The 57,671-nt window shown below is 52.7% G+C and carries 50 protein-coding genes and 1 pseudogene (1 of these 51 cut by a window edge); 21 read left to right on the top strand and 30 right to left on the bottom strand.

The genetic code is table 11. The features are described from left to right. Positions 1 to 80, top strand: the 3' portion of a protein-coding gene (locus ACJJIP_RS18680; protein WP_020411519.1) for a helix-turn-helix domain-containing protein. It extends 493 nt beyond the left edge of the window; the window shows 80 of its 573 coding nt (coding positions 494–573); its start codon lies off the left edge, out of view; it ends in the stop codon at positions 78 to 80. Between the two features lie 79 nt (positions 81 to 159). On the opposite strand, the gene ACJJIP_RS18675 is transcribed toward ACJJIP_RS18680, so the two are convergent. The 3 genes from ACJJIP_RS18675 to ACJJIP_RS18665 all read right to left on the bottom strand — a co-directional run bounded on the left by ACJJIP_RS18675 (position 160) and on the right by ACJJIP_RS18665 (position 5,128). Then, the gene (locus ACJJIP_RS18675) at positions 160 to 1,749 is read right to left on the bottom strand and encodes a SpoVR family protein (RefSeq protein WP_020411518.1); all 1,590 of its coding nucleotides are present in this window, start codon (positions 1,747 to 1,749) and stop codon (positions 160 to 162) included. Next, positions 1,743 to 3,026: a YeaH/YhbH family protein gene (locus ACJJIP_RS18670; RefSeq protein ID WP_020411517.1), complete on the bottom strand. Its 1,284-nt coding sequence runs from the start codon at positions 3,024 to 3,026 to the stop codon at positions 1,743 to 1,745. Before ACJJIP_RS18670 ends, ACJJIP_RS18675 begins: the two co-directional genes overlap by 7 nt. 179 nt (positions 3,027 to 3,205) lie before the next feature. Continuing rightward, positions 3,206 to 5,128: a PrkA family serine protein kinase gene (locus tag ACJJIP_RS18665; RefSeq protein ID WP_026304895.1), complete on the bottom strand. Its 1,923-nt coding sequence runs from the start codon at positions 5,126 to 5,128 to the stop codon at positions 3,206 to 3,208. A 350-nt stretch (positions 5,129 to 5,478) separates the two neighbouring features. On the opposite strand from ACJJIP_RS18665, the pseudogene galE reads away from it, so the two are divergent. Next, positions 5,479 to 6,441: pseudogene (gene galE, locus ACJJIP_RS18660) on the top strand (UDP-glucose 4-epimerase GalE). A gap of 130 nt (positions 6,442 to 6,571) precedes the next feature. On the opposite strand, the gene ACJJIP_RS18655 reads toward galE, so the two are convergent. The 5 genes from ACJJIP_RS18655 to ACJJIP_RS18635 form a co-directional block, all read right to left on the bottom strand. Next, on the bottom strand, positions 6,572 to 7,384 hold the full coding sequence (locus tag ACJJIP_RS18655; protein WP_282951777.1) for a symmetrical bis(5'-nucleosyl)-tetraphosphatase: 813 nt from the start codon (positions 7,382 to 7,384) through the stop codon (positions 6,572 to 6,574). Between the two features lie 11 nt (positions 7,385 to 7,395). Continuing rightward, on the bottom strand, positions 7,396 to 8,214 hold the full coding sequence (rsmA, locus tag ACJJIP_RS18650; RefSeq protein WP_353377117.1) for a 16S rRNA (adenine(1518)-N(6)/adenine(1519)-N(6))-dimethyltransferase RsmA: 819 nt from the start codon (positions 8,212 to 8,214) through the stop codon (positions 7,396 to 7,398). 81 nt (positions 8,215 to 8,295) lie between these two features. After that, positions 8,296 to 9,273, bottom strand: a complete 978-nt coding sequence (gene pdxA, locus ACJJIP_RS18645; protein ID WP_353377067.1) for a 4-hydroxythreonine-4-phosphate dehydrogenase PdxA — start codon at positions 9,271 to 9,273, stop codon at positions 8,296 to 8,298. Between the two features lie 74 nt (positions 9,274 to 9,347). Then, positions 9,348 to 10,682 (bottom strand): peptidylprolyl isomerase, encoded by a 1,335-nt coding sequence (locus ACJJIP_RS18640; protein ID WP_020411510.1) that lies wholly within the window; start codon positions 10,680 to 10,682, stop codon positions 9,348 to 9,350. 8 nt (positions 10,683 to 10,690) lie between these two features. Next, a complete protein-coding gene (locus ACJJIP_RS18635; RefSeq protein WP_353377066.1) occupies positions 10,691 to 13,300 on the bottom strand; it encodes an LPS-assembly protein LptD in 2,610 nt (869 codons plus the stop codon). Between the two features lie 260 nt (positions 13,301 to 13,560). Between ACJJIP_RS18635 and ACJJIP_RS18630 the strand changes: the two genes are divergently transcribed. The 8 genes from ACJJIP_RS18630 to trpC all read left to right on the top strand — a co-directional run bounded on the left by ACJJIP_RS18630 (position 13,561) and on the right by trpC (position 21,099). Then, positions 13,561 to 14,601, top strand: coding sequence for an aminoglycoside phosphotransferase family protein (locus ACJJIP_RS18630; RefSeq protein WP_353377065.1), 1,041 nt, complete (start codon positions 13,561 to 13,563; stop codon positions 14,599 to 14,601). A gap of 27 nt (positions 14,602 to 14,628) precedes the next feature. After that, positions 14,629 to 15,336 carry a nucleotidyltransferase family protein gene (locus ACJJIP_RS18625; protein ID WP_157533302.1) on the top strand — a complete coding sequence of 236 codons (708 nt, stop codon included), beginning with the start codon at positions 14,629 to 14,631 and terminating at the stop codon, positions 15,334 to 15,336. 19 nt (positions 15,337 to 15,355) lie between these two features. Beyond that, positions 15,356 to 16,018: a ribulose-phosphate 3-epimerase gene (rpe, locus tag ACJJIP_RS18620; RefSeq protein ID WP_020411506.1), complete on the top strand. Its 663-nt coding sequence runs from the start codon at positions 15,356 to 15,358 to the stop codon at positions 16,016 to 16,018. A gap of 232 nt (positions 16,019 to 16,250) precedes the next feature. Further along, positions 16,251 to 17,762: an anthranilate synthase component I gene (gene trpE, locus ACJJIP_RS18615; RefSeq protein ID WP_353377064.1), complete on the top strand. Its 1,512-nt coding sequence runs from the start codon at positions 16,251 to 16,253 to the stop codon at positions 17,760 to 17,762. Then, positions 17,749 to 18,612: an ion transporter gene (locus tag ACJJIP_RS18610; protein ID WP_282951773.1), complete on the top strand. Its 864-nt coding sequence runs from the start codon at positions 17,749 to 17,751 to the stop codon at positions 18,610 to 18,612. The genes trpE and ACJJIP_RS18610 overlap by 14 nt, the downstream gene beginning before the upstream one ends. Further along, positions 18,609 to 19,187 (top strand): anthranilate synthase component II, encoded by a 579-nt coding sequence (locus ACJJIP_RS18605; protein WP_020411503.1) that lies wholly within the window; start codon positions 18,609 to 18,611, stop codon positions 19,185 to 19,187. The genes ACJJIP_RS18610 and ACJJIP_RS18605 overlap by 4 nt, the downstream gene beginning before the upstream one ends. Positions 19,188 to 19,258: 71 nt before the next feature. After that, on the top strand, positions 19,259 to 20,308 hold the full coding sequence (gene trpD, locus ACJJIP_RS18600; RefSeq protein ID WP_020411502.1) for an anthranilate phosphoribosyltransferase: 1,050 nt from the start codon (positions 19,259 to 19,261) through the stop codon (positions 20,306 to 20,308). Next, positions 20,305 to 21,099, top strand: a complete 795-nt coding sequence (gene trpC / locus ACJJIP_RS18595) for an indole-3-glycerol phosphate synthase TrpC (RefSeq protein ID WP_282951770.1) — start codon at positions 20,305 to 20,307, stop codon at positions 21,097 to 21,099. Before trpD ends, trpC begins: the two co-directional genes overlap by 4 nt. Positions 21,100 to 21,179: 80 nt before the next feature. Here the strand turns inward: trpC and crp are convergent, their stop codons facing one another. After that, positions 21,180 to 21,830 carry a cAMP-activated global transcriptional regulator CRP gene (crp, locus tag ACJJIP_RS18590; protein WP_051089460.1) on the bottom strand — a complete coding sequence of 217 codons (651 nt, stop codon included), beginning with the start codon at positions 21,828 to 21,830 and terminating at the stop codon, positions 21,180 to 21,182. 299 nt (positions 21,831 to 22,129) lie between these two features. On the opposite strand from crp, the gene ACJJIP_RS18585 reads away from it, so the two are divergent. After that, positions 22,130 to 22,537 (top strand): OsmC family protein, encoded by a 408-nt coding sequence (locus ACJJIP_RS18585; protein ID WP_353377063.1) that lies wholly within the window; start codon positions 22,130 to 22,132, stop codon positions 22,535 to 22,537. A 104-nt stretch (positions 22,538 to 22,641) separates the two neighbouring features. Here ACJJIP_RS18585 and coq7 read toward each other — a convergent pair whose 3' ends face one another. From coq7 to ACJJIP_RS18530, 11 genes are all read right to left on the bottom strand, one after another. Continuing rightward, a complete protein-coding gene (coq7, locus tag ACJJIP_RS18580; protein WP_020411498.1) occupies positions 22,642 to 23,286 on the bottom strand; it encodes a 2-polyprenyl-3-methyl-6-methoxy-1,4-benzoquinone monooxygenase in 645 nt (214 codons plus the stop codon). Between the two features lie 54 nt (positions 23,287 to 23,340). Then, the gene (purD, locus tag ACJJIP_RS18575) at positions 23,341 to 24,645 is read right to left on the bottom strand and encodes a phosphoribosylamine--glycine ligase (protein ID WP_020411497.1); all 1,305 of its coding nucleotides are present in this window, start codon (positions 24,643 to 24,645) and stop codon (positions 23,341 to 23,343) included. A gap of 192 nt (positions 24,646 to 24,837) precedes the next feature. Further along, positions 24,838 to 26,409, bottom strand: coding sequence for a bifunctional phosphoribosylaminoimidazolecarboxamide formyltransferase/IMP cyclohydrolase (purH, locus tag ACJJIP_RS18570; RefSeq protein WP_020411496.1), 1,572 nt, complete (start codon positions 26,407 to 26,409; stop codon positions 24,838 to 24,840). A 143-nt stretch (positions 26,410 to 26,552) separates the two neighbouring features. Continuing rightward, entirely contained in the window at positions 26,553 to 26,861 is a 309-nt protein-coding gene (fis, locus tag ACJJIP_RS18565; protein WP_020411495.1) for a DNA-binding transcriptional regulator Fis, read from the bottom strand. Continuing rightward, positions 26,858 to 27,850, bottom strand: a complete 993-nt coding sequence (dusB, locus tag ACJJIP_RS18560) for a tRNA dihydrouridine synthase DusB (RefSeq protein WP_444902292.1) — start codon at positions 27,848 to 27,850, stop codon at positions 26,858 to 26,860. Before dusB ends, fis begins: the two co-directional genes overlap by 4 nt. Before the next feature lie 195 nt (positions 27,851 to 28,045). Continuing rightward, positions 28,046 to 29,323 (bottom strand): DUF3426 domain-containing protein, encoded by a 1,278-nt coding sequence (locus ACJJIP_RS18555; protein ID WP_444945769.1) that lies wholly within the window; start codon positions 29,321 to 29,323, stop codon positions 28,046 to 28,048. A gap of 75 nt (positions 29,324 to 29,398) precedes the next feature. After that, the gene (gene prmA / locus ACJJIP_RS18550; RefSeq protein ID WP_020411492.1) at positions 29,399 to 30,280 is read right to left on the bottom strand and encodes a 50S ribosomal protein L11 methyltransferase; all 882 of its coding nucleotides are present in this window, start codon (positions 30,278 to 30,280) and stop codon (positions 29,399 to 29,401) included. A gap of 131 nt (positions 30,281 to 30,411) precedes the next feature. Next, positions 30,412 to 31,752, bottom strand: a complete 1,341-nt coding sequence (gene accC, locus ACJJIP_RS18545) for an acetyl-CoA carboxylase biotin carboxylase subunit (RefSeq protein ID WP_020411491.1) — start codon at positions 31,750 to 31,752, stop codon at positions 30,412 to 30,414. 14 nt (positions 31,753 to 31,766) lie between these two features. Beyond that, positions 31,767 to 32,234, bottom strand: a complete 468-nt coding sequence (gene accB, locus ACJJIP_RS18540; protein WP_020411490.1) for an acetyl-CoA carboxylase biotin carboxyl carrier protein — start codon at positions 32,232 to 32,234, stop codon at positions 31,767 to 31,769. A gap of 24 nt (positions 32,235 to 32,258) precedes the next feature. Next, a complete protein-coding gene (gene aroQ / locus ACJJIP_RS18535) occupies positions 32,259 to 32,714 on the bottom strand; it encodes a type II 3-dehydroquinate dehydratase (protein ID WP_020411489.1) in 456 nt (151 codons plus the stop codon). A 258-nt stretch (positions 32,715 to 32,972) separates the two neighbouring features. Next, a complete protein-coding gene (locus tag ACJJIP_RS18530) occupies positions 32,973 to 34,769 on the bottom strand; it encodes a protein-disulfide reductase DsbD family protein (protein ID WP_444945768.1) in 1,797 nt (598 codons plus the stop codon). Between the two features lie 282 nt (positions 34,770 to 35,051). Here ACJJIP_RS18530 and ACJJIP_RS18525 point away from each other — a divergent pair, with 282 nt between their 5' ends. From ACJJIP_RS18525 to ACJJIP_RS18510, 4 genes are all read left to right on the top strand, one after another. Beyond that, positions 35,052 to 35,624 (top strand): N-acetylglucosaminyltransferase, encoded by a 573-nt coding sequence (locus tag ACJJIP_RS18525; protein WP_444945767.1) that lies wholly within the window; start codon positions 35,052 to 35,054, stop codon positions 35,622 to 35,624. After that, positions 35,621 to 36,094 carry a copper chaperone PCu(A)C gene (locus ACJJIP_RS18520; protein ID WP_020411486.1) on the top strand — a complete coding sequence of 158 codons (474 nt, stop codon included), beginning with the start codon at positions 35,621 to 35,623 and terminating at the stop codon, positions 36,092 to 36,094. The genes ACJJIP_RS18525 and ACJJIP_RS18520 overlap by 4 nt, the downstream gene beginning before the upstream one ends. A gap of 39 nt (positions 36,095 to 36,133) precedes the next feature. After that, complete coding sequence (locus ACJJIP_RS18515; RefSeq protein ID WP_353377056.1) at positions 36,134 to 36,703, top strand: YajG family lipoprotein; 570 nt, start codon at positions 36,134 to 36,136, stop codon at positions 36,701 to 36,703. A 166-nt stretch (positions 36,704 to 36,869) separates the two neighbouring features. Next, a complete protein-coding gene (locus ACJJIP_RS18510; RefSeq protein ID WP_444945766.1) occupies positions 36,870 to 38,639 on the top strand; it encodes an EAL domain-containing protein in 1,770 nt (589 codons plus the stop codon). A gap of 58 nt (positions 38,640 to 38,697) precedes the next feature. On the opposite strand, the gene ACJJIP_RS18505 is transcribed toward ACJJIP_RS18510, so the two are convergent. Next, the gene (locus tag ACJJIP_RS18505; RefSeq protein ID WP_444945765.1) at positions 38,698 to 39,696 is read right to left on the bottom strand and encodes an adenosine kinase; all 999 of its coding nucleotides are present in this window, start codon (positions 39,694 to 39,696) and stop codon (positions 38,698 to 38,700) included. Positions 39,697 to 40,071: 375 nt separating this feature from the next. Between ACJJIP_RS18505 and mrcB the strand changes: the two genes are divergently transcribed. Continuing rightward, positions 40,072 to 42,642 (top strand): penicillin-binding protein 1B, encoded by a 2,571-nt coding sequence (gene mrcB / locus ACJJIP_RS18500; protein WP_444945764.1) that lies wholly within the window; start codon positions 40,072 to 40,074, stop codon positions 42,640 to 42,642. A gap of 41 nt (positions 42,643 to 42,683) precedes the next feature. On the opposite strand, the gene hemB is transcribed toward mrcB, so the two are convergent. The 7 genes from hemB to ACJJIP_RS18465 form a co-directional block, all read right to left on the bottom strand. Continuing rightward, positions 42,684 to 43,694 carry a porphobilinogen synthase gene (gene hemB, locus ACJJIP_RS18495; protein ID WP_444945763.1) on the bottom strand — a complete coding sequence of 337 codons (1,011 nt, stop codon included), beginning with the start codon at positions 43,692 to 43,694 and terminating at the stop codon, positions 42,684 to 42,686. A gap of 125 nt (positions 43,695 to 43,819) precedes the next feature. After that, positions 43,820 to 44,446 (bottom strand): GntR family transcriptional regulator, encoded by a 627-nt coding sequence (locus tag ACJJIP_RS18490; protein ID WP_020411480.1) that lies wholly within the window; start codon positions 44,444 to 44,446, stop codon positions 43,820 to 43,822. 6 nt (positions 44,447 to 44,452) lie between these two features. Next, complete coding sequence (locus ACJJIP_RS18485; RefSeq protein ID WP_444945762.1) at positions 44,453 to 45,628, bottom strand: benzoate/H(+) symporter BenE family transporter; 1,176 nt, start codon at positions 45,626 to 45,628, stop codon at positions 44,453 to 44,455. A gap of 175 nt (positions 45,629 to 45,803) precedes the next feature. Further along, on the bottom strand, positions 45,804 to 47,087 hold the full coding sequence (gene hemL, locus ACJJIP_RS18480) for a glutamate-1-semialdehyde 2,1-aminomutase (RefSeq protein ID WP_020411478.1): 1,284 nt from the start codon (positions 47,085 to 47,087) through the stop codon (positions 45,804 to 45,806). 171 nt (positions 47,088 to 47,258) lie between these two features. Further along, positions 47,259 to 48,044 carry a bifunctional hydroxymethylpyrimidine kinase/phosphomethylpyrimidine kinase gene (gene thiD / locus ACJJIP_RS18475; RefSeq protein ID WP_020411477.1) on the bottom strand — a complete coding sequence of 262 codons (786 nt, stop codon included), beginning with the start codon at positions 48,042 to 48,044 and terminating at the stop codon, positions 47,259 to 47,261. A gap of 82 nt (positions 48,045 to 48,126) precedes the next feature. Continuing rightward, on the bottom strand, positions 48,127 to 48,549 hold the full coding sequence (hemJ, locus tag ACJJIP_RS18470; RefSeq protein ID WP_282951756.1) for a protoporphyrinogen oxidase HemJ: 423 nt from the start codon (positions 48,547 to 48,549) through the stop codon (positions 48,127 to 48,129). A gap of 34 nt (positions 48,550 to 48,583) precedes the next feature. Continuing rightward, on the bottom strand, positions 48,584 to 50,329 hold the full coding sequence (locus ACJJIP_RS18465) for a chloride channel protein (protein WP_353377116.1): 1,746 nt from the start codon (positions 50,327 to 50,329) through the stop codon (positions 48,584 to 48,586). A 171-nt stretch (positions 50,330 to 50,500) separates the two neighbouring features. On the opposite strand from ACJJIP_RS18465, the gene argC reads away from it, so the two are divergent. The 4 genes from argC (at position 50,501) to erpA (ending at position 53,332) form a co-directional block, all read left to right on the top strand. Beyond that, positions 50,501 to 51,547: an N-acetyl-gamma-glutamyl-phosphate reductase gene (gene argC / locus ACJJIP_RS18460; RefSeq protein ID WP_353377052.1), complete on the top strand. Its 1,047-nt coding sequence runs from the start codon at positions 50,501 to 50,503 to the stop codon at positions 51,545 to 51,547. Positions 51,548 to 51,611: 64 nt separating this feature from the next. After that, complete coding sequence (locus tag ACJJIP_RS18455; protein ID WP_020411473.1) at positions 51,612 to 52,343, top strand: DUF6776 family protein; 732 nt, start codon at positions 51,612 to 51,614, stop codon at positions 52,341 to 52,343. 33 nt (positions 52,344 to 52,376) lie between these two features. Then, positions 52,377 to 52,820, top strand: coding sequence for a bactofilin family protein (locus ACJJIP_RS18450; RefSeq protein WP_444945761.1), 444 nt, complete (start codon positions 52,377 to 52,379; stop codon positions 52,818 to 52,820). Positions 52,821 to 52,978: 158 nt separating this feature from the next. After that, positions 52,979 to 53,332, top strand: coding sequence for an iron-sulfur cluster insertion protein ErpA (gene erpA / locus ACJJIP_RS18445; protein ID WP_020411471.1), 354 nt, complete (start codon positions 52,979 to 52,981; stop codon positions 53,330 to 53,332). 29 nt (positions 53,333 to 53,361) lie between these two features. Here erpA and ACJJIP_RS18440 read toward each other — a convergent pair whose 3' ends face one another. Continuing rightward, positions 53,362 to 54,471 (bottom strand): anhydro-N-acetylmuramic acid kinase, encoded by a 1,110-nt coding sequence (locus tag ACJJIP_RS18440; RefSeq protein ID WP_026304892.1) that lies wholly within the window; start codon positions 54,469 to 54,471, stop codon positions 53,362 to 53,364. Positions 54,472 to 54,487: 16 nt separating this feature from the next. After that, positions 54,488 to 55,867, bottom strand: coding sequence for a peptidoglycan DD-metalloendopeptidase family protein (locus tag ACJJIP_RS18435; protein ID WP_444945760.1), 1,380 nt, complete (start codon positions 55,865 to 55,867; stop codon positions 54,488 to 54,490). A 275-nt stretch (positions 55,868 to 56,142) separates the two neighbouring features. On the opposite strand from ACJJIP_RS18435, the gene tyrS reads away from it, so the two are divergent. Further along, positions 56,143 to 57,447, top strand: a complete 1,305-nt coding sequence (tyrS, locus tag ACJJIP_RS18430) for a tyrosine--tRNA ligase (protein ID WP_444945759.1) — start codon at positions 56,143 to 56,145, stop codon at positions 57,445 to 57,447. Positions 57,448 to 57,671: the final 224 nt, after the last annotated feature.

The raw sequence follows: 57,671 nt of genomic DNA, 5'->3' as shown, positions 1-57,671 counted from the left end.
CCGATGCCTTGTTGGCAAATCGCGAGGAGCGAGGAGAGCTGGCGGCTAAAGCGAAGTTGTTACTGGAAGCTGACGACTAAAGTATATCAAGCTGCGACTGGCTTAGTTTCCCACCCCTTCTGTGCGGGACCTGCCTATAGGCAGTCCCGTGCTGAACGCTTAAATAGGTTTCGGGATTAACATAGACTCCTCTTCTCCCTCCTGGCGGTCGCGACCTTGCTCGGGGCAGTGAAAGCTGGCCATAACCTCATCACCATTCAGGCTGTTGAGGTGTACATCAAAACCCCAGAGTCTGTGTAAGTGCTTGAGCACTTCAGTAGTTTCCTTACCCAGAGGGCGGCGCTGGTACTGGGTGTGATGTAAGGTCAATGAGCGATCGCCGCGAGTGTCTACTGAGAAAACCTGGATATTGGGCTCTCGGTTACCCAGATTGTATTGGCCTGCGAGATTCTCCCTTAGTTGTCGATAGCCGCTATCGTCATGAATTGCGCTGACAACGATTTCATTCTCCTTGTCGTTGTCGCTGATACAGAAGAGCTTCATATCGCGCATTACTTTCGGAGAGAGGAACTGCAAGATAAAACTCTCATCCTTGAAATCTCGCATGGCAAATTGCAATGTTTCCCGCCAGTTACTTCCTGCGATATCGGGGAACCAACGACGATCCTCATCAGTAGGGTTTTCACAGATTCGCCTCAGGTCACTGAAAATACTGAACCCCAGAGTGTAAGGATTTATTCCACTGTAGTGGGGGCTATCAAAGCCAGGTTGGTAAATTACGTTGGTGTGGCTTTGCAAAAATTCCATCATAAAGCCTTCGGTCACCCTACCTCGCCGATATAGCTCTGTTAGCAGAGTGTAATGCCAAAAAGTAGCCCATCCCTCATTCATTACCTGGGTCTGGCGCTGTGGATAAAAATACTGGGCTAACTTGCGGACAATACGCACCAGCTCTCGCTGCCAGTTTTCTAAAAGTGGTGCATTTTTTTCAATAAAGTAAAGGATGTTTTCCTGAGGCTCTTCTGGAAAGCGTTTTTCCTGGGTTTCCTCGGTGCCTTCTCCAAGTTTGGGGATAGTCCGCCATAGATCATTGAGTTGCCGTTGCCGGTATTCTTCGCGCTCTTGCTGCTGGCGCTCCTCTTCAATTGCAGAGATGGGATAAGGCCTCTTGTAACGATCTACGCCATAATTCATTAAGGCATGACAGGAGTCGAGTACTGCCTCTACCTCATCAAGGCCATAGCGCTCTTCACAACGGGAGATATAGTTCTTGGCAAAAATTAAGTAATCAATGATACTGCCGGCATCTGTCCAAGAGCGAAATAGGTAATTGCCTTTGAAGAAAGAATTGTGCCCGTAGGAGGCATGGGCAATAACCAATGCTTGCATCGTCATGGTGTTTTCTTCCATGAGATAAGCAATGCAGGGGTTGGAATTGATAACAATTTCGTAGGCTAACCCCATAAGGCCGCGCTGGTAATTATTTTCGACGCTGATGAATTGTTTGCCAAAAGACCAGTGGTGATACCCCACTGGCATCCCTACCGATGAATAGGCATCCATCATTTGCTCAGAGCTGATCACTTCGATCTGATTGGGGTAGGTATCCAGACCAAACTCTTCCGCTAGCTCGCTAATGGCGCAGTCATACTCCTGGATCAGTTCAAAGGTCCATTCAGAAGAAGTGGAAATAGGGCCAGAAGAATCAGATTTTTGTGAGTCGCTGCCGCTGGCAAATGTTTCTAGCATCGAGCGGTTACCTTTTGGCTAAACAACTGTCGAAAGACCGGATAGATATCCTGGACATCCACAATTTGTTCCATGGCAAAATGATTTGGGAATAGTGCGCGAACACTTTCATATTCTTCCCAGAGGGCCTGGTGATCTCGTGGGGTAATCTCTACATAAGAGTAATATTGAACATGAGGCATGATGTCATCAATCAGGATTCTATGGCAGGTACTGGAGTCGTCATTCCAGTTGTCACCATCAGAAGCCTGGGCACCATAAATATTCCATTCGCTAGCCGGATAGCGTTCGCGCATGATTCTTCGCATTAATTTTAACGCACTGGAAACTATAGTTCCGCCAGTCTCCCGTGAATAAAAAAACTCCTCTTCATCCACTTCTTTGGCACTGGTGTGATGGCGGATAAATACGACTTCGGTATATTCATAACTGCGCTGAAGAAAAAGATAAAGTAATAGGAAGAAGCGCTTTGCCATATCCTTAGTTGCTTGATTCATCGAGCCAGAAACATCCATCAAGCAGAACATGACAGCCCTAGAGCGCGGCTTGGGCTGGCGAATTAGTAAGTTGTATTTAAGGTCAAAATCATCAAGGAACGGCACACGACTGATACGCTGGCGCAACTCGATGATTTCATTTTTAATTGCCTCTATCTTTCGTTGATCACGCAAGGCGGAATCTTTCCGTTCCTCCATATCCAAGGAGTGCTCCAGCTCACGTAGTACCCGCCTTTTATTACTGGTAAGAGCGATACGGCGTGCATGAGCAGCCCTCAGGGAGCGAATGACATTGAGCCGGCCGGGTGTGCCTTCATTGCTGATGCCGGCACGAACTATCTGGAAGGACTCATTACCGGCCAGTCGGCGCTTGATCATATTGGGCAGCTGTAGCCCTTCAAACATAAAATCGAGGAACTCTTCTTGAGATATCTGGAAAACAAACTCATCTACGCCCTCACCACTATCACTGGCACCACCTCCGCCACCATCACCACCTCTTTGGCTTTGGCGAGGGATTCGGTCACCAGTAGTGAACTCTTTATTACCTGGAAGTACCCGTTCAATATGCCCACCGGCACCGTGAGAGAATAGTGGTTCGCTGATATCCCTGGTCGGGATACTAATGCGTTCGCCCTTGTCCATGTCCATGATGGAGCGGCTATTCATGGCGTCTCCGACAGCTTTCTTTATATGGGCTTTGTAGCGCCTCAAGAAACGTTGACGATTAACCGTGCTTTTCTTCTTTCCATTCAGGCGACGGTCGATGATATAGCTCATATTTCTGCCTTTGGGCGGATAAACTCACCGGTCAATTGGCCTGGAATTTGTTCAGAAATATCCTAGTGGACTCGCTTAGTTCTGGGTAACTGTCGGATATTTTGTTAAGGCCAGCTGGCTTGGTTCCCCGTGTAAAGGTGAGCTTTCCTTGGGGAAAGCCCTCCCACTGTGCTTTGAGGTCACTGCGATTTACGGACACGCAGATACCATTCAGACAATAAGCGTACTTGCTTCTCGGTATATCCGCGCTCGACCATTCGAGCAACAAAATCCGCATGCTTACGCTTGTCATCTGCAGAAGCTTTAGTATTGAAGGAAATTACTGGCAGGAGATCCTCGGTATTGGAGAACATCTTCTTCTCAATAACTGCACGTAATTTCTCATAGGATCTCCAGTCAGGATTTTTTCCCTGATTATTCGCCCTTGCGCGCAATACAAAGTTGACTATTTCGTTACGGAAATCCTTAGGGTTAGATATTCCGGCGGGTTTTTCCGTTTTCTCCAACTCCTCATTGAGCGCGCCTCGGTCGAGTATCTCGCCAGTCTCAGGGTCGCGGTATTCCTGATCCTGAATCCAGAAGTCAGCATAGGTGACATAGCGATCAAACAAGTTTTGGCCATATTCTGCGTAGGATTCCAAGTAGGCAGTTTGTATCTCTTTTCCAATAAACTCGACATATCTTGGAGCTAGGTACTCCTTGATGAATCCAAGATATGTTTCCTGGATTTCTGGAGGGAATTGCTCTTGTTCAATTTGCTGCTCCAATACATAGAGTAAGTGAACAGGGTTGGCTGCAACTTCCGTTGCATCAAAGTTGAAGACCTTGGAGAGAATTTTGAACGCAAAGCGTGTAGATAGGCCGTTCATCCCCTCATCAACGCCAGCGTTGTCCCGATATTCCTGAATAGTCTTTGCCTTAGGGTCGGTGTCCTTTAGGTTTTCTCCATCATAAATCCGCATTTTGGAGTAAAGACTAGAGTTCTCAGGATTTTTGATTCGGGACAGCACGGAAAATTGTGCCAGCATTCTCAGAGTATCCGGCGCACAAGGCGCTTTAGAGAGAGAGCTGTTTTCCAATAGTTTTTGGTAAATTTTGATTTCTTCCTGGACTCTCACACAGTAAGGCACTTTGACAATATAAATTCGATCTAGAAAAGCTTCATTATTGCGGTTATTTCGAAATGATTGCCATTCGGACTCATTGGAATGTGCCAGGATTGTGCCATTGAAAGGTATAGAGCCGAGTCCCTCGGTGCTGTTGTAATTGCCCTCCTGGGTGGCGGTTAGCAAGGGGTGAAGCACCTTGATTGGCGCCTTGAACATTTCAACAAATTCCATCAATCCCTGGTTGGCGCGACAGAGGCTGCCTGAGAAGCTATAAGCATCGGGATCATTTTGTGGAAAATCTTCGAGCTTGCGAATATCTATTTTGCCAACCAGAGAGGATATGTCTTGGTTGTTTTCGTCTCCGGGCTCTGTTTTGGATATTGCGACTTGATCCAGGATAGAAGGTCGAATTTTTACTACCCGAAATTTACTGATATCTCCCTTGAACTCATGCAACCGTTTAACAGCCCATGGGGACATAATGGTATTGACATATCGCCTGGCGATACCATAGTCCTCTTCCAGGATTCGACCATCTTCGCTAGGTGAGAATAAACTCAAAGGTGATTCAAATACAGGTGATCCCTTGATTGCGTAAATTGGCACCTGTTCCATTAGGGCCTTTAAGCGTTCAGCTAGTGACGATTTACCTCCTCCTACAGGTCCAAGCAAATAAAGAATTTGTTTTTTCTCTTCCAGGCCCTGGGCTGCATGTCGAAAGAAAGAAACAATCTGCTCTATGGCTTCTTCCATACCATAAAATTCGCTGAATGCTTTGTATCGCTTGATGACTTTATTACAGAAAATTCGAGATAAGCGTGGGTCGCGAGAGGTATCTATTAATTCTGCCTCACCAATTGCCATTAACATTCGCTCTGCAGGAGATGCATAGGCGCTGCGATCAGTTTTACATAACTCCAGATACTCCTGGATGCTGAGTTCCTCATCTTGGATTGACTCATACCTTTCCAGGTAGTGGTTGAAAATTGTCACGGTATTTACCTCCCTGTAGCCTAGTGGGCAGAGCTCAGCGTCCTGCTTATCAATTAGAGTCAGTGCACTGGTTGTTTCTAAGGTTGCACCGCTTGTACACATATGGTGATCAATATGTGAAGCGGCATAGCAATCGCCTTGTCTGAGATAAGCTCGGCAAAAGCGCAATTGATTGTTGCCGTTACTATCCTTGTTCTTCCCTGGGGTATACGGAACTGACCCCAGCTATTCCAGCATAGCTTTCAGTCTCATCACGGCACGGTATTGTTATCTAGATGGGTTGAATATAACGGCAGTTTTAAGTTTTATTCGTACTCTTTTAGAAGTGGGTAAAGCTCGAAGGAAGTAAAATGGCGATTCTAGTGACTGGTGGTGCCGGCTACATTGGCAGTCACACATGCATAGAGTTACTTGGTGCTGGCTTTTGGCCAGTTGTTGTGGATAACCTATCGAATAGCAGCCGGGAAGTGCTGAATCGTGTCGAGATGATTTCTGGGCAAAAGGTGCTATTTGATGACTTTGATATTGGCGATCAAGAGGAGCTTCGGAAAGTCTTTTCAGAATGTGAGATTGAAGCTCTAATTCATTTTGCTGGTATGAAGGTAGTAGGAGGTTCTGTCGAGCAGCCGCTACGTTATTGTCAGAATAATGTAGCAGGTATCCAGGCTCTTATAGAAGTGATGGAGGAATTTGACGTATTTCGAATGATCTTCAGTTCTTCTACAACTGTCTACGAGGAACCTGACACGGTGCCGATTAAAGAAGATTTTAAAACTGGAGCTACTAATCCCTATGGTGCCAGCAAGCTCGTCAAGGAGGGCATACTGCGAAATATCTGTGTCGTTCCTGGGAGCTACTGGAAAGTAAGTTTGTTACGCTACTTTAACCCTATTGGTGCACATAAAAGTGAAAGAATAGGTGAGGATCCTCGAGGAATCCCCAAAAATCTTTTGCCGTATGTATCTCAAGTTGCTGTTGGACGCGGTCCTTACCTACTGGTTTTTGGTGATGATTATGAAACTGTAGATGGGACAGGTGTTCGGGATTATATACTGATCTAGCTCTGGGACATTTAGCAGCCCTAGAACTACTTAGAAAGCCCACAACAGACCAGGGTTGCTTTATCCATAACTTGGATACTGGCCAGGGAAGTTTTGTGTTGGAAGTCGTAAAGGCATTTGAAAAACCAGTGGTAGAGAAATTCCTTATGAAATTGTACCGCGTAGACCTGGGGATATTGTGGAATGCTATGCGGATACTGAGCTGGCTGAAAAGCGGAATATGACCTGATGCAAATGGTTGAAGATGCATAGCGTTGGCAATCACAAAACCCGGGGGGATATAGCTCGTAATATCGACTCCCTGTAGAAAACCCTAACTGCTTGGTCTAACTTAACAGTTGAGGTTTGCTAATTTGCAGTAAAGTCGTAAGTATTTAATTTTTTATAGGCTGCAATCTAGGCAGAAGAACTCCTCATCATCCAACCGCATTGCCGTAAGGTAACCACCCCAAACGCATCCCGTATCTAGTGCATAGATATTTTTAGTATCGGCACGCCCCTCCAGAGCTGCCCAGTGGCCAAAGATAATTTTTTCATTCTTACTTTTTCTGTTCGGAAAGCTAAACCAGGGCTTGTAATCGGCATGCGCGGCTTGAGGTCCTCGTTTGGTCACTAAATCTAAGGTGCCATCTGCTTTACAAAAACGCATTCGTGTAAAGTAGTTGGTTATGGAACGTAACCTTTCGATACCGATAAGATGGTCATTCCAGCAATGTGGTTCATTACCATACATCCCATAAAAATAAGCTTTTGCCATAGCTTCATCAGACAGGGCATGCTCAACTTCGCGAGCAAGCGCCGCTGCCTTGGTTACACTCCAAATGGGAGGAATCCCTGCATGAACCATGGTGTACCCCTTTTTGTGTACTAGAAGGGGAAGACCTTGAAGCCAGTTTAGTAGCTGGTCTGAGCCTTTGGCTTTCAGGATTTTAGCTAAGTCATGCTCTTTTTCAGAAAGATGTTTGGCTCCATGGGCCAGAGCTAAAAGGTGTAAGTCGTGGTTGCCTAGAACGGCGGTTACCTGATGACGGTACTCATACAAAAAGCGCAAAGTGCCAAGACTGTCGTCCCCACGATGAACAAGATCTCCAGCAAGCCACAATTTGTCACGATCAAAGCGGAAGTGGATTTTCTTTAGTAGCCGTTGTAATGGCTCAAAGCAACCCTGAATATCTCCAATGGCGTAAGTAGCCAAATTTTCGTCCCCTAAATTGGCTTGTTATTTTTTTGTTTTTCAAGCTGTGTACAGAAATTTGCTAATCGGACAAATTCTTCAACACCGAGGGTTTCAGGGCGACGGCTGGCATCTACCGGGAACGAGTTTACATCCAGTTCTGGATATAGCGGTTTTAAAGCATTGCGCAGTGTCTTGCGACGTTGCTGAAAAGCTACATTGACAATTCGCTCCAGCAGCTTCTCATCCTCGGCAATGAACGGAAGTTTTTCATGAGGAGTAAGGCGTACGATTGCAGATTCTACTTTAGGTGCTGGTTGGAATGATTGGGGGGGCACTGGAAAAAGTCCCTGAACACGGCAGTGATATTGCACCATGACACTCAGACGGCCAAAGGATTTGTTACCCGGAGTGGCGCTGAGGCGGTCGACGACTTCCTTTTGCAGCATAAAGTGCATATCCCGCACTTTACCTTTGAAGCTGAGTAAGTGGAAAAGTAATGGCGTAGAAATGTTATAGGGCAAATTGCCAACTATGCGTAAAGGTGAATCTGCTGCAAATTCTCCAAAGTCAAATTTGAGGGCATCCTGCTCAATAATTTTAAACTGGAGATAATTCCTAAACTTAAACTGCAGTAAGGGTATTAAGTCCCGGTCTAGTTCAACTGCAGTTAGGGAAGGGCATCGTTGGAGGAGAAGCTCTGTAATCGCACCTTGCCCGGGACCAATTTCTACGAGTTTGTCGGATTCTTTTGGGGCTACGGCGCGTACAATACGTTCAATGATATTTTCATCGACTAAAAAATTTTGGCCAAAACGTTTACGGGCTTTGTGCTGGAAAAAACTGTCCATTAAATAATCTATACTTGAAGCTTTTTTGGGTTGATATATACGACAAAAGGGAGAGCCACTTTGCAAATACTGCGAGGTAGCTCACCGAGTAGCCAATTCAATAGCTTGCGCCAAAGCTGCCTCCAAACTACCACTGTCGGCATCGCCAGTACCAGCAAGATTCAGCGCGGTACCGTGGTCTACTGATGTACGGATAAAAGGCAGCCCAAGGGTAATATTTACAGCTTTACCGAACCCCTTGAATTTTAACACCGGCAGCCCCTGATCGTGATACATGGCCAATACTGCGTCACAGTGAGTTAATTGCGGGGGTGTAAAGAGTGTATCGGCAGGTAAGGGGCCAAGGAGCTGGATGCCCTCTGCTCGCAAGCTATTCAGAGCTGGTTCTATCACCTCTATTTCTTCCATACCGAGGTGACCGCCTTCCCCTGCATGCGGGTTTAAGCCGCATACCCCGATGCGAGGAGATTCGATCCGGAACTCATTGGTCAGGCTTTTGTGTAGAATTTGAATGACCTGTGTGAGGCGCTCTCCTGTGATAGCTTTACTGACATCTTTTAGAGGGAGATGTGTAGTCACCAATGCCACGCGCAGCTTTTCAGCTGCTAGCATCATTACGACTTGCTCAATACCCGCTTGCTCAGCAAAAAATTCGGTATGCCCACTAAATGGGATGCCTGCATCGTTGATCACTCCTTTGTGTACGGGGCCGGTTACTAAGGCATTAAATTGTCCTCTCAAGCATCCTTTAGCTGCAGCCTCCAGAGTGCTCAAAACATAGGGAGCATTGGTAGTACTCAATTGACCTGGCTTGGCACTGCTGGCCATTTGGATTTCTTGAATATATAGGCAGCCGGGTGGAGTAGCCGATGCTGCTGAATCAGGAGAGAAGGGTAGTAATGTCAGTGGGAGACTGAGAATGCTGGCGGCCTGGTATAGTAGTTCTGGATCTGCAATAGCTACTATTTGTGAGCTACTGCCCTGCTGTGCCACTTTAACTGCTAATTCTGGGCCTATACCTGCGGGTTCCCCTGGGGTTAGTGCAATTTTGGTGGTCATTTGGTGGGCCAATTCCTTGATCAATAAAAAACCGGGCGCTTAGGCCCGGTTTTGGGATTCTAAAAGGATGAGTGCTACTGTTGCTCTTTTTCGGTCGAGTCTTTGTTTCCATCCTGCAGCTTAATTTCAACATAAGCCTGATCGCGAATTTCACGGCGCCAATTTTGAAGTTCTTCTTCGTAGCGACGGTTACGTAACAAGTTGGCAGCTTGATTGCGTATATATTGATCAGTCATATCTTGCTTGCGCCGGTCCTCAACTTTCAGGATATGCCAGCCAAATTGGCTGCGAAACGGCAGACTGATTTCGCCAATATTAGTGGTGTCCATTGCCTGGGTAAATTCTGGTACAAATTGACCAGGCATAGACCAGCCTAGATCCCCTCCGGCGAGCATTGAGCCTATATCTTCAGAGTTTTCCCGGGCTAATTTATCAAAATTATCATTGGCCATGGCTTCCTCGCGCATGGCGATCAGTTTGTTATAGGCCTCGTCATCGGTGAGGATGGCGGATGGCTTCAACAGAATATGACGAACCTTAGTCTGTTCCACCAGCTGTTCGTTAGCACCTTTCTGGGCGTGAATCTTGAGTAAATGGAAGCCGGCATCGCTGCGGAAAGGCTCTGTTACATCTCCTACTTTCAGGCCGTTGAGCGCATCTGCAAACAGGGTCGGCAGTTCCACTGTCTTACGCCAGCCTAGATCACCACCGGCTAGAGCATTTTGCCCAGCGGAGTTGGCGATAGCCAAGCGACGGAAATCAGTACCCTCACGTGCTTGCTCAGCAAGCTCTTCTGCCTTTTCGCGAGCTTGGGTCACCTCACTGGATGGTGCGCTGGAGCTTATGGGAATCAGGATGTGACCGAGCTCAAACTGCGGTGACTTCCAGAACTCTCCTTCTTTGGAGCGAAGGAAGTTGTCGATATCCTGATCTGTGATTTGGATTCTACGGTTGACACTGCCTTGTTCCACGCGGCGAATCATCAACTCTTGGCGGACTTGCTGGCGAAAGCTCTTTATGGTCATACCATCTGCACGAAGGCGCTGGCGGAATTCTTCCGGGCTGACACTGGCATTCTGTTGAACTCGTGCGATGGCTTGATCAAGTTCAGACTCAGAGATAGTGACGCCTGCGCGCGAAGCCATTTGCAGCTGTAGTCTTTCGACAATCAGCTGCTCAAGTACTTGGCGGCGTAAAACTTCAATAGGGGGCGCCTGGACCTGCTGTGCCTGGATCTGGCTGGCAATAGTATTCAAACGCTGGGCCAGCTCACTGGCCATCACAACATCCTCATCAACAACGGCGACTACTCGGTCCAGGGTTTGCACTTGTGCTGTAACAGTACCGGCGATCAGTGCGCAGGCAGCCAGAACGGATGACAGACTCAATTTAGTCACAAATTTCTGCATTATTCTCATCACGGTTTCAGCTTTTCTCTCTGATCAAAGTTAGCAATCCCCTTGGTTAGCAGCTGGGTTACAGTAGCCCCGAACCCGGCCAAGCCTTTCAATTGTACTTCCAGGAAGATGCCTTCCTCATACTCCAGGTCTTCAGGTGCCACTACACCGGCTAAATCATTATCCAGGGTGCGGCTCCATACCAAGCGTGCACGATAGCAGCAATCGTCATATTCGATGCCTGCCAAGTATTGCAGTTCCCTGTCCAATGTTAAATCGTAGGAAGCGCTAGCCATTATAGAGGTATGGGTGCTGATAGGCAGGACCGCGGAGCTGTTAAGTTGTCGAGTGGATGAATCGTCATCATTACTCTCCTCATCTGGGAAGAGCAGCGTATCATCTCGCTCATAGTAATAGCTTAGATTGAAGATTCGAGCACTATCGTCAAAGTACCTGAGGCTGAAATTGCCTCGGTTTACATTGTGTTCAGTGTCATCGTAAACAAACTCACTTCCAATTCGGAGGGACTGTATTGGGCGGCTTTCTAGCCGGGCGGCGAGTTCAGAGCGGGGAGTGTTTTCTACTAATTCTGTTAACCCAATTTGTGTGTCGCTGGAGTAATAGGCTTGGCCAATACTGGCAGAAAAAAGGTCGCGCCCGCTAATTGGATCAATAAAGCGAGTGGTGAGTCCTAGGGCGATTCGACTTGCATCGTCAATCCGGTCATTGCCAGTAAAGCGGCTGCTGCGGAATAATTGGTCATAACTGAAGGTAAACAGTGACGTATCGTAGAGTAGATTGTTACTTAGTGGATTGACAGAAACTTCATAGTCAAAAACTTCATCTTCACTGATATCGAAAAAATCATCTTGATTAGCGTTGCTGCTGATCAACGTAAACAAGCGGGGTTCAAGTGTGTGGATAAAATCTCGATTAAAAATAAAAGTATCCCGCTCGAAATATAAGCCTGTATCCAAAGTGAACTGGGCGGCGGCAGCATCGGGTGTATCGTTGGCTCCTTCCGGCAAGAAGAGATCACTGACTTGGTAGCCCAAGTAACGACCGGCGACACCCGGTTTGAAATAGCCCCATAGCCACTCTTTATCCCAAAAGAGCTCGTAATCCAGGCGTAACCTATCTGCATTGATAAAATTGTTAGTACGTTCGGTCACACTTAGGGGATCGTCAGTATCAGCAATAAATCTGATTGTTTGGGTATCCTGATGTCTCCAGATTGTGGCTTCATTTTGCATGGAGAGCAGCCAGTCCCCCCAGCGATAGTTACCGTCTACATCCAAGCGTGGCAGCTGGGCGAAGGTATCAAAGCGGTCATTTTGCAGGACTTGATAGTCCTGGGCACGCAAAGTCACTATCCAGTTTTCTGAGTTCAAACTACCCTGGGCTGTTTGGGAAACCTGGGTTTCAGCATTAATCCCCAGATTGGCTGTACTTAAATCGCGGAAATAGTCTGGATCGCTGACCTTGGTGAAATCAATATTTGTACGCCAAAGGCTACCGCTATAGCCGCCCTGTTGCTCGAGATTGAATAACCAGCGGTCCTCGCCTTTGTAAGGCAGTACCAGGTCTTCGGGGAAGCCCCTGTTGATCAGCTTGCGGGATAGGTCATCGTTGCCACCTTTATCTTTTGGCAAATCTGCAACACGGATTTCGCTGTTGAATAAAGGGCTCAGGTGTCGGAACTCTGCCTCCAGGCCATTACCCCGATACTGGATATAACGCGGGGTAATTGTGGCATCCATTTGTGGCGCGATATTCCAATAGTAGGGAATAGCGAGGTCCCAGCCGTTCTTATCACTGTTGCTCAAAGAGGGAAAGAGGAAGCCCGACATACGGGCATCTCCCACTGGAAAGCGGAAATAGGGAGCGTAGAACACCGGAACGTCCATGATTTCCAGGCGGACATTTCGAGCTGTACCCTGGCTTTCTACCTCATCGATATTGATTTCACCGCCAATCAGCCGCCAAAACTCCTTTCCCGGCTCACAGCGGGTATAAGTGCCGTCTGTTAGGGTGAGTTCACCACTGGTCTGGCGTGCTGCGTAGGCCGCGTCGCCATGGATGTATTCATCGTGAATAACGTAAGAGGCATCTTCAATCGATGCTGCCTCACTGTCTGTGTGTACCTCAGCCGAAGCCCCACGGATCAATAAATTCGGCTCACGCAGCTCTACGGCTCCGCTTAGGTAGGCGGTATGGTTTTGCTGATTGAGGTCAACCCGGTCGGCAAATAATTGGCGATATCCCTGGGTGATATGCACATTACCGCTTAATTCTGCGGTGCCATCATCAAGTACCTGTGATCTTTCGGCGGTGGCACGCAGAGGGGCATTCTCGGGAGGAAGATCTGCATCAGGATAGTTTCTCGGAGGGGGAATAAAGGCCCCTGAACATATAGCCGGTATCCTGGCCCTCTCTTCGGGGGTAAGCTCTGAGCGGGGTAGCCAATCGAGGTACAAATAAGGATTGTAGTTTGGGTCTTCGTAAGCATTACCCTGGTTGGCGTGTGCCCACAGGGGGGTTGCGGCAATTAAGCCGATTGCGAAAGTACGGGTGTGTGAATAATTAGCAATCGCGAGTGCTAGGCGACGCCACCGGGGGACTTCATGCATCAATCGATAGGTTCCGGCTATTCTTAAATGTTTCTTTATCGGTAGATGCGTGCGACAGCTATCGAGCCGGGGCGCGCAAAAATCTTCGCTCGATTCTACTTGAATGTAGAAATAGTTAATAGCCACAGCGCTGGTACACGTGTAAGAGGAATTGTGCAGACGCTGCTGGACGCGACACTGCGTGGGGTTACAATGCGGTCTTATACCTGGGGAATCAGCCCGGTAATTACAAGCCACAGGTGAAGAATTGAAGGTGTGTTGTGACTGATGACTCGCGATTTGAGGAGCTTAGCCGCTGGGTGGGGCAGGTTTTGGAAATGCACTCATCTGCGGAGCTGCTCAAGCTTGCCGGCGATGCAGGATTTCGACGCTATTTTCGCACAGACACCAAGCCGAGTTTGATTGCAGTTGACTCTCCACCGGAGTACACCAAGCCAGGCCACTTTGTGGCCATTGCTGATTATCTGCGTCGCAACGGTATCCATACGCCGATGGTGGTCTCGGCAGATACGACCAATGGCTATCTTCTCTTGGAGGATCTTGGCGATACCCAGTTATTTGGTGTACTAAATAACGATAGTGTCGAGGGCCTCTATGCCGAGGTGATGAGTGAGTTGTTGTGTCTGCAACAGATACCCAGAGACGAAACACTTTTTCCCAATTATGACGCAGAATTGCTTCTGACAGAGATGCGTATTATGCCTGAGTGGTTGGCGGGTAAGCTGCTAGGCCATCAGCTTTCAGCAAAGGAAATGGAGCTGATTGAAGATACCTTCCAATTGCTATTGGATAATGCAGCCAACCAGCCACATACCCTGGTTCATCGTGATTACCACAGCCGGAATCTGATGATACGGAAAGGAGAGAGGCCGGGGATTGTGGATTTCCAGGATGCGGTTTGGGGCCCTATCACTTACGACCTGGTTTCGCTGTTACGGGATTGCTATATACGCTGGCCCCGGGAACGGGTTGAACGCTGGGTATTCGCTTACGCAGCTACTGCAGAAGCCGCCGGAGTGATGGAACCTGTGGACCCTGAAAGGTTCTTACGATGGTTCGACTGGATGGGGCTGCAGCGTCATATTAAAGTACTTGGCCTGTTTCCACGCTTGTCGCTTCGCGATGGCAAACAAGGGTACCTGAGTAATCTCTCCCTGGTTATTCGTTATGTACTGGAAACAGCTGGTCGCTATTCTGAACTGAAGCCCTTTGGCGATTGGTTTGCCGACCAGTTATTGCCGTTGATCGAACAGCAGCCCTGGTATAGTGACTACCGAAGTGCTGGGGACTCGCTCAGGTAAGCTGTAAAAATTGTATAGATTAATTTGATGACCCACCCAAAAGAGACCTCTCCAACTACCGCCATGGTCCTGGCTGCAGGCTTCGGGCGCCGTATGCGCCCGCTGACTGACCAGACGCCAAAGCCCTTACTACCTGTAGCAGGAAAACCGCTGATTGAGCACGCCCTGGAGCGCCTTCAAAGTATTGGTATCCAGCGGGTGGTTATTAATCTTGGTTATCTTGGCCATAAGATTAGGAGCTGCCTTGGTAGTGGTGAACGTTGGGGAATGGATATCCAGTATTCGGTAGAGCATGAAGAGAGGCCGCTCGAAACTGCCGGCGGTATTATCAATGCTATGTCACTCTTGGGTGAGGCCCCTTTCCTGGTGGTCAATGGGGATGTCTGGTGTGACTTCGATCTTTCCCAATGGATAACCCACCCTTTACCCAAGAGTTGCCCCGGGCGGTTATTGATGGTGCCCAACCCCCCCCATAATCCTGAAGGTGACTTTGGGATTGAGGATGGGTTGCTATCAGGAACTGCCAAGCCCCGCTATACCTTTGCCGGAATTAGCTGGTTGCGCCCGGAAATACTTACTCACTATCCAAAGATGCGTGAGTGTTTTGGCCTCGGGGAGGTGTTCACTTTTAACGAAGACAAATTACAGGCGGAGTTATATCAGGGGGACTGGTGCGATGTGGGGACTCCCGAGCGCCTGGATCGATTGCACCGCCGCTTAACCGCGGAAAACTGATTTACTTAAGGATATTGAGATGTCTGATTACAAAATTGCTCCATCCATTCTCTCCGCCGATTTCGCGCGATTGGGAGAAGAGGTGGACAATGTGTTGGCGGCCGGTGCCGACTGGGTGCACTTCGATGTGATGGACAATCATTATGTGCCCAATTTGACCATAGGTCCGATGGTATGCCAAGCACTGCGTAAGCACGGTGTCCAGGCGCCTATTGATGTACATCTTATGGTTGAGCCCGTGGACGATATGATTCGCATGTTCGCGGATACGGGCGCAACCTATATCACATTTCACCCCGAGGCCTCCCGCCACCCAGACCGCTCTCTGCAGTTAATTCGCAGTTTGGGATGTAAGGCGGGCTTGGTATTTAACCCGGCTACCAGCCTTGATGCCGCCAAATATGTGATGGATAAGCTGGATATGATCCTTTTGATGTCAGTTAATCCGGGCTTTGGTGGCCAGAAATTTATTCCGGCCACCCTGGAAAAGCTGCGTGAGGCACGACAACTGATCGATGCTAGTGGCTATGATATACGCCTGGAAATCGATGGCGGAGTTAACCGGGATAATATTGCAGAAATTGCCGCCGCAGGTGCAGATACTTTCGTAGCGGGCTCTGCCATTTTCAATACATCGGACTACGCTGAGGTGATCGGCGCTATGCGCAAGAGCCTGCCTTGATAAAAACCTGGCGGGTAACCCCTTGCCCGCCGCATACGGGATTTGTAAACTTGTGCGCCTGCACTGAGGGAATTTCCGTGAATCACACTATCCCCACAACAACCAGCTGGCGATGGCGCCACTGATCCGCTAAGGCCAATTTGGTAGCTGCTACCATTCCGGCCACCTTTCCTGTGGGCGCTATCTATACTCTGGCGCCAACCTAAAAAACGCAAAATAGACCGGAGTCTCTATGACCCCAAGCGAATACGCCCAACTTGTGTCTGCGGGCTACAACCGCATACCGCTGGTGCGCCGAGTACTGGCTGATATTGAAACACCTTTGTCCACTTACCTGAAACTTGCAGCTGGGCGTTACAGTTACCTGCTTGAGTCGGTGCAGGGGGGAGAGAAGTGGGGACGATATTCTATTATCGGTTTGCCAGCACGTACCGTCCTACGAGTGAGTGGTAACGAAGTAACTATTGAGCGGGATGGCGAAGTAGTAGAAAACCACGCCCCGGAAGATCCCCTGACGTTTGTAGAAGAATTCCAACAGTACTATCGGGTGCCGGAGCTACCTGACCTACCGCGTTTCAATGGCGGTCTTGTTGGTTACTTTGGTTATGATTGCGTGCGCTATATAGAGCCCCGTCTGGCGCACAGTATGCCAGTAGATACTCTGGGTAACCCGGATATTCTATTGATGGTCAGTGATGAGCTGGTAGTTTTCGATAACCTCGCCGGTGCAGTTATTTTTATTGTGCATGCAGATCCAATACAAAAAGACGCATATGAGTATGCCCAGAAACGTCTCGACCAACTTGTTACTCGCCTGGCGCAGCCTTTACCAAATACGGTACCCCTGGACCTGGATGGTAAAGGCATAGAGGAAAGTGCGTTTCACTCTCACTTTGGAGAAGAAAATTTCAAGCAGGCCGTAAGACGGGTCAAGGAATATGTACTGGCTGGGGATGTTATGCAGGTGGTGCCGTCGCAGCGCCTGTCTGCCCCGTTCGATGCGCCGCCACTGAACTTTTATCGCGCCTTGCGCAGCCTGAACCCCTCTCCTTATATGTATTTTCTGGACCTTGGCGACCATCAGGTGGTGGGCTCGAGCCCCGAAATCCTGGTGCATCTGGAAGAGGGGGAGATGACAGTACGGCCACTGGCTGGAACCCGCCGCCGGGGGGCCTCAGAAGAGGAGGACCGGGCTTTGGAGCGGGAATTGCTGGCTGATCCTAAGGAGCGGGCGGAGCACCTGATGCTTATTGACCTTGGCCGTAATGATGTGGGCAGGGTGGCGGCAACCGGCAGTGTGCAGGTGACCGAGCAGATGGTTGTAGAGCGCTACTCCCATGTAATGCATATCACTTCTAATGTAACAGGCCAACTGAGGGATGGTCTCTCAGGTATGGATGCGCTACGCGCGGCCCTACCGGCCGGCACTTTGTCCGGGGCGCCGAAGATTCGGGCTATGGAGATCATTGATGAATTGGAGCCTGAAAAGCGGGGTATCTACGGTGGTGCGGTAGGCTATTTGGCATGGAATGGCAATATGGATACCGCTATTGCTATCCGCACAGCGGTAATCAAGGATGGTCAGTTATTTATCCAGGCCGGCGCCGGTCTGGTCGCTGATTCCGATCCCCAGTCAGAATGGGATGAAACCATGAATAAAGCCCGCGCGCTTTTCCGAGCGGCGGGCATGGCTTTGGCCAGTAGTAGTAAAGATGTAAAGACCGAGAACAATGAGCGAAGTTAGTATTCCCCAAAAACCTAACCTGGCGTTACGTTGCCAGAAAATTGTCGAAGCCCCGCTGTTTAATCAGGTGATCATCGGCATGATCCTGCTAAACGGTATCGCAGTGGGATTAGAAACCTCAAATTGGGTAGTGGAACGCTTTGGTGCACTATTGGGGGGTATTAACCAGCTGGTACTTGGCGCTTTTATTCTGGAGGCGCTGATAAAAATTGCTGCCCACGGCTCGCGCCCCTGGCGTTACTTCTCCAGTGGCTGGAACTGCTTTGACTTCACTATTATTGCTCTCAGCTTAATACCGGCGGCCGGGCCGCTAGCTACCCTGGCGCGTCTGGTGCGGGTATTGAGAGTATTGCGCCTGGTCTCGGCCTTCCCTGAATTGCGCACTCTGGTGGATACCTTGTTGCGCAGTCTGCCAAGTATGTTGCACATAGCATTGCTGATGGGGATTATTTTTTATATTTATGGAGTGGCGGGTTATTTCCTATTTCACGATGTGGATCCGACTCATTGGCGTAGCCTGCCGATTGCGCTGTTGAGTCTATTCCGCATTGTGACTTTTGAGGATTGGACCGACATTATGTATACGGCCATGGATGCGATGCCTTGGGCCTGGGTCTACTTTATCAGCTTCGTGGTAATGGGTGCTTTCGTAATGATCAACCTGTTTATCGGAGTGGTACTTAATAACCTGGAAGAGGCCAAACTGCGGCGTATGGATGAGCTGTGCCTGCCACCAAGCCAAACTGAAATCCTGCGCGAATTGCGCGCTACCCAGGCATCGCTAGCGCGTCTGCAAAAGCGTATGGAAGCGACTACTAATGTTTCTGAGGCTAAGGGAGCCGGACAATGATTTTAATGATCGACAACTACGACTCCTTTACCTGGAATGTGGTGCAGTACCTGGAGGAGTTGGGTGCAGAAGTCGTGGTTAAGCGTAACGATGAAGTCACTCTGGAGGAAATCGAGCAGATGGCCCCTGAGAAAATTGTTATTTCACCGGGGCCCTGCACACCCAACGAAGCGGGAATATCCCTTGAGGCGATCAGGCACTTTGCTGGACGCACTCCTATCCTGGGAATTTGCCTGGGCCACCAGAGTATTGGTCAGGTTTTTGGTGGCAGGGTAGTGCGTGCGGGTCAGGTTATGCATGGAAAAACCTCGCCTATAGTGCACAACAATCTGGGGGTGTTTCACGGTCTGTCCAACCCCTTCGAGGCGACGCGCTATCACTCCCTGGTTGTGGAAAAAAGCAGTCTTCCTGAGTGCCTTGAGGTTACAGCCTGGACCGAGACAGAAGCCGGAGAGATTGATGAGATTATGGGGCTTCGCCACCGCGAGTTGGCGATAGAGGGTGTGCAATTTCACCCTGAGTCAATTCTCACCATGCATGGCCACGATATGTTAAGGAATTTTATTGAGTCCTGATATCTAAGGGCAAATGTCGCGGGGCCTTGGTCCCGATTGAATAAATTAGCGAGCAGGGCAAAGGGGACACCATGAATATCCAACAAGCCATAGCGAAACTGGTGGATGGAGAGCACCTCACCCGTGCGGAAATGCGCGAAACTGTGGGCCAGATAATGCGAGGCGAGACTCAGGAGGCACAAATAGGTGCGTTACTGATAGCCCTGCGCATTCGCGGTGAAACTGTTGATGAGATTGTCGGCGCAGTGGAAACCATGCGTGAGTTGGCAACAAAAGTAAACCTGAACCTGGACAATACGGTGGATATTGTCGGTACCGGCGGTGATGGTGCAAATCTCTTTAATGTATCCAGTGCCAGTAGTTTTGTGGCAGCAGCAGCGGGGGCCAAAGTAGCCAAACACGGCAATCGCTCGGTGTCCTCCAGCAGCGGTTCGGCAGATCTGCTGGAGCGGGCTGGAGTTTATTTGGAATTAAGCCCTGAGCAAATGGCGCGTTGCGTTGAGACTATTGGGATTGGTTTTATGTTTGCCCCTAGTTTCCACAGCGCTGTACGTCATGTCGGGCCTGCACGCAAAGCACTGGGTTTGCGTACTATTTTTAATTTGCTCGGCCCTTTGACTAACCCTGCAGGAGTCACCCGCAAGGTGATAGGTGTTTATGAAAAACGCTATTGCCGTTTGCTGGCAGAAGTTTTGCAGCGGCTGGGCTCCGAGCATGTACTGGTATTACATAGTGAAGATGGTCTGGATGAGGCCAGTATTGCTGCAGATACCCATGCGGTGGAACTTAAAGATGGCACCATTAATGAGTTTACCCTTACCCCTGAGGATTTCTCTATTGAGCGCCGCGATCTGAGTGGCCTGATCGTATCGGGTTCGCAGGAGTCTTTGGCGCTAATTCGCGATGCCTTGGGTAAGCGCGAAACCGAAGCAGGGCAGAAAGCTGCCGATATTATTGCCCTCAACGCCGGTCTCGCCATTTATGTGAGTGGTGTAGCCGGTAGTGCAGAACAGGGAATTGCCATGGCGCAGGATGCCATCGACAGTGGCCTGGCTGCGGAAAAAATGAATGATCTGGCCGCTTTTACCAGCGCCTTTCGCCCCGAGGAAGTAAAGTCGTGAGTACGCCAACAATTTTAAAAACCATAATTGAGCGCAAATGGCAGGAAGTGGCTGAGCGCAAATCTCAGTGCGGTCTGGAGACAATGCGGCTGAGAGCACAGGACCAGCCGCCGGTGCGGGGGTTTGTTGATGCTTTAGAGCGCAAAATTAATGGGGGCGAAGCTGCAGTGATTGCCGAGATCAAAAAGGCATCGCCCAGTAAAGGTGTTATCCGCGAGGATTTCCTACCGGCGGAAATAGCGACCAGCTATGAAAAAGGCGGGGCTGCCTGTTTATCGGTGCTTACCGATATCGATTTTTTCCAGGGGGCAGACAGCTATTTACAACAGGCGCGTAATGCAGTGCGCCTGCCGGTGTTGCGTAAAGATTTTACTGTGGACCCTTTTCAAGTCTACGAGGCCCGGGCAATCGGTGCCGACTGTATACTATTAATTGCCGCTTGCCTGGATGACCAGCAGATGCAGGACTTGAACAGTTTGGCCCTGGAATTGGGCTTGGATGTATTGGTGGAAGTGCACAATCGTTTGGAGCTGGAACGTGCGCTGGTGCTGCCAAATCGCTTGATTGGTATTAATAATCGCAACCTGCATACGTTTGAAGTTCAGCTGGAAAACACGTTTAAATTGCTCGATCTGATTCCAGAGAATCGGATTGTGGTCACTGAAAGTGGAATTCACACCACTGACGATGTTGCGGCCATGCGCGGCCACAATGTCAATACATTCCTGGTTGGGGAGGCATTTATGCGTGAGCAGGAACCCGGGCGCAAATTGATGGAAATGTTTAACTGAAGTGTAAGAACGAATTGTGATTACACTCACATAAAAAAGGGCGATCTTTGGATCGCCCTTTTTTATTAAGATGAGTAAGATTAACGTGTGCCGTAAACCACCATGGTTTTTCCTTTTACGGATACTAAACCTTGCTCTTCCAGGGTTTTTAGTACACGCCCAACCATTTCGCGGGAACAGCCTACAATCCGGCCGATTTCCTGGCGAGTAATTTTAATTTGCATCCCCTCTGGGTGAGTCATCGCATCCGGTTCATTGCACAGATCCAATAGGGTGCGTGCGACACGTCCAGTGACGTCTAGGAAGGCCAAATCGCCCACTTTGCGTGTGGTGTTGCGCAAGCGGCCGGCCATTTGAGTTGCCAGTGCGAAAAGGAATTCTGGGTGTTGGCGGGTGAGCTCCTGAAACTTGGTATAGGAGATTTCTGCTACCTCACATTCAGTCTTGGTGCGGACCCAAGCACTGCGGGTATCCTGATCGAACAGGCCCATTTCTCCGAAAAAGTCTCCATCATTCAGATAGGCGACGATCATTTCACGGCCTTCATCGTCCTCAATCAGAACAGTAACAGAACCGCGCATAATGAAATAAAGGGATTCACAGCGGTCGCCTGCATAGATAATCGTACTTTTGGCCGGGTAGCGACGCCGGTGGCAGTGGGCCAGAAAGTCTTCAATATTGCCGATAGTCATGGGGTCTTCGATAGCAACCGTCACGGATTTATTCCTCATTTTTTGTCTCGTGCCCTATCCCGGCTTTAGCAGCTGAGCACTATTGAATTATCGCGCGAAAAAAGAGTCCCCAACAGAGGCAGGCCACAGCAAAGTTCCGCATTGTGACCTGTGACACCCTGGCGCCGGTGGGATTGGACTCCAGAGCCGATCGGACGTTCACCGACGAGCTTTGAAATTGCACTGAAATACATTCCGCGCGGAGGCGTGGCTAACACTATACCGGAAATAGTAAGTCGTCGGGATAAACTTGTACGGTATGCTAAGCTTCGCGACTGGAATTTTGTGGGAGTATGGCGATGCAGGGCAAGGTAACCTGGGTTAACGATTTAACCTTTGTCGGCGAGGCTGGCAGCGGTAATTCGATAGTCATGGAAGGTGGACGCACAAACAACGGCGTTCGCCCCATGGAAATGATTCTGCTCGGTGTTGGTGGTTGCGCGGTTTACGATGTGGTTTCTATATTACAAAAAGCCCGCCAGAACATTATTTCCTGTCATTGTGAGCTCAATGGAGTACGCCCGGATACGACACCGTCGCCATTTGAGCGGATCGAAATGGAATTTGTGGTGCGTGGCCGCGGTTTAAAAGAATCCCATGTAGCGCGGGCGGTGGAGCTGTCTGCGGAAAAATATTGCTCAGCTTCTATTATGCTGCGAAGCGCGGGTGTGGAAATAGTACATAGCTATCGAGTTGAAGAGGAATAAGGGGTGTTTTTAATCGGTCTGGGCATGGCAGGCTGGTGACTGCTGCCACTCAATATCCAGCCGGTGAATTCACTGGGTTTTTACTAGTACCCAGTGAATGCCCATTAGATTTTGTAACTGGCTGAAGTCATTACTTTGGCTACCAGTGACATTGCGCCCTTAACCGGAGCCGGGAATCGTTTGCCCCCCGCTGCCAGGGCTGCATGGGCGTGCTCATCCTCATCAATCAGCATTTGTTCCACAACCGCACGACTTTTTTTGTCCTGGGGTGGGAGTTGCTGCAAATGATTTCGCAAGTGTTTGCAAACCCGTTCTTCTGTTGCGGCGACAAACCCGAGGCTAATGCGGTCGCTAACTTTGCCAGCGGCGGCACCCAAGCCAAAAGACAGTCCGTACCAGAGGGGGTTAAGTAAACTGGGACGACTGTCCAGCTCCCTCAGCCGCTGCTCACACCAGGCCAAGTGATCAATCTCCTCATCGGCAGCGCGTTCCATCTCACCTCGTACCTCAGGTAGCTTCGCCGTGAGGGCCTGCCCTTGGTACAGGGCTTGGGCACATACTTCACCGCTGTGGTTGACACGCATCAGGCCGACAGAGTGACGGCGCTCGGTATCGCTGAACTCGGCCTCGGGCTCTTCTTTGGCTGGGGAGGGGCGTGTATGACAGGGTTCTCCCGGGCTCAAGGTGCGCAGCGCCCTATCAGCCTGAATGAGCAGGCGGTCCAGGCCGCTCAGGTTGCGTTCACTCATATTCTACTGCTCCTCTATTACGGCAACTGCTGAGGCAGTCGCCGTGAGTGGCTTTTACTGCTTGTCACTAACAGTGGCTTCTTCTCTTTCGACAGCGCGGTAGCCGATATCTTTCCGGAAGAACACGCCGTCCCAGTAGATAGTCCGAGCTGATTCATAGGCATTTTCCTGGGCTTCGGCGACAGTATCTCCCAATGCTGTCGCGCACAGCACCCGGCCACCATTGGTGACTACGCGCTCACCATCCAGTGCGGTACCGGCGTGGAAGACCTTGGCGTTGTCACTGTCTGCTTTGTCCAGGCCGCTGATGGCATCGCCTTTGCGGTAGCTGCCGGGATATCCGTGCGCGGCAAGGACCACACCCAGGGCAGGGCGGGGGTCCCACTCAGCAGTGACGGTATCCAACTTATTGTCCAGAGCGGCCATGCACAGGTCGACCAGGTCCGACTTCAGGCGAATCATAATTGGCTGGGTTTCCGGATCGCCAAAGCGGCAGTTGTACTCGATTACCTTCGGAGTACCGTCGCTATCGATCATCAGGCCGGCGTAAAGGAAACCGGTGTAAGGCGTACCCTCAGAAGCAAGACCTTTAACAGTGGGTTCGATTACTTCTTGCATAATGCGCTGGTAAATGGTGTCGGTCACTACCGGTGCCGGGGAGTAGGCACCCATACCGCCCGTATTGGGGCCGGTATCGCCATCGCCAACGCGCTTGTGATCCTGGCTGGTGGCCATCGGCAGGATATTTTCTCCGTCCACCATCACGATAAAGCTCGCTTCCTCACCCTGGAGGAACTCCTCGATAACCACGCGGCAGCCGGCTTCACCAAAGGCGTTTCCAGACAGCATATCGCGTACAGCGAGCTCAGCCTGCTCTTCGGTTTCGGCAACGATCACACCCTTGCCCGCAGCCAAGCCGTCGGCTTTAACTACGATGGGCGCGCCGCGCTCGCGAATGTAGGCAACCGCCGGCTCCACTTCGGTGAAATTGCGGTAGGCAGCGGTGGGGATTTTGTGGCGCTCGAGAAAGTCCTTGGTAAAGGCTTTGGAGCCCTCCAGTTGGGAAGCGCCTTTACTGGGGCCAAAAATGGCGAGGCCACGGGCATTAAAGAAATCGACAACACCCTCTACCAGCGGCGCTTCCGGGCCGACAATCGTTAGTTCTACGCCGTTTTCCTCGGCGAAATCTGCCAGGGCGGCGAAGTTATCCACACCGATTGCGATATTTTCCAGCTTGGGTTCGCGGGCAGTGCCGGCGTTGCCCGGGGCAACATAGACGGTACCGACATTTGGGTTTTGCGCTGCTTTCCACGCCAGGGCGTGCTCGCGGCCACCTGATCCGATAACCAATACGTTCATTCTTAAATCCCCCCTAAGTCGACCGATCCGGTCCATTGCACAGGTTATAGGTGTGCTAGTTTAACGTGGAATTGATTCTGGGGCCTGAGTCTCGCCCCTGGATTCAAATGATTTGTGCAGGCTGGTAAGTATCGATACTTCCCAGCCCGTTGATCATAGCCCGTAACAGTAAGCATTTGCGGGCGCACAATCTTAGTGGCGGAAGTGGCGCATACCGGTAAATACCATGGCCATATTGTGCTCGTCCGCTGCGGCGATCACTTCTTCATCGCGCATGGAACCGCCGGGCTGGATGACCGCCTGGATTCCCACAGCGGCAGCATTATCGATGCCGTCGCGGAAGGGGAAGAAGGCATCGGAAGCCATAACGGACCCTGCAACGGCGAGACCGGCGTGCTCGGCCTTGATCGCGGCGATGCGTGCGGAGTTTACACGGCTCATCTGGCCCGCGCCCACACCCACGGTGCGACCGTCCTTGCCGTATACGATGGCATTGGATTTTACGAACTTGGCCACTTTCCAGGTAAACAGCAGATCGCGGATTTCTTCTTCAGTGGGCTGGCGCTTGGAGACTACTTTCAGGTCGGCAGCGGTGATCAGGCCGTCGTCGCGGTCCTGAACCAGCAGGCCGCCATTAACGCGCTTGTAGTCCAGTGCCGGGGTGCGCTCGCTGCTCCACTGGCCGCATACCAGCAGGCGCAGGTTCTTCTTCTCGGCAATGGCCTGTTTGGCCTCTTCGGAGACTGACGGTGCGATAATGACTTCAACAAACTGTCGCTCGACGATCGCGCGGGCAGTGGCGCCATCGAGTTCCCGGTTGAAGGCGATGATACCGCCAAAGGCGGATTCGCTGTCGGTAGCGAAAGCCAGGTCGTAGGCCTTGTGAATATCTTCAGCAATCGCCACACCGCAGGGATTGGCGTGTTTGACGATCACGCAAGCGGGGTGTTCGAAGGACTTCACGCACTCCAGCGCGGCATCGGTATCGGCGATATTGTTGTAGGACAGCTCTTTGCCCTGCAGCTGGGTGGCAGTGGAAATACTGGCCTCAGCTGGGTTGGCTTCGGTATAGAAAGCGGATTTCTGGTGCGGGTTCTCACCGTAGCGCAGGTCCAGCTTCTTGATGAATTGGCTGTTGTAGGTACGCGGGAACAACTGCTTTTCTTCGCCTTTAATGGCGCCCAGGTAATTGGCAATAGCGCCGTCATAGCCCGCCGTGTGCTCAAAGGCTTTTACCGCCAGGTCAAAGCGGCTGGCGTGGCTCAAGGTGCCATCGTTAGCTTTCATTTCTTCGATGATGTGGCCGTAATCGCTGGCATTGACCACGATAGTGACATCTTTGTGGTTCTTGGCGGCAGCGCGAACCATGGTGGGGCCGCCGATATCGATATTCTCGATAGCGTCTTCGAGGGAACAGTCGGGCTTGGCAACGGTTTGAGCGAAGGGGTAGAGGTTAACCACCACCATATCGATCGGGGTGATACCGTGCTCGCCCATGATGGCATCATCGGTACCACGGCGCCCCAGAATGCCGCCGTGTACTTTCGGGTGCAGAGTTTTGACACGGCCGTCCATCATTTCAGGGAAACCGGTGTAGTCGGAAACTTCTACCACGGGAATACCCGCTTCCTTGAGCTGGCGGTGGGTTCCGCCGGTGGAAAGAATCTCAACCCCCATTGCGGAGAGCTGTTGAGCGAACTCTACAATGCCACTCTTGTCAGAGACACTAATTAGAGCGCGGCGGATGGAAACCTTGTCTGTCATTGCACTTGATCCAACTGGTTTTCGAAAAGGATGTTTAAAGGGTTTTAGCGGTTGTCCACTGTGGCAACAAAAACGCTGCCGGGAAAATAGCGAAGGGGGATGAGTTACCTCATCCCCCTTCAATATTTCGCTCGGTGGGAAGCTTACAGCAGGCCGTAGCGCTTCAGCTTCTTGCGCAGGGTGCCACGGTTGAGACCCAGTAATTGCGCGGCGCGGGTCTGGTTGTGGCGGGTGTATTTCATCACCACTTCGAGCATGGGCGCTTCGATCTCCGACAGCACCATGTCGTAGACATCGGTTACCATCTGGCCATCCAGGTGGCGGAAGTAGTTCTCCATTGCGTGCTCGACGGCATCGCGCAGGGACTGCTGCTGTGGCTGTGCCAGTTGAGTCTGCCCCCTGGAGGATACTTCTTCATTGCCAGTATCCGGAATCAATACTTCGTTATTCATGCCGCTTGTGCCCCTCTCGTTATTCGGCGTTCAAACCACTCGTGAACGCTGGCATGTTGTACTTCTGCACTCTCTATTTGGAAAAAGGTCTTGCGGAAGGACTCGCTATCCGCGAGCGTCTTCAAGTACCAGCCCACATGTTTGCGGGCGATACGGACCCCCATCACCTCACCGTAGAATCGGTGTAGTTCGCCCAAATGGGCGAGCAAAATATTCCTGACTTCATCCAATGTCGGTCCGGGTAGCCGCTCGCCAGTGGCGAGATAGTGGGCTATTTCCCGAAAAATCCATGGTCGTCCCTGTGCTGCACGGCCAATCATGACCGCTGATGCGCCAGTGTAATCGAGCACTTCTTGGGCTCTCTCGGCACTGGTGATGTCGCCATTGGCAAAAACCGGGATCTTCACCCTGGATACAATTTCGGCAATGGTATCGAATTCAGCCCGTCCGTGGTAGCCACAGGCACGAGTACGACCGTGTACCGCTAGAGCGGCAATCCCGGAATCCTCGGCCATCTTGGCTACAGTGACGCCATTGCGGGAATCCGGACACCAGCCGGTGCGGATCTTAAGGGTCACTGGGACGGAAACAGACTGGACTACAGCTTCAAGAATATCTGCAACCAGCTTTTCATCCCGCAGTAGGGCGGAGCCCGCTGCTTTTTTACACACCTTTTTTGCCGGGCAGCCCATATTGATATCGATAATCTGTGCGCCGCGACGCACGTTCTCCCGGGCGGCTTCCGCCATCATTTCGGGGTCACCACCGGCGATCTGTACCGATATCGGTGCCGTTTCTCCACCGTGGTCCAGGCGCAAGCGAGACTTGCGACTGTTCCATAAGCGTGTGTCCGAGGTCACCATTTCCGATACCACCAAACCAGCGCCGAGTTTTCGGCACAGCTGGCGGAAAGGGCGGTCGGTGACACCGGCCATGGGCGCCAGAATTACCGGGTTGTCGATAATATAGGGGCCAATGGCAGTAGACACGGTAGCTCCATTTGGGCTGTAAGAAGGACATCTCGGGCCCCGGCAAAAGAGCCGCCTATGATAGCGGCTGGCCCGATAATGGCAAAGCGAAAAAGCGGGCAATTTGATCGAACTCTATCCGTTTAGCCTGCAGAGTGTGCAATTTATGTGGCTTTTTGTGCCAGTTAACCTCTTTTGTTGGCGCACAATTATTTTTTACGGAGTGATTTTCATCTCATAATTTACTGCTTCAGCGCCTGGATCTACCACCTCAATAGCAATGTGTACAGGGCTGTCCTGAGGCATCAACCTGCGACCGGCCAGCTCCCCCTGCAAATATTCCAGGGGAGAAAATCGGCGGCTTGCGACATTACGATTTTTGAGGTCACTGAAATTCAATAGCAAGTTAGGGAAAGGCTGACCGTAATCAGCGGTATTGACCAGTACTGCATCCACTATCAGTGCGCCTTCCAACTGAGGATGGCTGCGCACCATCAGGTTGGTGGCTTGGATGGCGTTAAGGTCTCGGAGCTGGGGCAGCTTGCAACCGAGCAGTGGACATGCGGAAGCATAGATATTGCGCCAGGGTTGTTTTTTGCTGAGGGTGTCAAACTTGAAGTAGGCAATCTGGGCCAGCAATGTGGTGGTCAGCAGCGGTAGTAGCACCCACCAGACCCAAGATGGCATAACTTTCTTTTGTGGTGTCACTCCCCAGGACATCTCCAGGGGGGCGGGCTGGATAGCGGATATCAATTGTTCCCGCTCGGGCTCTATTTCTGTGTCCGCATCGAGCTCCTCACCGGAAGCAAAAAAAGGTTCACGACGTCCATCTGGGGCACTGTTTTGGGTAACCGGGTTTTCTTGTACGGAGTCATCAGGAATTGTTGTTGGTCCAGGATCGAATGTATCCGCCCTCTCTGCTTGAGATTCGAGGGGGTGGTCCCATGGGTCGCGGTCCCTGAAATGATCGTTGTACGAAGATATATTGGAATTATTGTCGTTATTACTTACCGAGCGGTGATCGAAATCGGAGACATCATCCCAATCCGGCTTGAGGAAGGACTCTAGATCCTCTTCGGGCTCCTCATGAGCAGCCTCGTCCTGCAGTTCCTGCCACTCATTGTCGCCGAAGGCGTCACCGATCAGTGAATCGGAGTTCGGCTTCCTATCAGCGTTTTGGGCATTATCTGCTTCTATCGCTTGGGGACTCTTGTCTGCCTTTCCTGCTGGAGTGGTCTCCTGCTCCTCGGGCGGGGACGGCTCATCGTCATCCAGTTCGATATCGTCGTGGATTAAGAAGTCGTCATCTTCCAGCAGAGCTTCTAGGTCGTTGCGGGTATTGGTGTTCTCGTCATTAAAGACGATGTTTTCGTCAGCGCGAAAAACCTGCAGGCAGGAGCCGCAACGCACTGCGCCGCGGGCGGCGCGCAATTGCTGGTCATTGATGTGGAAAGAGGTGCTGCAGTGGGGACAGCGGGTTACCAGTTGAGACATTCGACTATGGCGTAGTTTATTTTGCAGTCAAGTTTATCAGCCTGCTCGGCCCCCGCGTAGTGGTGGTTAGCCTATTTAACAGATACGGGTTCCACTCAAGCGCACCCAGCCTTCATGCACTCCGTCTTCATCAAATTCGACGTTTTGTGTATAGGCGGCTTTTACTTGCTCTGCTTGGGATATAAGAATGCCGGAAAGACAGATGCGCCCGCCGACTCTGGTTAATTTGATCAGCTCGGCGGCGAGTTCTACAAGAGGACCTGCGAGGATATTTGCCAGCATTACATCCACGTTTTCCTGTGGCATTTGCTCGGGTAAGTACACAGGAAAACGCTGCGGATCGATACCGTTGCGTTTGGCGTTATCGCGGCTTGCGATCAGGGCCTGGGGGTCAATATCTGTGCCCATTGCCCGTTCAGCACCCAGCAGCAAGGTGCCGATGCCAAGGATGCCGGAACCGCAGCCAAAGTCGATAATGCTTTTGCCCTGTAAAGGCTCCTGAGCCAACCATTGTAAGCAGAGGTAAGTGGTGGGGTGGGTGCCAGTGCCGAAGGCGAGGCCGGGGTCGAGTAGCAGATTAACCGACTCGGGGTGGGGTGGCTCACACCAACTGGGGCAAATCCATAAGTTGTCGCCGCACTGAATCGGCTTGTAGTGCGTCATCCACTCCCGCTCCCAGTCCTTATCTTCCAGTTGCTCCCAGCGAACGTTGGGAAGCAGCTCGCATAGATAAGAGGCTGCCTTGGCTTCGGTGACGGTAGTGTCGATTTCGGCGTCGAACAGACCGGTAACACGGGTCTGGTCCCATAAGGGTACTTCGCCCAGGCCGGGTTCAAGAATAGGCTGGTCTGCGTTGTCCTGCAGGGTGACGGAGACGGCACCGGCAAATAGCAGTGCGTTTTCAATTTTTTCCGCTTGTGCGCGATTGGTATCGACACGGAGTTGTAGCCAGGGCATAGAGGTTCCGTAATGAGTAACTGCTGTGGTGGGTGGTAAGTCCACCCGATCCCTGCGACGGATCGCCGTCCATGGCGCTTGGGTTCGTCGTCTGACGCAATTCTCTCCGACTTTATCCCTGCTGGCGAGGGTTAGAGTCCCAGCTTTTTCTCCAGATAATGAATATTGACCCCGCCTTTGGCAAAGGCCTCATCCCGAACCAATTCTTCCTGCAGTGGGATATTGGTTTTAATGCCATCAATGACCAACTCGGAGAGAGCTACTCGCATGCGCGCGAGAGCGGTATCCCGATCCTCCGCGTAGGTGATTACCTTGGCGATCATCGAGTCGTAATTGGGCGGCACCGAATAACCAGAGTAAAGGTGAGAATCCACACGTACGCCGAGGCCGCCGGGCATATGGAAATTATTCACTTTACCGGGGCTAGGGAAGAAGGTTTGTGGGTCCTCTGCGTTGATTCGGCATTCGAAGGCATGGCCGCGAATTACTATATCTTCCTGCTTCAGGGAGAGTTTCTCTCCGGCGCAGACGCGAATCTGTTCTTTGATCAAGTCGATGCCAGTAACCATTTCGGTGACTGGATGCTCCACCTGGATACGGGTGTTCATTTCAATAAAGTAGAAACGTTCGTTCTCGTAGAGAAACTCGAAGGTGCCAGCACCGCGATAGCCGATATCGATACAAGCCTGCACACAGGAATCCAGCACCTGTTTGCGTACGGCATCGGGGATGCCAGGGGCTGGAGCTTCCTCCAAAACCTTTTGATGGCGGCGCTGCAGTGAGCAATCCCGGTCACCCAGATGTATGGCATTCCCCTGGCCGTCGGACATTACCTGAATTTCCACATGACGCGGATTTTGCAGGAATTTCTCCATATATACAGTGCCGTCGCCAAAAGCAGCCTGAGCTTCGGATTTGGTGACAGCAATGGCATTGACCAGATTATCCGGGCTCTCTACCACACGCATGCCGCGACCACCGCCGCCCGCAGCAGCCTTAATGATGACGGGGTAACCGATATTCTGTGCGATCTCGAGGCAGCGCTCGCTGTTGTCTGGTAGCGGACCATCAGAGCCGGGCACCGTGGGGACCCCCGCTTTTTTCATTGCGGCAATTGCGGATACTTTATCGCCCATCAGGCGAATAACATCTGGATCCGGGCCGATAAAGGTAAAACCGCTCTTCTGCACCTGCTCGGCGAAGTCGGCGTTTTCGGCCAGGAAGCCGTAACCTGGGTGCACGGCCACCGCATCGGTAATTTCCATGGCGGAAATTAGGGCTGGTATATTCAGGTAGCTCTGCGGGGATGGGTTGGGGCCTATACAGACAGATTCATCTGCTAGGCGCACATGCTTCAAGTTGCGGTCCACCAGGGAGTGCACCGCCACAGTGGCGATGCCCATCTCTTTACAGGCGCGCAAAACCCGCAGGGCAATTTCGCCGCGGTTGGCGATCAGGATCTTGTCGAACATTGTGCCTACCCCGCTCAGACGATGGTCACGAGCGGCTGGTCAAACTCTACCGGTTGGCCATCTTCCAGCAGTATGGATTCGATAGTACCGGCTTTGTCAGCTTCGATCTGGTTCATCATCTTCATCGCCTCAACGATGCAAACCACATCGCCGATTTTCACTTGCTGGCCGACTTTCACGAAAGGCTCAGCACCGGGGCTGGGTGCCGCATAATAGGTGCCTACCATGGGGGATTTCACCGCATGACCGCTAACAGCGGGCTTGGATTCCTTTTCAGCTGGCGCAGTAGCTGCGCTTGGAGCGGGGGCTGCCGGTGCAGGAGCCGGTACGGCAGGGGCGCTGTACATCGGCATGACCTGCTGGTTCGCACCGCTCACTCCTCGACTTATGCGCACAGATTCTTCGCCTTCCTTGATCTCCAGCTCGCCGATATCCGATTCCTCGAGCAGTTCAATTAGTTTTTTAATTTTGCGGATATCCATAGTTCATTCACTCGCAGGTTTGATTCATTGGTTTCGAGGCGCCATTCCCAGTTGGTGTATGGCTGCCTGTATTGCCAGCGTGTAGCTGTGTGGGCCGAAGCCGCACACCACACCGCGGGCTATGTCGGATAAGTAAGAGTGGTGCCTGAATTTTTCCCTTGCGTGGGGATTGGACAGGTGTAATTCGATAAACGGTATGGCAACGGCGGCTAGGGCATCTCGCAGAGCGACACTGGTGTGGGTAAACGCCGCAGGGTTGATCACTATGAAATCAACGCCAGTGGAAGACGCCAAATGAATGCGGTCGATCAGGGCAGATTCGCTATTGCTTTGCATGGTCTCCAGCTCGTGCCCGGCATCCTCGCACTGGCGCTCAGCTGCTTCATCAATTTCCGCGAGGGTGCTGGCACCATAGATGTGCGGCTCACGAATGCCGAGCAGGTTGAGGTTGGGGCCGTGCAAGAGTAGGAGTCTAGCCATAATCTGCCTTGAGAATTGTTGCCGAAAAGCCACGAAATGTGGTCTAAAGTTGGCTATCTTGCGGGCAAACTCGAATTTTGGCCTATTTGCCCGAGTGCATTAGGCGAGTGTGCCGCAAAAGTGACTCCCTGTCCATGCCTGTTGAGCAGTTTATCGAAGTTAGCGGCAGTTCGGCGATATTGGGCTAAAAATTAGCGCAAAATATCCAGGTTGTGGCCTTTTTACCCCAGCGAATGGCTACAAAGGCGGAAGTTTCCTCTATGGGATAGATGATGTGCTTAGCCCGCCCTCTGCAGCGGCCTCGAGCTCCATGAGCAACTCCTCACGGGAGAGGATCTGAGGCAGGATTTTGGCGTCACCCCCGCCGGCAGGATAGAGCAAGTACAGGGGTACACTGGTACGTCCGTATTTTGTCAAAAGGGCACTGATATGCGGATCCTGGTTGGTCCAGTCCCCCTTCAGCGCCACGACCCCGAGCTCCTCAATAGCTTTGCTAACTGCATCGCTTGATAGCACCACCTTTTCGTTGGCGAGGCAGGTAATACACCAGGCCGCGGTCATATTGGCTAATACAGCGCGACCCTCTCCTCGTGCGGTTTCCAGCCTTTCTGCCGAATAGGGTTGCCAGTAGTCACTGGTTTGCTGTTGGGCCAGGGGTGTTGTGCTGAGACGCGGTAACAGCATTACTGCGAAAGCGAGCGCGGCAATTGCTACTGTACCGCGTAGCCAATGCCACTGGGGGCGCGGCCAGAGCCAGAGGGCAAATGCGATGGCAACCGTACCTGTGAGAATCAGGGTTACTCCATCTCCACCAGTCTGACGGCCCAGCACCCACAAGAGCCATACCGCAGTCAGGTACATGGGAAATGCCAGCAGCTGCTTGAGTCTATCCATCCAGGGGCCCGGTTGAGGTAGTTTTTTGACTAGACCGGGAATATAGGTCAGCAAAAGGAAGGGGAACGCCATACCAGCGCCCAGGGAGGCAAAAACACTCAGGGCAACGATGGCCGGTTGGGTTACTGCAAATCCCAGCGCAGAGCCCATCAATGGTGCCGTACAGGGACTTGCCACCAGAGTGGCCAGGGCTCCAGAAGTAACGGAGCCGCGTAGACCCTGGCTGTTATTCAGGTTGCTGCCGATACCCATCAGGCCGGCGCCAAACTCAGTGACTCCAGACAAGCTCAACCCCATGATAAAGAAGAGGTAGGCCAGTCCTGCCACCAGCCATGGGGACTGAAGCTGGAACCCCCAGCCGATCGCCTCACCACCGGCGCGCAGCGCCAGCATCACCGCGGCGATAGCAATGAAGCTCAGGACTACTCCCGCGGTGTATGCCCAGCCATGATGGTGACGCTGGCTGTCATTCTGAGCCGCCTGGCTCACGGCCAGTAGCTTGATCGAAAGCACCGGAAAAACACAGGGCATTAGGTTCAGCAGCAATCCGCCGGCGAAAGCGAACAGCAAGGCCAGAGGTAGGGTGATCGAGCTGCTGCCAGCATTGGCTCCCTGGGGTGGGGCGCTGGCCGTCGGATCGGCGACATTGGAGAAGCCGCCTTTCGCCGCCTCAATACTGCCGTCCGAGGTGTTTACGGTGTAGTGGCGGGTCTGGGGGGGGTAACACAGCCCTGCATCAGCGCAGCCCTGGTAGTGCAACTCCAGTTGCGCAGTACCAGCCGTGCTTTTAAGGGCAATAGGGAACTCCAGCTGACTGCGGTAGACTTCTGTCTCTTTCTCGAAATAATCGTCCCAGATCACTTCTCCATTTGGCAGATCCAGGGGCAGCTGGGTCTTTTGTCCACCAGCGATTTGATAGAGGGCAAGTTTGTCACGGTAAAGGTAGTATTCGGGGGCTATTTCAAAGATGGCACTGAGCTGACTGCCGTTGAGAAGCAGGTCTTGCCTGTAGGCTTCATCTACTGGCAGGAAGGTGTTGTCCTGCGAATTGCTTAGACTCGCAAAAGGGTTGTCTGGGCTCTGAGCCAGGGCTTTGGCACCAGACACAAACAGCAGGATCGCCAGCAGGGCGAGGAAATTATTTCTGAAACTTTTGGTCATCACAGCCATAGATGAAAAAATTCATTATAGTCGGGCGCATAGTTCTGACTGCTGCACCGGACAGGGGTTCAGTTGCGCTAGCAGTATAGCGATGCCAGTGGTACAAAAAAACAACAGCGGGGGATTGCTTTGCCGTCATTTGAACGCCTTCACAGCCTTAGTGGCTGCCTGTTCATGATCCTGGTGCTGGGGGCCTGCAGTTCCAATCAGCCAGTTCCCGCTCCCCCCACCCCAGCGCCCAAAAAAGCCGGACCCTCAGCGGAGGCAGTAAGGCGGGGCAATGTGAATTTCTTCCTAAAGCGTGCTGAACAAGCCCTGCGCAAGGGGCATCTGACCCAGCCGGCTGGCGCCAGCGCCTATGACTATTACTTGAGGGTACAGCAGCTAGATCCCGGAAATCGCGGGGCGCAAACCGGCATACAGACCATTGTCGTCACCTATGTGGAGCAGGCCCGGGAGGCCCTGCGCCGGCGGGCGTTTGGCGAGGTGCAAACCCTCCTCAAGCGCGCGGAGATGCTTGCGCCAGGCAATGCTCTGGTAGCTGAGGTTCGCGAGAACTTGCTGCGGGAAAGGGGGCGGGCGCGATTAGACCTGCCAGAGGGAGAGAGTATCGGACTTCCGGCTGCAGAGCTGAATGCCAGGTCTAAACATCTCTCCAGTCAGTTGGAAAAGATTGCGCAAAGAATCCGCAAAGAGCAGTTACGCGTCATTATTGTTGCCAGGGATGATGCTGAAGGGCGTTGGATTTACCAGCAGTTGCGCGAAGCTGTGCCTGGTTACCGTGTGCGGGGCGACATAAAGGTCGGTAGCCCGGCGCGACTAGTTCTTGTTAAACCCAGTGGAGGGGTCCAGTGAAAAAACCAGTTTTGTCCGTATGGATAATTGCTGTCGGTGTTCTGTTGTTTGTTAGCAGGGCTTACGCAATAGCCCTGCCTTTACAGGTAGAGGGCTATGCGCGTGAGACGCCCCCAGGTGCCCCAATGAGCGCAGCCTATTTGTCACTTCACAATACAGGAGAGCATTTGCTGTTACTCAAAGCTGTGGAGTTGCGGGGAAAGCAGGATATTGGTGTTGACCTACATACCACTGAGAGCAGTGATGGCATCAGCCGAATGCGTCCGCTAGAGCAATTGGCGATTGCCGCCGGCCAGAAGCTACAGATGGCTCCGGGGGGAGTGCACCTGATGATCCATGGATTACAACTGCGAGAAGGGGAATTACTGCCCCTGCGCCTGGTCTTTACCAACGGTTCCAGTCTTGAGATTGAAGTACCGGTTGTCGGGCCGAATAAAGCAGACAAAGAGCATCATCATCACCATGGCTGAGCCGAACTAGTTTTTTTGTTGAAGTAAGGGGAGGAAATAATGAAAAAATTATTATTGTTTATAGGGGCCCTGTGTTTAGCTGGTTGTGCCCATAGCCCGTTGCAAATCCAGTTGGAGCCACAAGTGCAAGTTGCTTCCGAGTCCTTGGGAGCCGGCCATAGCCTGAGTGTGCGCGGAATCAATGAATTGCCCAACGGTGGCCTGGGTTCTTTGGGGGGGGTTTATGCTGAGACCTCTCAAGTAAGTATCGGCAATGATGCGGGAGAAGCGATTGCCTCGGGTTTACGCCAGGGTTTTGCTAATTGGTCTTTTCGTATCACAGATACCGCCCCCGAAGTACAAGTGGTGGCAAAACTGGTAAAACTCACTTACAACAGTCCCAACACTGTCTACACAACCACTATCGATACCTCAGCTGAAATCCACCTGGAAGTGACTGCTGGAGCCGCCTCATATTTTGCGACTTACAGTACGTCAGGTAAGGATCGCAACCTGGTCAAGCCCAGTCGTGAAGAGGTACAAACCCGGGTTAACGGATTGTTGAGTGCCACCCTGCAAAAAATATTTGATGATGAGAAGCTTAAAAACTTCTTGCTAACTCATCTTTGAATGTGCAATTTAGGCGCCATGTAAGAATGGTGCGGCTGGGAGGCTGAATAATTGAATAAAATCGGCGATCTTGGACGACGATGTCGATATATTCCTTTAGTTTGTGGAAGGAACAACTCTGCAACAACAGAGTTGCCTGCCAAACTGCCTCGCCCGCTCTGGAAATATGGCTGTGACTCTGTTTGATCCAGGCTCTGCCAGGTATCTGGGGCCACTTGCCCAATTGGAAGAGCGCTTCAATCCCAGCGAGCAGGTGAGTCTGCAAGCGGCGGAAGCTGCTCTGGGCGAGATTGCCGATGGAGTGATAGTTACTGACCCCAGCGGGACAGTACTCTATGCCAATCCACTAGTCAGTGAAATGAGTGGGGATCTGGTTGGGTTGCTGCCAGGCCAGTCGTTGAATGACGGATTGATACTCTGGGATGAAAAAGGCGTGCCGCTTCCGCCATTGCTACCGGATTCTCCCGCTGACGAAGTGCCGAGTACCCAGGAAATCAGCGCTTGTATCCACCGACCTGGAGATAGTCGCCCGCCCTTAGAGGTTACAGTACAAGTAATGGCGCTCTGGGATGCCGGTGAATTGAAGCACTATGTACTTGTGTTACGTGATACCTCCGCTGCCCGACGTATTTCTACCCGCCTAAGCTGGCAAACCAGTCACGATACACTCACTCGCCTGCCAAACCGCCAGTATTTTGAGAGCGAGCTGCAAAAACTCCTGTCTCAATGCGTCGATAAACGCCAGCACCACGTACTTCTTTATCTGGATGTATACCAGTTCAAGGTGATCAACGACACTCTCGGCTTTGTCGCCGGTGACCAACTGCTGGTTCAGTTGGTTACCCTGTTGCAGCGGGGTTTGTCCAGTTCCGATCTGTTTGCTCGGGTGGGTAGCGATGAGTTTGCCATCCTGTTGAGAGATTGCACCCTGGAAGAGGGGGGGCGGGTAGTTGCGCGCCTGCGAGAATCCGTGCAGGAGTTTAGATTCCACTGGTTGGGCAATGACAACCGGGTGGCTATTTCCATTGGTGTGGTGGGAGTGGACCGCTTTACTCCCAGTGCCAGTCAGCTACTTGCCACTGCCAATGATGCGTGCTGTTCAGCGCGGGAGCAGGGGCGTAACCGGGTTAAATTATTTGGTGACTCCCGCAAGTCGCTGGAGAAACGCCGTGAAACCACTTGGGTGGCAGAGATCCATGCGGCCCTGCGTGAAGATCGCCTGATTCTCTATAGGCAGCCGGTAGTCGCACTCCAGGGAGAGCGCAAGGTACACCATTTTGAGATTCTGGTGCGCATGCGTGGCCGGGATGGAGGGGTGATTTCTCCAGGCCTGTTTCTGCCAGCAGCCGAGCGCTACGGCTTGATCGAGGAGGTCGATCGCTGGGTAATCCGCAAGGTGTTCCACTATATGGCCCAGGAGCAACATATCGGGATTGCCGGCACCAGCTATGCAATTAATATCTCCGGTATCAGCCTGGGTGACGAGACTTTTGCCGATTTTGCACTGCAGGAGTTAGCCGATGCGGGAGTCACACCTTCAAGAGTGCAGTTTGAGATTACCGAAACCAGCGCAATTAATAATTTGGAACGTGCGTTAATCTTTATTCACAAGCTGCGCGCAGCCGGTTGCAGTTTTGCCCTGGATGATTTTGGTCGCGGTGTTTCCTCCCTGGCCTACCTGCGCCAGCTGCCGGTGGACTACCTCAAAATTGATGGAAGCTTTGTGCGCAATATGCTTGAGGATGAAATTGATAGTGCCATGGTGAGCACTATCGATCATCTGGCCAAGCGTATGGGTATCAGTACTATCGCCGAATATGTGGAGAGCCCGGAACTGATGGAGCGGCTTTGTCAGATGGGGGTGGACTACGCCCAGGGCTTTGGTATTGCCGCTGCCACCGGGCTGCCCGAAATAGGGGATTTCCAAGGCCTTTGAAATAGAGAGGCGGCCATAAGGCCGCTTACCGATTACCATCCATAAAACAGCGAACCTTTTAAATAACTGCTGCGAGCAGTTCCGAGTGCTGTTCAGCCTGCAGGCGGGGACCATACTGGCTAACCACTTGCGCGGCGGCGCGACAAGCCAGTTCTCCCGCCTCTACAAACCCCATTTCCCGGTTGATCCCGTACAGGAAAGCACCTGCAAACATATCCCCGGCGCCATTGGTATCGATGGCATGGACTTCGGGGCTGGCCACGCGTTTAAGTTGTGTGCCATCCCACAGGAGTGCTCCATCGGCGCCGAGGGTGATAGCGAAGCTGCGGCAATAGTCACGCAGTGCTTCGGCGGCTGCATCCAGGGAATCGGTTACGGTAAAGCCTAGGGCTTCATCGCGGTTGCAGAATAGGATATCTACGCCACCACCAATCATTTCCCGCAGGCCTTCGCCGAAGAACTGTACCATTGCCGGATCAGACAGGCTCAGGGCGGTTTTCACTCCAGCCTGTTGTGCCTGCTCGCGCAGGGTGATCGCTGCTTTACGGCCGGTCTCGGAAGAGACCAGGTAGCCTTCGATATAAGCCCATTGGGAGGATGCCAGAGCTTCATTGTCCAGTTCGGCCACAGACAACTTCTCGCTAATACCCAGGTAGGTATTCATACTGCGTTCGGCATCCGGGGTAATCAGTACCAGGCACTTGCCTGTGGTACCCCCATCGGCTTCCTGCAGGCTGGCAGGATAGTCGACGCCTGCGGCACTGAGATTATTGCGATAAAAATCGCCATTATCATCTGCAGCAACTTTACAGGAGTAAAAAGTGTTCAGTCCGAAATAGCTGGCAGCAATTACAGTGTTGGCGCCAGAGCCACCGCAGGCACGCTTGGCTGTGACCAAGTGATCCTGCAGGTCATCTACAAGCTGCTGCTGCCTGGCATCGTCGACCAGAGTCATGATTCCCTTTTCAACACCGAGGGCTGACAAGTCCGTGTCGGATACTTCAATTTCCGTATCCAGCAGGGCGGCGCCAATGCCGTAGAGATCGTATTGCCTCATATCTATCCTTTTCGGGGTATTTGTCTAGATTTCCGCCGCATTATGGCTGTGATTACAGCAAGTGCAAGGCGGTAGGTTTGACTTCAGCGAGGCATTGTTTATAAAGGCGCGTTAAGCCTCAATATGAACTAATAGGGCGTACTTGTGGTCAATCCACGAACAAGTGCGTAGCACTTCGATTTACGACCGGCCAGTATTTATTCTGGCGTGGGAGTCAGGTGGTTCAGGGATGTTCCCCAAAGGCACCGGTCCGGGTGCCGGAGGCAAGATACCAGTGGAGCTGCCACCAGCTGGTACCCTGCCAAAGATAGTGACTGGGCTGTCGTGCCCCGCTGTCAATTGATGTACTGACCTGGCAGCTGGATACCTCTTTTTATGGCCTCGACCAAACGCCGGCGCGGCAAAGCGTCACAACCGAAGAGACGATACCGCTGGCTCAAATTCCTGTTCCTGCTGGCTCTGGTGGGAGCACTCTCCCTTGCTGGTTATATGGCCTACCTGGATGTACAACTGCGAGAGCGTCTGGATAGCCGCCAGTACCAGCTGCCGGCGCGAGTCTATGCTCGTCCCCTGGTTTTGCGCGAAGGGATGGTGATGCATCCGGATGAATTAGCCTCCGAGTTTGCAGCACTTAATTACCGCAAGCAGGAAACCCTCAGCGAGCCCGGTTCCTGGTCCCAAAATGGCATGGATTACTCTGTTTGGCGTCGCGATTTTATTCACTCCAATGGCCGAGAGCCGGCGGCAGTGGTTTCTTTCCGCCTGCGCAACGATGAGATTAGCAGTCTGCGCGATAGCGATGGGCAGCGCATCGCGGAATTCCGCCTGGATGCGGCCAATATTGGCTCCTTACTCGGAGGTGGTGATGATCGCAACCCTGTGAGATTTAGCGATATCCCGCCGCTGGTGGCCAATACTCTGATTGCTGTGGAGGACCAGGATTTCCTCAACCATTTTGGTATATCCCCTCGGGGTATTGCTCGTGCCATGGTTGCCAACGTGAAGGCCGGGCGTCTGGTACAAGGTGGTTCCACCATCACTCAGCAGCTGGTGAAAAATATATTTTTTGATCACAAGCCGAGCCTGCAGCGAAAAATTAATGAAGCGCTGATGGCAGTTTTGATGGAGATCCACTACGACAAAGGCTACATCCTGCAGGAGTACATCAACGAGGTTTGGCTCGGACAGCAGGGCGCCCGAGGCATCTATGGTTTCGGGCTGGCCTCTGAATTTTACTTCCAGCAGCCACTGGACACCCTGGAACCGCATCAGGTGGCATTACTGGTGGGTTTGGCCAAGGGCGCTTCTTACTACAATCCCTGGCGACACCCCGAGCGTGCACTCGAGCGTCGTAACACTGTATTGGAACTAATGCTGGAGCAGGGGTTAATTTCCCAGGCTGAGTTCGAACTCTATGCGGCCAAACCCTTGGGGGTGGTGAAAGGTGGAGTGACTGCGCAAAACCCTTACCCTGCTTTCACAGAGCGGTTATTGGCGGAATTGCGCCCCTACTATTCCTATGAAGAGCTGCGGACCGCGGGCTTGAGGATCTATACCAGCTTGTCGCCTTCGGTACAGAAGCTGGCCGAAGAGGCTATCAGTAATGGGGTCCTGCAGCTGGAAAAGGACCGGGGAATTAAGGTCAATACTTTACAGGCCGCCACCGTGCTGATGGACAACCGCAGCGGTAACGTGCTGGCGATGGTGGGAGACCGCGATCCGGATTATCCGGGCTTTAACCGCGCGCTTGAGGCCCGCCGGCAAGTGGGCTCGCTGATCAAGCCCGCAGTCTTCCTCACTGCCCTTGAGCGCCCAGAAGAGTACAATCTGGCGACGCTTATTGACGATGCGCCTGTGCGCATCGAAGAGGCGGACGGCGATGTGTGGATGCCGCAGAATTTCGACAAGCTAGCCCACGGCCAGGTACCTCTTTACGTAGCACTTGCAAAATCCTACAACCTTGCCACAGCGCACCTGGGGCTGGATCTGGGGCTGCAGAATGTGCGTCAGACCATTCGCCGTCTGGGAGTGGAAACCAGCCTGCCGAAGGTGCCGGCGATGTTACTGGGTGCCGTTGAAATGACACCATTTGAAGTGGCTGGCATGTATCAGACTATTGCCAACGGTGGCGAAACTGTGGAGCCGCGCACTTTGCTGGCAGTCTCCGATGCCGGTGGCGGGCGTGTCCAGAACTTCCGCCGCCGTGCCCATCGCGGAGTTGATGCGGTACCGGCCTACCTGCTCCGCTGGGGTCTGGAGCAGGCTATGCGTGAGGGTACCGGACGCAGGTCTGCCAAGCGTTTACCTAGCAGTGTGGCATTTGCAGGTAAAACCGGAACTACCAACAATAACCGCGACAGCTGGTTTGCCGGTTTCTCTCCGGAGATTACTGCAGTGGTTTGGCTCGGGCGCGATGACAATGAGCGCACTCGCCTGACGGGGTCTACCGGTGCACTGCCAATTTGGACAGAGATCATGCGCAAGCTGCCCCATGAGCATGGGCCTGTGGAGCCGCCGCGGGGGGTGGAGGTCAAGTCGGTGAATGCACGCGGCGAATATATGGACCCGGACTACTGTCGTGGCGGATATGAAATTCCTTTCTCCTACGAGACGCGCCTGCAGCCGGCACCGGAATGTCGCGGGCGTGATCGTTGGCGCTGGTTTCGCAACCTGTTTGGCAATGGGCGCTCAGAGGCGGCACCGCGGGAGCAAATGACTCCCGGCTGGGGTGTAGATCCCAGCGAGCAGCAGCTGCGTGAGCAGCGTCGTCGCCAAATGCAGGAACAGTTGCGTGGTGATGATGCGGAAGAATTTGGTGTTGATCGGGGGTACGAAGAAGAGCCCGTCGAGTTCCCCCGCAACCAATCTTTTGAATCGGGCCCTGGCGGCGCCCCCGTAGAGGAGGCTCAGCCGATAGGCCCGGCACTGGAAGACCAGTGGCCCTGACTTAAGTCGCGTGACCGAGAGTCGCGCGCGATTCTTGACGACTAGCTCTGCAGCAGTCGTGCGGCCTCTTCGGCGAAGTAGGTGAGGATGCCATCTGCACCGGCGCGCTTAAAGGCGAGCAGTGATTCCAAGATAACAGCCTCCCGCTGTAGCCAGCCGTTCTCGAAGGCGGCACAGTGCATCGCGTACTCTCCGCTCACCTGGTAGGCGAAGGTGGGCACTCGCAATTCTTCCTTCACCCTACGTACTATATCCAGATAGGGCATACCCGGTTTAACCATCACCATATCAGCACCTTCCTGCAGATCCAGAGTGCACTCGTGTATGGCTTCATCGGTATTGGCTGGGTCCATCTGGTAGCTGGCTTTACTGCCGCCTTTCAAATTGCCCGCTGAGCCAACCGCGTCGCGGAAGGGACCGTAGTAGGCAGAGGCGTACTTGGCCGCGTAGGACATAATCAGGGTATTGGTGTGGCCTGCCCCTTCGAGAGCCTGGCGAATGGCGCCGATGCGACCGTCCATCATATCTGAAGGTGCGACCATGTCTGCACCGGCAGCTGCATGGGATAGAGCCTGCTGCACCAGTACTTCTACAGTTTCATCGTTGACGATATAACCGCTGTGGTCCATCAGCCCGTCCTGGCCGTGGCTGGTAAAGGGGTCCAGGGCTACATCGGTAATGACGCCCAGCTCAGGCGCAGCATCTTTCAGCTCACGCACGGCGCGCTGGGCCAAGCCATCGGCATCGTGGGCGGCACTGGCGCAGTCTGATTTTGCCGAGGGATCTACCACGGGAAACAGGGCCACTGCGGGGATGCCCAGTTGCTGCAGTAGCTTCGCTTTTCTCGCCAACAAATCCACACTCAGGCGCTCCACCCCTGGCATAGAGGCTACCTTTTGGGTTTCGTTGCGCCCCTCGATTACAAACAGCGGCAGGATCAGGTCATCGCAACTGAGCTGGGTTTCACGCACCAGGCGACGCGAAAAATCCTGGGCACGCAGGCGGCGCAGGCGGGTGTTGGGATAGGCACCGCGGCCGAGACTTTGACTCATAGGGCATTTACTCCGACTATCCATAAGGCTGCAGAAATCCTGCAGCCACAATTGGCGGCCATCATATCAAATTGCTTACCGCGGTGATTTCGGAGGCTCCATAAGTCCCCGCAGTTAGCCTCCATTCAGGGTTGAGCTGAGCGCAGATAGCGCACCAGTGATTTACCGGCGGCTTCAATATGTTGTGTCAGTAATGTTGTGGCTAGCTCTCTATCTCCCCTTTTCAGGGCTTTGAGAATGGAGAAATGCTCCCCCTGGCTAGTGTTTTGGTATTGCAGGCTGCGGGATTGGTAACCGATATAGCGTTCACACTGGCGGTGTAGTTGTTCCACTGCAGAAAAAAGCGTTGGTCGCTCGGCTGCCTTGTAAATGCAGGCATGGAACTGCCAATTCAGGTTGCCGATTAGTTCGGCGGACATTTGGGGGTTGGCCTCCATCGAATCGAGAATATCGTTGGCTCGCCCCAGTACTTCCCCACTGAGCTTATCTAGCGCCAGGGTCTGCAATAGGGGCTCGAGGCGCATACGCATCAGGTAGAGGTCCTCTACTTCGATAGGGTCAAACTGAGGCACTGCAACACCGCGCTTGCCGTGTGGTGAGAGCCAGCCTTCATTTCGAAGTTGATGCAGGGCATCCCGTACCGGGATACGGCTTACATCGTAGAGTTCAGCAAGTTCAACCTGCCTTAATACTTGCCCTGGGATGAAGCGCCCCCGCTGTAGATCTGCTTTGATTTTATCGTATAGGCCCATTGGAGCTTATGAACTCCTGCGGTTAAAAAGCCAGTAACAGGCGAGCCCGCCCAGTAGCCCCCAAAATGCGGAGCTGACACCAAACAAACTAATACCTGAAGCGCTGACTAAGAATGTGATGATTGCCGCTTCTCGATGTTCTGCTTCTGCCGTAGCACTTGCCAGGCTATTGCCAATGACCCCTATCAATGCCAAGCCCGCAAGGCCGGCGATTAATTCCTGTGGAAAAGCGCTAAATAATGCCACTACGCTGGCACCACACAAGCCCACGATTAGATAAAAGATACCGGCCGCAATACCGGCGGTATAGCGCTTGTCTGGATTGGGATGCGCCTCAGGACCGGTGCAAATTGCCGCCGTAATAGCGGCCAGGTTGAAGGCAAACCCGCCAAAAGGGGTCAGTAGTAGGGAAGCCAGGCCCGTACCGCTGATGACTGGGGAAATGGGCACTCTTCCATAGCCGCTGGCAGCCAGAGTTGCGGCACCGGGCAGATTCTGGGAGGTCATAGTGACGATAAACAAAGGCAGTCCAATACCGATCAAAGTGGAAAGGCGAAACTCCGGAGTAACCCATACGGGTTGTGCGGCTTGCCAGTGGATTTGATCGAAAGCGATCAATTGTAGCTTCCAGCAGGCTGAGACCCCGACCATGAGTACCAAAAGAATGGCATACCGCGGCGCCCATCTCCGCCCAACTATGTAGGCTAGGGACATAGCGCCAACAAGAATTGGCTGGGCTTGCAGGGATGTGAATACAGAGAGGCCAAATTGCAACAGTATACCTGCGAGCATGGCACTGGCGATGGGGGTTGGTACCAGACGATTGACCCGGTCAAAGGCTCCAGAAAGGCCTACCAACAGAGTTAATATGGCGCTGCAGACGAAAGCTCCAATAGCTTCGGCAATCGGAATCCCGGTGAGACTGGTGGCCAGCAATGCTGCGCCTGGGGTCGACCACGCAGTAATCACGGGAGCCCGGTAATACCAGGAAAAGGCGATACAGGTTAGCCCCATTCCCAATCCGAGGGCACCGATCCATGAGCCGGTCATTAGCTGGTCGGCACCGGCAGCCCGTGCGGCCTCAAAAACAATCGCTGCTGAGCTGGCCACTCCTACCAGAACTGTGATGAACCCGGCGCTGACAGTGGAGAGGCTGGTATCTAAAAGTGGCGATTTATTCAAAATGTATACCTTTTAAATTATGTATACATTTTTGTGGATGCTTTAACAATACACAAGACTTATGCGTCGAAGCGCGCCAATACCTGAGAAATGGTTGTGATTTGTGCGAGTGGTAAAATGGGATTTAGTGTTGGAGTGCAGCACCTGCGGGCGGCAGGTGCTGTAGCGGGGGCAATCAGTCGAGGCGTGCAAAGACTTTTTCTGCAGCGGCTATGGTTGCTTCAATATCCTCATCGGTGTGAGCCGCGGACATAAACCCGGCTTCGTAGGATGCTGGTGCCAGATAGACCCCCTCCTCGAGCATGCCGTGGAAGAAGCGATTAAAGCGCTCATTGTTGCATGCCATTACCTGCTGGTAATTGGTGACCTTTGACTCCTCGGTGAAGAAAAAGCCGAACATGCTGCCAACTTTGTTGGCCGTAACAGGAATACCTGCTGTCTTCCCGGCAGCGAGAATGCCTTCCACCAGGCGGTCTGTCCTGGCTACCAGTGGCTTGTAGAAGTCGCTCTCCTCTACCAAGCGTAGGGTTTCCAGGCCTGCCACCATGGCCACCGGATTTCCGGACAGGGTGCCTGCCTGATAAACCGGCCCCAGTGGAGCTATCTGCTCCATAATTTTGCGTTTGCCACCGAAGGCGCCTACTGGCATACCGCCACCGATTACTTTACCGAGGGTAGTAATATCGGCTTCGATACCATAAAAGCCCTGAGCGCCAGTCAGGCTCACGCGAAAACCGGTCATTACCTCGTCAAGAATTAACAGGGCGCCGTGCTGGTCGCAGACTTCCCGCAGGGTTTCCAGAAAGCCGGGCACCGGGGGAATACAGTTCATATTACCGGCTACGGGTTCGACGATAATGCAGGCGATCTGATCACCGAACTCTTCGAAGCAGGCGCGTACAGCATCTGGATCGTTGTAACTCAGGGTGATGGTGTGGTCCGCAAGGGCGGCAGGCACCCCTGGGGAGGAGGGCACGCCCATGGTCAGGGCGCCGGAACCGGCTTTGACCAGCAATGAGTCTGAATGGCCGTGGTAGCAGCCCTCAAACTTCACAATCTTATCCCGTCCGGTATAACCGCGTGCCAAGCGAATGGCGCTCATTGTGGCTTCGGTGCCGGAGTTGACGAAGCGCACCAGATCCATATTTGGCCATAGCCGGCAGAGTTCCTCGGCCAGCTCGGTTTCCAGCTCGGTGGGAGCGCCAAAGCTGAGGCCGGATTGAGCCTGCTCCACAACGGCCTCGATGACTTCGGGGTGGGCGTGGCCTAAAACCATGGGCCCCCAGGACTGTACATAGTCGATATAGCGCTTGTCATCAGCGTCGTAGAGGTAGGCGCCCTCGGCACGGCGGATAAATACCGGCGTACCGCCAACCGCGCGGAAAGCCCGTACCGGAGAGTTAACGCCGCCGGGAATGTACTGCTGTGCTTCTGCGAAGAGCTGCTCGGATTTACTCATAGAATTCATTCAGAAATTACGGAATAGGCCAAGAATCAGCGGACCATTATCGCGGCGACAGGCCTTGAGGACAATGTGGAGATCACAGGGGGTGTGGATTTCGGGTTGGCCGGCGGGTCGCACCGATTTTCACACCGATGCGGCAAGTCACTTGTCGGGCAGGGAGAGGCTTTAGCGCTCACACCAGAAAAGGCGATTGGGTATCGGCCGCCCCATACCCAGGCGGCGGCTGTCGCGAATGGCGCTCCAGGCATACTGTTGGCTGCGACTGACAGCCTCAATGATGGTCAGGCCGTGGGCAATATGGCAGGCGATCGCTGTGGCCAGGGTTCCGCAGACCCCATAGGCCGCTGGTGGCAACCGTTCCCAGTGGAATTCCCGGATCAGGCCACGTTCGTCATAGAGACGGTTTTGTAGCTGTTGCTCATGGGGTACGCCAGTAAGTAACAGATAGCGGCAACCGCTTTCAAGTAGCTCCTGGGCCATGGCGTCATGGGTATCGGCCTCCACCGCCATAGCGCGGGCTTCGCGGCGATTTGGGCAGACCATGGTGGCATAGGGGAGTAGTAGGGAGGCCATGGCTTCCCATAGTGGGGGGGCCAACACACTTTCCTTATCCGCCAGTGTGGCATCGGGGTCGATCACTACCGGGATATCGGGGTAGTCCCGCAATACGCTGTGCAGTGCCCGAACATTCTCTACGGAGCCCAGGTATCCCACCTTGATTGCAGCTACCGGCATATCTTCCAGAACTGTGCGGGTTTGCTCTACTAGCAAGCTTTCATCTACTGGAGCAACCCCAAGCAGTTCGCCAGTGTTACACACACTGATGGCGGAAACCGCGGAGGCAGCATGGCAGCCCAGGCTGACAGCCGTCTCCGTATCTGCGGCTATTCCTGCACTGCCGCTAGGGTCATGGTGGGTGACGGTCAGAATAACGGGCTGCGGTGTATCCATAGAAAATCTACATGACTGCCAAAAGCTGTGCGCCTAATTTTAGTTGCTGGCTGCCCGATACAAAGAATGATTCTGCGCCAAATTAAAATGGCTTGACCACAGCCAGAATCACAATGGCAAACAAGGCTACAGTCGGAACCTCATTAAAAATACGAAAATAGCGTCCGCTACGGGTATTGGTACCCTGGGCAAACTTACGCACATAGGCTCCACACATATGATGATAGGCCAGTAACAGCACGACAAAGGTAAGTTTCGCGTGCATCCAGCCTGCGGATGTGTAGTAAGCCGGGTTTAGGCTGTAGAGCCAGATGCCTAGAGCTACGGTAGCGATCATCGCGGGAATGGCGATACCGCGGTACAGGCGTCGCTCCATAATGCAAAAGCGATCGCGACTTACGGCGTCTGTGGCATCGACATGGTAGACAAAAAGGCGTGGCAAGTAGAAAAGCGCAGCAAACCAGCACACCATGGCGATAATGTGAAAAGCCTTGATCCACAGCATTGAATATCCCCTCAAAAAGAAACGCGAAATTATTTTATTTCCGGTAAAAGTTATCGATCTGTAGCGGCAGAATAATGCCCGCGATGCGATTGTCCAGTGAGCCGCTCTGATGGCGACTGATATACAGGGCATCGGCTCCAGTGCTTTTCAGTTTTTGCTGGGCTTCGAGCAGGGTGGCGCACCAATTTAGTTCGGCCATTTGTTTACGCTCGCCAGGAATTTTAAGCAGGTCTATGAGGGGGGGCTGCCCAGGTTTTTCCTCCTCTTGTTTTACTGTGGTTTCTGTATCCCCACCTTTTTCGGCACCCTGTAAAAATGTGGCCAGGTCGGCAGCACGCAACAATTGCGGAGCGGGTTCATCGGGCAGGTCGATCAAAATCCACTGGGGGTGTTGAGCGATTAACTCTCTCGCCTGATCAACTGGGATTTCCCTTGGTTCAACGACAAAGTTTCTGTCCATTTGGCTGGCTACGCCGACACTACTGAGCATTTGTTGGCGCCAGGTGGGGGTCCCGGCCTTGTTCAAGGCGCGTAAGGTTTCCTGGTAAATCCCCCGGGTGGCGAATACCTGTCTGCTAATAAGCATCGCTACTACGATCATCATCATGCCTGGGAACAGGACATTCGGATTGTAGGTCAGTTCGAGAATTGCCAGCAAAGCTGCCAGTGGAGCATTGAGCATTGCCGCCATCATTGCGGCCATACCCACCATTGCATAAAAGCCCGGGCTGGCGGTGTGTGGTCCCAGCCACATATTGGCGAGGCCTCCGGCGATCCCCCCCAGGCAGGCACCAAGAATCAGGGCTGGGCCTATGACTCCTCCGGGGATACCCAGCCCCGAACCCAGTGCTGTTGCCACCAACTTGGCGGCAACAATTACCGTTAATGTGGCGATGCCCAATTCTCCCAGCATTGCCATTTGCAGGGTGTCGTAGCCACCACCAAGAATTTCAGGTACCCAAATGCCTAAGGTGCCGGTTACAAGTCCCACCAGTAAGAAGCGCAGTAGCGGGGAGCGATACTGTTGGCGTGTCAGGCTGCGGTGGGCCCAAATAAATAGAGCTGCCAAGAGTCCGATTGCGAGTGCGCAGAGAAATAGGATAGGCAGCTCTGCGAGGGAGTTAAGCTGGATAGCCGGAACGTTAAAGTCTGGCTCACGCCCAAAGGTAATTTGGGTGATGGCACTGCCAGTCACTGCAGCCAACATGACAGGTAAAAAACCCACCACTGAATACTCGAGCATCACCACTTCCATGGCGAACACCATCCCGGCCAAAGGAGTATTAAAAGATGCGGCGATAGCTGCGGCTACACCGCAGCCCAGCAGGCTGCGTGCCGAGTTATTGGGCAGGTGCAGTACACGTGCTAGCCAGCTGCCACTGGCGGCTCCAAGGTGTACAGCAGGCCCCTCACGTCCTACAGAGTGGCCGCTGATCAGAGCAATGGCGCCGGCAAAAAACTGCAGTAGAGCATTTTGTATTGGCATTTTGCCCTGATGGTTATAGAGGCGATCGAGAACATGCACCACACCGACGTCGTAGCGCTTGGGGCTGAGTAGCAGATAGATAATGCCGATCACCAGTGAGCCCAGCACAGGTAGGGCAAATCGCCAGAAAGGCGATAAGGATTCATAATTTTGGGGGACTGACAGGAAAAATGTTGTAGGCCACTCCATTGCCAGGCGGAAGAGAATAGTTACACCTCCAGCCAATAGCCCAGTAATTAATGCCATACCCACTAGTGGCGCTAAAGCCTCCTTGGCAGAGAGTTGCAAACGCACGTGTTCCAAGCTATTTGTCTTGGGTAAACACCGAGCTAACGCGTTTTTCAGTAATTTCCTAGGGCGCTGTGACACTGCACATCCTTCAAGTGCTGGGGCTTATGGTAGAGTGCTTGGCTGGTTTTATGATTATCGTCTCAGTTGGCAGATTTACCGGGAGATTTTAGCAAGGTGATTAAGGTAGCAATTGTTGGTGGCACCGGCTACACAGGTGTTGAACTGCTAAGGCTTTTGACGACACATCCGCAAGCAGAAGTTACCGCAATCACCTCCCGCTCTTTGAAAGGCACCCCGGTGGCGGAGTTATTTTCCAGCTTGCGAGGCCATTATGACTTGGCTTTTTGTGAGCCGGATATTGAGCAATTGTCCGCTTGTGATGTGGTATTTTTTGCCACTCCCCATGGGGTTGCCCAGGCCCAGGTGCCGGCGTTAATTAAAAGAGGTGTACGAGTTATCGACCTCTCCGCCGATTTCCGCCTCAAAGATATTTCCATCTGGGAGCAGTGGTATGGCCAGGAGCATGCTGCTCCCGAGTTGGCCCAGGAGGCCATATACGGATTACCGGAAGTAAATCGTGCCGAGATAGCTGGTGCTCAATTGGTGGCCTGCCCAGGTTGTTATCCCACTGCGATTCAGCTGGGCTGGATTCCACTATTGGAGGCGGGCGCTATTGAACCAGCGGGCTTAATCGCCAGCGCTGCTAGTGGTGCCAGCGGTGCGGGTCGCCAGGGTAAGACGGATTTGATATTGGCTGAAAACAACGACAATTTCCGCGCCTATGGGGCTGCTGGCCATCGCCACTTACCCGAAATTGAGCAGGGGCTACGACGGGTCCAACCCTGTGAGGCGAGCCCTGCCCAGGTGACCTTTGTTCCACATCTCCTGCCAATGATCCGGGGCATACACGCAACCTTGTTCGCGAAGTCCAAGACAGATATGTCACCACTGGAATTGCAGCAGTTGTTTGAAAATCGCTATAAGAATGAGCCTTTTGTGGATGTTCTCCCCGCTGGCAGTCACCCTCAAACCCGTAGTGTGAGAGGTACGAATATGTGTCGTATTTCCGTGATGCAGCCCCAGGGTCGGGATACTCTGCTGGTAATGTCGGTAATCGATAACCTCGCCAAGGGCGCTTCTGCCCAGGCGATACAGAATATGAACATTATGTTTGGCCTAACTGAGACGTTGGGCTTGGAGAGCCCGGCGCTGCTGCCTTAGAATCAAAAAAATACGACAATCGATAAAACCCGGTTAAGCCGTAGCGGATTTTTGGGAGCTCAGAGTGAAAGGCAGCAAGCAGTACCGTATGAAAGTGGTGCCCCATCGCCCCTTTTCAGGTGTAATCACAGCAGGTGGTGTCGCCCTGTTGGTACTGGTTACTTCTGCCAGCTCTTACTACGCCGGACAGTATCAACTGCGTAAAAACCTCGATGAAAAAACGAGGGAGTACACAAGGGTACTGGGGCGCCTTGAGGCGTTGAACAGTGAAAATGAAACTCTGCGCATGCGTGCAGCAACTGCTGAGCAGTCCCTGGCGATTGGTGAGCAGGCCAGTGAGACTGTACGAACCGAGCTTGTGCAGAAAGAAAACCAGATCGCAGAGCTAAAGCAGGAAATCTCTTTTTACCGCGGCGTTATGGCCCCGGCAGATGGTGGTGAGGGAGTATCTATAGGCCGCTTTATTCTTTCGCAGACGGCTGATGCGCGGAGTTACCAATACAAATTACAAGTCCAGCAGTCGGCGGTGCGACGCAACGTGGTTCAAGGCTCAGCCACTTTCACTGTGGTGGGGCGCCAGGATGGAGAGCTGAAAAGCTACCCACTAAAAGATTTGTCTGACCAGGTGGAGAGCGTATCCATTCCACTGCGTTTTAAATACTTCCAGAATATTGAGGGCGAACTGCGCCTCCCCGAGGGCTTTGTTCCTGAAGGGGTGGAGTTATCGCTTAAGTCTACCGGGCGCAAGGGATTCAATATCGAACAGCGCTACGGTTGGCTGGTACAGAAAAGCTAGCATTAATGCCAGAGGCATGAGGTTTTAGGGATTATGTTGAGAAAAAAAGAGAAACAAGTAGCTATGGCCAGTTCCGGTAGTAACCACACGACCCTAATTGCGCGCCAGACAGAAGTATCTGGGGATATTCACTTTCGTGGCAATCTGGTCATTGAGGGCAAGGTAAAAGGCAATGTCACCGCTCATAGCGATAGTGATGCGCGCCTGCAGATAGTCGATGGCGGAATCATAGAGGGAGAGATCCGTGTTCCTCAGGTGGTGATTAACGGAAACGTGAATGGCGATGTGTACGCCACGCGCCACCTGGAGCTGGCGGCCAAGGCTATGGTGGAAGGCAATGTGCACTATAAGCTGATTGAGATGGTAAAGGGTGCCCAGGTGAACGGGGCCCTGGTTTCCAACGTGGATATTAGCTCCGCTGGTGAGCCCCCCATGATCGGTTACTCGGAAGATGAGACTGTCATCGAGGCTTCCTGAAGCCCACTCGACAGGCCTGGCAGGTGAGTAGCACCAGGGCCTGTTGCTCGCAAATACTTGACTGGTTTCCTGGGTTTAAGCAAGATGACGCCCCCGTAGCTGCATTCTGCATAGCTTTTATGCGAGCTGCGAATGTCCCGATGAGTTGAGAGAGACTTATGTCAGAAGCTGTATCCTTTTCTCCTGCGCCACTGGTAGTCACCGATAAAGCTGTGGCCAAGGTAAAGAGCCTGTTGGAAGAGGAGGGCAACCCGGAGCTCAAGCTCAGGGTGTTCGTCACCGGTGGTGGCTGCTCAGGATTCCAATACGGTTTTACCTTCGATGAACTGGTTGCCGAAGACGATGCCATCATTGAGAAAGATGGTATCCAGGTACTGGTTGACGCCATGAGTTATCCATACTTGGTTGGCGCCAATGTTGATTACGAAGAGGGTTTGGCCGGATCTCGCTTTGTGGTGCAGAACCCCAATGCTTCCTCAACCTGTGGGTGCGGCTCCTCCTTCTCGATCTGAGCCGCACTTTAGGCGATTTGAGCGGTGTTTCAGGGGGAGTAAATGGCGCCCAAAACAGCCTCTTTTTTTGCTCCTGTGACTCCGGGGCAGTTGCCGGGCAGGCCGAGTAGAGTCTGCCGGGCCAGCCAGGCAAAGCCCACAGCTTCCAGCCAGTCGGCATCGATTCCATAAGTGCCGGTATCGGTAATTGACCAGGTTGGCAGTCGTCTCTGCAGCCGAGACAGCAGATCTTTATTTTTGGCCCCGCCCCCACAAATCAGTAGTTCCCCCCCATCAGCGAACAAATGCACAGCCTCGGCAATACTGGCGGCAGTTACTTCCGACAGGGTTGCCTGCACGTCTGCAGGAGACAGCTCCAGGCCAGCTAGCGCCTGCTCCAGCCAGCTGGCATTGAAGGTTTCACGGCCGGTACTCTTGGGAGGCTCCGCAGCAAAATAGGGATCTGACATCAGGCGATTGAGCAACTCGGGGTGGGCACGACCACCAGCGGCCCAGGCGCCATCCCGGTCAAACGGTTGCTTCTTATGTAGGTTCACCCAATAGTCCAGCAAGGCGTTGCCGGGCCCGGTATCGTAACCATATACACTGCCATCGGCTGTCAGCTCGGTGATATTGGCCATTCCACCGATATTCACCACGGCGCGATTGCCCTCGGTTTTAAAAGCGGCGCGGTGAAATGCGGGCATCAGTGGCGCACCCTGGCCTCCGAGGGCCATATCGCGTCGGCGGAAGTCCGCTACCGTACTGATACCAGTCAAAGCTGCGATAGTGTTCGGGTCCCCCAGTTGTAAAGTGAAGGGGGAGGTCACAGTGCCTGGCGGGCGGTGCCGCACAGTTTGTCCGTGGCTGCCAATTGCGGTTACTGCGCTGGCCTCAATACCGGCACGGGCCAACAGGGTATTGGTGGCCTCGGCAAAAGCCTGGCCGAGCTGTCGGTCCAACTGTCCGGCACGATCCAGTTCAGAGGGACCTGGGGCGCACAGGGCTAGGATGGCATCACGCAGCGAGGGGTGAATCGGGTGGCCCAGAGCTGCCAGGATACGCGGCTTGATTCTCTCTTCGCCGCCAAAATCGACCAGTGCAGCGTCGATGGAATCGACGCTGGTGCCGGACATCAGACCGATAAAAAGATCGGGCATATTGAATGGCGCTTTATCAATTGTTTTCGTCAAGTTTGGCCAATGCTGGGCCCTGGTAGTTTTCCAGTTTTGCCAGCAGAGGTTGAGTCTGGTTTTTGAAGCGCGTCATTTCAGAGGACGGCACTGACTTGGCTTTGGGAAGCTTGCGCACAATTGTTGCAGGGTTCCGATGTCTTCCGTCCACCAGGAATTCGTAGTGCAGGTGTGGACCGGTTGCATACCCGGTTGAGCCTACAGTGCCTATTACTTGGCGCTGTTTTACTCGTTGACCTTTCTTCACTTTGCGTTTGGTCAGGTGTAGGTAGCGGGTAACGTAACGTTCTCCGTGCTGAATAAATACATAATTGCCGTTGGGCTTACTGTAACCGGATGCGATCACACGGCCATCCCCTGTCGAGTAAACCGGGGTGCCACGCGGGGCGGCATAATCTGTGCCGTTGTGAGGGCGGCGCGACTTGAAAACCGGGTGCAAGCGCCGTGGATTAAAGTGGGAGCTGATGCGCACTATATCCAGCGGCGTACGAATAAATGCCTTGCGCATGCTTTTGCCTTCAGGCGTGTAGTAATTGGCGTCGCCGCTACTGTCGATGTAGCGCACTGCACTGTAAGTGCGGCCCTGATTGGTAAAACTGACCGCTAGAATGGGGCCGTTGCCAATTTTTTCCCCATCCAGGAATTTCTCTTCAAACATCACGCTAAAGGTGTCGCCCTGGCGTATATCCAGTGCAAAATCGATATCGGAGCTGAACACATCAGCCACTTCCATAATCAGGCTATCACTCAGACCGGCCTCACTTCCGGCAACAAACAGGGAACTGTCAATTTGAGCCAGGCGATAGGCGGGGTGGCTGTCAGGCTGGCGCTGTACCAACGTATGCTGGAAGTCATTACCCTCTGCGCGGGTAAATTTGACTTGGTTGAGACGGTCTCTCTGTAGTTCCAGACTTTGCAGTTGGCCTTCGGAGTTGACCTTAAATGTCAGCTCTTCACCGGGAGTTAGACGCGCTAGTTTCTTAGCTTCCTTGCCGCTGCCAAGCAGCTGATACATTTCGCCTGCGCTCACTTTGGCACGCTTGAACAGATCGGAAAGGGTGTCTCCGTTGCGCACCGTGAGGTTCAGGGACTGTATTGCCTCTACCGTCGCACTCGCCAAGGGAATGCTCTGGCGGGGCGAGACAGCCGCCAGTTGCTTGTCAATTTCCAGCGTGTCTTCATCTAAGGAGGAGAGATTGACGTCCAGGGGCATGCGCTTGGCTTCTACCTCTGGAGTGGGAATAAATAACGCCAATAGGAGTACGCAGGTAGCGACACCAGCTGTTAGTGCGTGTACTCGCGGAAAGTGTTTGGGCAAGGCGCCAATACGGACACGTGAAGTCGGTTTGCGATGATTTTGCATGGTATTAATGGGCGGCGCCGGCTGTGGTTGTTATCTGCGCTTGAAAATCAGGGTGTTTAAAAAACAGGCATTGAAAGGGCTTTATAGCAAAAAAGCCGCCTTGGTTCACGGGGTAATTGACCCGGCTATCCATGAGTAAGTTCCTTGGCAGTAGTTTTACAGGTCGTGTCGAGCGCTTTTGTCCGCTTGTATTTGCTGCAAACTTCGGTAATGTTGCAGCGCATTTTGCCGCCGTCCGGCGGTACTAATTTCAAGCCTGAAGATGAGGGGAAAGCATGGCTGGGGTCGACATGACACTGCTTGAAGACTTGGACCGCCGCGGATTAATCAATCAAGCGACTGGTGACGGCGAACTGACGCAGCATTTGTCGGAGAGTCGAACCCTCTATTGCGGCTTTGATCCTACCGCAGACTCCCTTCATATAGGTAGTTTAGTACCATTGCTGACTTTAAAGAGGTTTCAGGCGGCGGGACATAAGCCCATAGCGCTTGTAGGCGGTGCCACGGGCTTAATCGGCGACCCCTCTTTCAAGGCGCAAGAGCGCAGCCTTAATACGCCCGATGTTGTTGCAGGCTGGGTGGATAAACTGAAGAGCCAAGTTTCCCAGTTTATTAATTTCGAATGCGGTGGGAATAGTGCAGTTGTTGCGAATAACCTCGACTGGACGCGCGATTTGAACGTGCTAGATTTTTTGCGTGATGTGGGAAAGCACTTCTCTGTTAACAATATGGTTAACAAGGAATCCGTAAAGCAGCGTATCCAACGTGAAGGGGAGGGGATTTCCTTTACCGAATTTTCCTACATGTTGCTGCAATCAATGGATTTCTCCGAGCTGTATAAATTGCACAATTGCACCCTGCAAATTGGCGGTTCAGATCAATGGGGCAATATTACCGGTGGTGTAGATCTGACCCGTCGACAACACCGTGGTAAAGTCTTTGGCCTGACTCTGCCATTGGTGACTAAAGCAGACGGCACCAAGTTTGGTAAAACAGAAAGCGGCACTATCTGGCTCGACCCTAAGCGCACCAGCCCTTATGCCTTTTACCAGTTTTGGCTGAATACTGCTGATGCAGATGTGTACAAATTCCTGCGTTACTTCACTTTCCTTAGTGTCGATGAAATTGATGCGATTGAAACTGCTGACCGTGAACGTGCCGGCAGGCCCGAAGCCCAGGGTATCCTTGCGCGAGAAGTTACCCGGCTGGTTCACAGTGAGGAAGGCCTGGCTGCCGCGGAACGTATTTCCCGTGCGCTTTTCTCTGGAGATATCGCTGACCTGTCCACAGGTGATTTGGAACAATTGCGTCTTGATGGTTTGCCCTCTTCTGTACTTCCGAAAGGTTTCGGCGAGCAAAGCCTGATTAACCTATTGGTTGACGCGGGCATGGCTCCTTCAGGCAAACCGGTGAAAGACGCCTTGGGCCGCAATGCGGTTTTGGTCAATGGAGAGGCTGTTGGCATGGAGATGAACGCAAATCCGGCCACGGTTTTTAGTCGTGAAAAGGCACTTGGCGACAGCTACTTTATCGTGCGCTTGGGCAAGAAGAAGTACCATCTGTTCAGCCTTGCTGGTTGATTGTTTTTTATCCGGTTTTTGCTTAAAAAAACTTTTTTACAGAATTGTCATAAAAGTGCTTGCCGGCCCTCCCTGAAGTCCGTATAGTTCGCCTCCTCGCTGCTCAGGCAGCAGCGGGAAGGCAGCTCCAAGTAATTGATTTTCTTAAGAAAATTTCTTCAAAAAGAGCTTGCCAAGCACGGAGAGGTCGCTATAATGCGCACCACTTCAAGCAAGGGCGGAAA

The organism is Microbulbifer variabilis, assembly GCF_052467165.1.
Note: the sequence above shows the minus strand (reverse complement) of the source record. Positions and strands in the feature narration are given on the sequence as shown.

Bases quoted from the DNA above. Each gene is read 5' to 3' on its own strand.
- ACJJIP_RS18435 (WP_444945760.1), bottom strand. From the start codon at position 55,867: ATGCAAAATCATCGCAAACCGACTTCACGTGTCCGTATTGGCGCCTTG.
- ACJJIP_RS18605 (WP_020411503.1), top strand. From the start codon at position 18,609: ATGATTTTAATGATCGACAACTACGACTCCTTTACCTGGAATGTGGTG.
- ACJJIP_RS18530 (WP_444945768.1), bottom strand. From the start codon at position 34,769: ATGACCAAAAGTTTCAGAAATAATTTCCTCGCCCTGCTGGCGATCCTG.
- prmA (WP_020411492.1), bottom strand. From the start codon at position 30,280: ATGCCCTGGCTACAACTCCGTGTCGATACCAATCGCGCACAAGCGGAA.
- ACJJIP_RS18510 (WP_444945766.1), top strand. From the start codon at position 36,870: ATGGCTGTGACTCTGTTTGATCCAGGCTCTGCCAGGTATCTGGGGCCA.
- purH (WP_020411496.1), bottom strand. From the start codon at position 26,409: ATGACAGACAAGGTTTCCATCCGCCGCGCTCTAATTAGTGTCTCTGAC.
- ACJJIP_RS18670 (WP_020411517.1), bottom strand. From the start codon at position 3,026: ATGAGCTATATCATCGACCGTCGCCTGAATGGAAAGAAGAAAAGCACG.
- purD (WP_020411497.1), bottom strand. From the start codon at position 24,645: ATGAACGTATTGGTTATCGGATCAGGTGGCCGCGAGCACGCCCTGGCG.
- ACJJIP_RS18490 (WP_020411480.1), bottom strand. From the start codon at position 44,446: ATGGGCCTATACGATAAAATCAAAGCAGATCTACAGCGGGGGCGCTTC.
- hemL (WP_020411478.1), bottom strand. From the start codon at position 47,087: ATGAGTAAATCCGAGCAGCTCTTCGCAGAAGCACAGCAGTACATTCCC.
- ACJJIP_RS18635 (WP_353377066.1), bottom strand. From the start codon at position 13,300: ATGCATGAAGTCCCCCGGTGGCGTCGCCTAGCACTCGCGATTGCTAAT.
- ACJJIP_RS18555 (WP_444945769.1), bottom strand. From the start codon at position 29,323: ATGTCTCAACTGGTAACCCGCTGTCCCCACTGCAGCACCTCTTTCCAC.
- crp (WP_051089460.1), bottom strand. From the start codon at position 21,830: ATGAGGAATAAATCCGTGACGGTTGCTATCGAAGACCCCATGACTATC.
- rsmA (WP_353377117.1), bottom strand. From the start codon at position 8,214: ATGGACAGTTTTTTCCAGCACAAAGCCCGTAAACGTTTTGGCCAAAAT.
- ACJJIP_RS18585 (WP_353377063.1), top strand. From the start codon at position 22,130: ATGCAGGGCAAGGTAACCTGGGTTAACGATTTAACCTTTGTCGGCGAG.
- fis (WP_020411495.1), bottom strand. From the start codon at position 26,861: ATGAATAACGAAGTATTGATTCCGGATACTGGCAATGAAGAAGTATCC.
- thiD (WP_020411477.1), bottom strand. From the start codon at position 48,044: ATGGATACACCGCAGCCCGTTATTCTGACCGTCACCCACCATGACCCT.
- erpA (WP_020411471.1), top strand. From the start codon at position 52,979: ATGTCAGAAGCTGTATCCTTTTCTCCTGCGCCACTGGTAGTCACCGAT.
- ACJJIP_RS18440 (WP_026304892.1), bottom strand. From the start codon at position 54,471: ATGCCCGATCTTTTTATCGGTCTGATGTCCGGCACCAGCGTCGATTCC.
- hemB (WP_444945763.1), bottom strand. From the start codon at position 43,694: ATGAGTCAAAGTCTCGGCCGCGGTGCCTATCCCAACACCCGCCTGCGC.
- ACJJIP_RS18675 (WP_020411518.1), bottom strand. From the start codon at position 1,749: ATGCTAGAAACATTTGCCAGCGGCAGCGACTCACAAAAATCTGATTCT.
- ACJJIP_RS18610 (WP_282951773.1), top strand. From the start codon at position 17,749: ATGAGCGAAGTTAGTATTCCCCAAAAACCTAACCTGGCGTTACGTTGC.
- ACJJIP_RS18640 (WP_020411510.1), bottom strand. From the start codon at position 10,682: ATGCAGAAATTTGTGACTAAATTGAGTCTGTCATCCGTTCTGGCTGCC.
- aroQ (WP_020411489.1), bottom strand. From the start codon at position 32,714: ATGGCTAGACTCCTACTCTTGCACGGCCCCAACCTCAACCTGCTCGGC.
- rpe (WP_020411506.1), top strand. From the start codon at position 15,356: ATGTCTGATTACAAAATTGCTCCATCCATTCTCTCCGCCGATTTCGCG.
- mrcB (WP_444945764.1), top strand. From the start codon at position 40,072: ATGGCCTCGACCAAACGCCGGCGCGGCAAAGCGTCACAACCGAAGAGA.
- accB (WP_020411490.1), bottom strand. From the start codon at position 32,234: ATGGATATCCGCAAAATTAAAAAACTAATTGAACTGCTCGAGGAATCG.
- ACJJIP_RS18505 (WP_444945765.1), bottom strand. From the start codon at position 39,696: ATGAGGCAATACGATCTCTACGGCATTGGCGCCGCCCTGCTGGATACG.
- ACJJIP_RS18450 (WP_444945761.1), top strand. From the start codon at position 52,377: ATGTTGAGAAAAAAAGAGAAACAAGTAGCTATGGCCAGTTCCGGTAGT.
- coq7 (WP_020411498.1), bottom strand. From the start codon at position 23,286: ATGAGTGAACGCAACCTGAGCGGCCTGGACCGCCTGCTCATTCAGGCT.
- hemJ (WP_282951756.1), bottom strand. From the start codon at position 48,549: ATGCTGTGGATCAAGGCTTTTCACATTATCGCCATGGTGTGCTGGTTT.
- pdxA (WP_353377067.1), bottom strand. From the start codon at position 9,273: ATGACCACCAAAATTGCACTAACCCCAGGGGAACCCGCAGGTATAGGC.
- trpD (WP_020411502.1), top strand. From the start codon at position 19,259: ATGAATATCCAACAAGCCATAGCGAAACTGGTGGATGGAGAGCACCTC.
- ACJJIP_RS18625 (WP_157533302.1), top strand. From the start codon at position 14,629: ATGACCCACCCAAAAGAGACCTCTCCAACTACCGCCATGGTCCTGGCT.
- tyrS (WP_444945759.1), top strand. From the start codon at position 56,143: ATGGCTGGGGTCGACATGACACTGCTTGAAGACTTGGACCGCCGCGGA.
- accC (WP_020411491.1), bottom strand. From the start codon at position 31,752: ATGTTCGACAAGATCCTGATCGCCAACCGCGGCGAAATTGCCCTGCGG.
- ACJJIP_RS18515 (WP_353377056.1), top strand. From the start codon at position 36,134: ATGAAAAAATTATTATTGTTTATAGGGGCCCTGTGTTTAGCTGGTTGT.
- trpE (WP_353377064.1), top strand. From the start codon at position 16,251: ATGACCCCAAGCGAATACGCCCAACTTGTGTCTGCGGGCTACAACCGC.